The organism is Fimbriimonas sp. LA-C6 (assembly GCF_055398105.1).
The window spans coordinates 858,376-914,544 of sequence record NZ_AP038796.1 but is presented as its reverse complement, the minus strand read 5'-3'; the positions used below and the strand labels follow the sequence as shown (position 1 = coordinate 914,544).

Annotated in this window: 53 protein-coding genes (2 of these 53 cut by a window edge); 24 read left to right on the top strand and 29 right to left on the bottom strand. The window is 53.2% G+C overall.

Features of this window, described 5'->3' with window-relative positions:
* The 5 genes from ACZ51B_RS04355 to ACZ51B_RS04335 form a co-directional block, all read right to left on the bottom strand.
* Positions 1 to 562: the 5' end (the start) of a PAS domain S-box protein gene (locus tag ACZ51B_RS04355; protein ID WP_464296014.1), read on the bottom strand. 2,669 nt of this gene lie to the left of the window's left edge; only the first 562 of its 3,231 coding nucleotides appear in the window; the start codon lies at positions 560 to 562; the stop codon falls past the left edge of the window.
* Between the two features lie 395 nt (positions 563 to 957).
* A complete protein-coding gene (locus tag ACZ51B_RS04350; RefSeq protein WP_464296013.1) occupies positions 958 to 1,674 on the bottom strand; it encodes a biotin--[acetyl-CoA-carboxylase] ligase in 717 nt (238 codons plus the stop codon).
* Positions 1,671 to 2,525 carry a carboxylating nicotinate-nucleotide diphosphorylase gene (gene nadC / locus ACZ51B_RS04345; RefSeq protein WP_464296012.1) on the bottom strand — a complete coding sequence of 285 codons (855 nt, stop codon included), beginning with the start codon at positions 2,523 to 2,525 and terminating at the stop codon, positions 1,671 to 1,673. Before nadC ends, ACZ51B_RS04350 begins: the two co-directional genes overlap by 4 nt.
* A 37-nt stretch (positions 2,526 to 2,562) precedes the next feature.
* Positions 2,563 to 3,057, bottom strand: a complete 495-nt coding sequence (locus ACZ51B_RS04340) for a hypothetical protein (protein ID WP_464296011.1) — start codon at positions 3,055 to 3,057, stop codon at positions 2,563 to 2,565.
* Positions 3,058 to 3,122: 65 nt separating this feature from the next.
* A complete protein-coding gene (locus ACZ51B_RS04335) occupies positions 3,123 to 3,830 on the bottom strand; it encodes a sulfite oxidase-like oxidoreductase (protein ID WP_464296010.1) in 708 nt (235 codons plus the stop codon).
* 272 nt (positions 3,831 to 4,102) lie between these two features.
* Here ACZ51B_RS04335 and ACZ51B_RS04330 point away from each other — a divergent pair, with 272 nt between their 5' ends.
* The 4 genes from ACZ51B_RS04330 to ACZ51B_RS04315 all read left to right on the top strand — a co-directional run bounded on the left by ACZ51B_RS04330 (position 4,103) and on the right by ACZ51B_RS04315 (position 9,477).
* On the top strand, positions 4,103 to 4,447 hold the full coding sequence (locus tag ACZ51B_RS04330) for a hypothetical protein (protein WP_464296009.1): 345 nt from the start codon (positions 4,103 to 4,105) through the stop codon (positions 4,445 to 4,447).
* 25 nt (positions 4,448 to 4,472) lie between these two features.
* Complete coding sequence (locus ACZ51B_RS04325; protein WP_464296008.1) at positions 4,473 to 5,441, top strand: aldo/keto reductase; 969 nt, start codon at positions 4,473 to 4,475, stop codon at positions 5,439 to 5,441.
* Positions 5,442 to 5,533: 92 nt separating this feature from the next.
* Entirely contained in the window at positions 5,534 to 6,919 is a 1,386-nt protein-coding gene (locus tag ACZ51B_RS04320) for an amidohydrolase family protein (RefSeq protein ID WP_464296007.1), read from the top strand.
* Positions 6,916 to 9,477 carry an amidohydrolase family protein gene (locus tag ACZ51B_RS04315; RefSeq protein WP_464296006.1) on the top strand — a complete coding sequence of 854 codons (2,562 nt, stop codon included), beginning with the start codon at positions 6,916 to 6,918 and terminating at the stop codon, positions 9,475 to 9,477. Before ACZ51B_RS04320 ends, ACZ51B_RS04315 begins: the two co-directional genes overlap by 4 nt.
* Before the next feature lie 58 nt (positions 9,478 to 9,535).
* Here the strand turns inward: ACZ51B_RS04315 and ACZ51B_RS04310 are convergent, their stop codons facing one another.
* Positions 9,536 to 10,081 (bottom strand): GNAT family N-acetyltransferase, encoded by a 546-nt coding sequence (locus ACZ51B_RS04310; RefSeq protein ID WP_464296005.1) that lies wholly within the window; start codon positions 10,079 to 10,081, stop codon positions 9,536 to 9,538.
* Between the two features lie 39 nt (positions 10,082 to 10,120).
* Here ACZ51B_RS04310 and ACZ51B_RS04305 point away from each other — a divergent pair, with 39 nt between their 5' ends.
* The 3 genes from ACZ51B_RS04305 (at position 10,121) to ACZ51B_RS04295 (ending at position 13,073) form a co-directional block, all read left to right on the top strand.
* The gene (locus ACZ51B_RS04305; RefSeq protein WP_464296004.1) at positions 10,121 to 10,717 is read left to right on the top strand and encodes a hypothetical protein; all 597 of its coding nucleotides are present in this window, start codon (positions 10,121 to 10,123) and stop codon (positions 10,715 to 10,717) included.
* Between the two features lie 65 nt (positions 10,718 to 10,782).
* Positions 10,783 to 11,847 carry a PEP-CTERM sorting domain-containing protein gene (locus ACZ51B_RS04300; RefSeq protein ID WP_464296003.1) on the top strand — a complete coding sequence of 355 codons (1,065 nt, stop codon included), beginning with the start codon at positions 10,783 to 10,785 and terminating at the stop codon, positions 11,845 to 11,847.
* 134 nt (positions 11,848 to 11,981) lie between these two features.
* Positions 11,982 to 13,073 carry a PEP-CTERM sorting domain-containing protein gene (locus ACZ51B_RS04295; RefSeq protein ID WP_464296002.1) on the top strand — a complete coding sequence of 364 codons (1,092 nt, stop codon included), beginning with the start codon at positions 11,982 to 11,984 and terminating at the stop codon, positions 13,071 to 13,073.
* A 144-nt stretch (positions 13,074 to 13,217) separates the two neighbouring features.
* Here ACZ51B_RS04295 and ACZ51B_RS04290 read toward each other — a convergent pair whose 3' ends face one another.
* Together ACZ51B_RS04290 and aspS are read right to left on the bottom strand one after the other, a co-directional pair.
* Positions 13,218 to 13,511 (bottom strand): hypothetical protein, encoded by a 294-nt coding sequence (locus tag ACZ51B_RS04290; RefSeq protein WP_464296001.1) that lies wholly within the window; start codon positions 13,509 to 13,511, stop codon positions 13,218 to 13,220.
* Positions 13,512 to 13,561: 50 nt separating this feature from the next.
* Complete coding sequence (gene aspS / locus ACZ51B_RS04285; protein ID WP_464296000.1) at positions 13,562 to 15,367, bottom strand: aspartate--tRNA ligase; 1,806 nt, start codon at positions 15,365 to 15,367, stop codon at positions 13,562 to 13,564.
* Between the two features lie 144 nt (positions 15,368 to 15,511).
* Here aspS and ACZ51B_RS04280 point away from each other — a divergent pair, with 144 nt between their 5' ends.
* Together ACZ51B_RS04280 and ACZ51B_RS04275 are read left to right on the top strand one after the other, a co-directional pair.
* Positions 15,512 to 16,030: a lectin-like protein gene (locus ACZ51B_RS04280; RefSeq protein WP_464295999.1), complete on the top strand. Its 519-nt coding sequence runs from the start codon at positions 15,512 to 15,514 to the stop codon at positions 16,028 to 16,030.
* A 75-nt stretch (positions 16,031 to 16,105) separates the two neighbouring features.
* Positions 16,106 to 16,627: a PEP-CTERM sorting domain-containing protein gene (locus ACZ51B_RS04275; RefSeq protein WP_464295998.1), complete on the top strand. Its 522-nt coding sequence runs from the start codon at positions 16,106 to 16,108 to the stop codon at positions 16,625 to 16,627.
* Positions 16,628 to 16,640: 13 nt separating this feature from the next.
* Here the strand turns inward: ACZ51B_RS04275 and ACZ51B_RS04270 are convergent, their stop codons facing one another.
* Positions 16,641 to 17,762 (bottom strand): hypothetical protein, encoded by a 1,122-nt coding sequence (locus ACZ51B_RS04270; RefSeq protein WP_464295997.1) that lies wholly within the window; start codon positions 17,760 to 17,762, stop codon positions 16,641 to 16,643.
* Positions 17,763 to 17,853: 91 nt separating this feature from the next.
* The gene (locus ACZ51B_RS04265; RefSeq protein ID WP_464295996.1) at positions 17,854 to 19,758 is read right to left on the bottom strand and encodes a glutamate mutase L; all 1,905 of its coding nucleotides are present in this window, start codon (positions 19,756 to 19,758) and stop codon (positions 17,854 to 17,856) included.
* Between the two features lie 269 nt (positions 19,759 to 20,027).
* Here ACZ51B_RS04265 and ACZ51B_RS04260 point away from each other — a divergent pair, with 269 nt between their 5' ends.
* On the top strand, positions 20,028 to 20,855 hold the full coding sequence (locus ACZ51B_RS04260; RefSeq protein WP_464295995.1) for a prepilin-type N-terminal cleavage/methylation domain-containing protein: 828 nt from the start codon (positions 20,028 to 20,030) through the stop codon (positions 20,853 to 20,855).
* Positions 20,840 to 21,088 carry a hypothetical protein gene (locus ACZ51B_RS04255; protein WP_464295994.1) on the top strand — a complete coding sequence of 83 codons (249 nt, stop codon included), beginning with the start codon at positions 20,840 to 20,842 and terminating at the stop codon, positions 21,086 to 21,088. Before ACZ51B_RS04260 ends, ACZ51B_RS04255 begins: the two co-directional genes overlap by 16 nt.
* 63 nt (positions 21,089 to 21,151) lie before the next feature.
* Here ACZ51B_RS04255 and ACZ51B_RS04250 read toward each other — a convergent pair whose 3' ends face one another.
* Positions 21,152 to 21,892: a DUF1559 family PulG-like putative transporter gene (locus ACZ51B_RS04250; RefSeq protein WP_464295993.1), complete on the bottom strand. Its 741-nt coding sequence runs from the start codon at positions 21,890 to 21,892 to the stop codon at positions 21,152 to 21,154.
* Between the two features lie 20 nt (positions 21,893 to 21,912).
* Entirely contained in the window at positions 21,913 to 22,245 is a 333-nt protein-coding gene (locus ACZ51B_RS04245; protein WP_464295992.1) for an antibiotic biosynthesis monooxygenase family protein, read from the bottom strand.
* Between the two features lie 245 nt (positions 22,246 to 22,490).
* Between ACZ51B_RS04245 and ACZ51B_RS04240 the strand changes: the two genes are divergently transcribed.
* The gene (locus ACZ51B_RS04240) at positions 22,491 to 23,639 is read left to right on the top strand and encodes an ABC transporter ATP-binding protein (RefSeq protein WP_464295991.1); all 1,149 of its coding nucleotides are present in this window, start codon (positions 22,491 to 22,493) and stop codon (positions 23,637 to 23,639) included.
* A gap of 190 nt (positions 23,640 to 23,829) precedes the next feature.
* On the opposite strand, the gene ACZ51B_RS04235 is transcribed toward ACZ51B_RS04240, so the two are convergent.
* The 4 genes from ACZ51B_RS04235 to purB all read right to left on the bottom strand — a co-directional run bounded on the left by ACZ51B_RS04235 (position 23,830) and on the right by purB (position 27,977).
* Positions 23,830 to 24,282, bottom strand: coding sequence for a hypothetical protein (locus ACZ51B_RS04235; protein ID WP_464295990.1), 453 nt, complete (start codon positions 24,280 to 24,282; stop codon positions 23,830 to 23,832).
* Complete coding sequence (locus tag ACZ51B_RS04230; RefSeq protein WP_464295989.1) at positions 24,279 to 25,715, bottom strand: aldehyde dehydrogenase family protein; 1,437 nt, start codon at positions 25,713 to 25,715, stop codon at positions 24,279 to 24,281. The genes ACZ51B_RS04235 and ACZ51B_RS04230 overlap by 4 nt, the downstream gene beginning before the upstream one ends.
* A 21-nt stretch (positions 25,716 to 25,736) precedes the next feature.
* Positions 25,737 to 26,603, bottom strand: a complete 867-nt coding sequence (locus ACZ51B_RS04225; RefSeq protein WP_464295988.1) for an alpha/beta hydrolase — start codon at positions 26,601 to 26,603, stop codon at positions 25,737 to 25,739.
* Positions 26,604 to 26,687: 84 nt separating this feature from the next.
* Positions 26,688 to 27,977, bottom strand: coding sequence for an adenylosuccinate lyase (purB, locus tag ACZ51B_RS04220; protein ID WP_464295987.1), 1,290 nt, complete (start codon positions 27,975 to 27,977; stop codon positions 26,688 to 26,690).
* Positions 27,978 to 28,075: 98 nt separating this feature from the next.
* Here purB and ACZ51B_RS04215 point away from each other — a divergent pair, with 98 nt between their 5' ends.
* Together ACZ51B_RS04215 and ACZ51B_RS04210 are read left to right on the top strand one after the other, a co-directional pair.
* Complete coding sequence (locus ACZ51B_RS04215) at positions 28,076 to 28,906, top strand: PPK2 family polyphosphate kinase (protein ID WP_464295986.1); 831 nt, start codon at positions 28,076 to 28,078, stop codon at positions 28,904 to 28,906.
* A gap of 46 nt (positions 28,907 to 28,952) precedes the next feature.
* Positions 28,953 to 29,345 (top strand): hypothetical protein, encoded by a 393-nt coding sequence (locus ACZ51B_RS04210; protein WP_464295985.1) that lies wholly within the window; start codon positions 28,953 to 28,955, stop codon positions 29,343 to 29,345.
* Here ACZ51B_RS04210 and ACZ51B_RS04205 read toward each other — a convergent pair.
* From ACZ51B_RS04205 to ACZ51B_RS04180, 6 genes are all read right to left on the bottom strand, one after another.
* Positions 29,342 to 30,028, bottom strand: coding sequence for a hypothetical protein (locus ACZ51B_RS04205; RefSeq protein WP_464295984.1), 687 nt, complete (start codon positions 30,026 to 30,028; stop codon positions 29,342 to 29,344). The genes ACZ51B_RS04210 and ACZ51B_RS04205 overlap by 4 nt on opposite strands.
* 84 nt (positions 30,029 to 30,112) lie before the next feature.
* Positions 30,113 to 32,014 (bottom strand): hypothetical protein, encoded by a 1,902-nt coding sequence (locus ACZ51B_RS04200; protein WP_464295983.1) that lies wholly within the window; start codon positions 32,012 to 32,014, stop codon positions 30,113 to 30,115.
* A gap of 613 nt (positions 32,015 to 32,627) precedes the next feature.
* On the bottom strand, positions 32,628 to 33,893 hold the full coding sequence (purD, locus tag ACZ51B_RS04195) for a phosphoribosylamine--glycine ligase (protein WP_464295982.1): 1,266 nt from the start codon (positions 33,891 to 33,893) through the stop codon (positions 32,628 to 32,630).
* On the bottom strand, positions 33,877 to 35,598 hold the full coding sequence (locus ACZ51B_RS04190; protein ID WP_464295981.1) for an AIPR family protein: 1,722 nt from the start codon (positions 35,596 to 35,598) through the stop codon (positions 33,877 to 33,879). The genes purD and ACZ51B_RS04190 overlap by 17 nt, the downstream gene beginning before the upstream one ends.
* Positions 35,599 to 35,622: 24 nt before the next feature.
* The gene (gene dnaB, locus ACZ51B_RS04185) at positions 35,623 to 37,023 is read right to left on the bottom strand and encodes a replicative DNA helicase (protein ID WP_464295980.1); all 1,401 of its coding nucleotides are present in this window, start codon (positions 37,021 to 37,023) and stop codon (positions 35,623 to 35,625) included.
* 52 nt (positions 37,024 to 37,075) lie between these two features.
* A complete protein-coding gene (locus ACZ51B_RS04180) occupies positions 37,076 to 37,390 on the bottom strand; it encodes a hypothetical protein (protein WP_464295979.1) in 315 nt (104 codons plus the stop codon).
* An 84-nt stretch (positions 37,391 to 37,474) separates the two neighbouring features.
* Between ACZ51B_RS04180 and ACZ51B_RS04175 the strand changes: the two genes are divergently transcribed.
* The 5 genes from ACZ51B_RS04175 (at position 37,475) to ACZ51B_RS04155 (ending at position 42,644) form a co-directional block, all read left to right on the top strand.
* The gene (locus tag ACZ51B_RS04175) at positions 37,475 to 38,350 is read left to right on the top strand and encodes a hypothetical protein (RefSeq protein WP_464295978.1); all 876 of its coding nucleotides are present in this window, start codon (positions 37,475 to 37,477) and stop codon (positions 38,348 to 38,350) included.
* Between the two features lie 78 nt (positions 38,351 to 38,428).
* A complete protein-coding gene (locus tag ACZ51B_RS04170; protein WP_464295977.1) occupies positions 38,429 to 39,892 on the top strand; it encodes an Nramp family divalent metal transporter in 1,464 nt (487 codons plus the stop codon).
* The gene (locus tag ACZ51B_RS04165) at positions 39,858 to 40,751 is read left to right on the top strand and encodes a cation diffusion facilitator family transporter (RefSeq protein WP_464295976.1); all 894 of its coding nucleotides are present in this window, start codon (positions 39,858 to 39,860) and stop codon (positions 40,749 to 40,751) included. Before ACZ51B_RS04170 ends, ACZ51B_RS04165 begins: the two co-directional genes overlap by 35 nt.
* A 36-nt stretch (positions 40,752 to 40,787) precedes the next feature.
* On the top strand, positions 40,788 to 41,237 hold the full coding sequence (locus ACZ51B_RS04160; RefSeq protein WP_464295975.1) for a hypothetical protein: 450 nt from the start codon (positions 40,788 to 40,790) through the stop codon (positions 41,235 to 41,237).
* Between the two features lie 30 nt (positions 41,238 to 41,267).
* Positions 41,268 to 42,644, top strand: a complete 1,377-nt coding sequence (locus ACZ51B_RS04155) for an MBL fold metallo-hydrolase RNA specificity domain-containing protein (RefSeq protein WP_464295974.1) — start codon at positions 41,268 to 41,270, stop codon at positions 42,642 to 42,644.
* Between the two features lie 8 nt (positions 42,645 to 42,652).
* On the opposite strand, the gene ACZ51B_RS04150 is transcribed toward ACZ51B_RS04155, so the two are convergent.
* From ACZ51B_RS04150 to ACZ51B_RS04140, 3 genes are all read right to left on the bottom strand, one after another.
* A complete protein-coding gene (locus ACZ51B_RS04150; RefSeq protein WP_464295973.1) occupies positions 42,653 to 44,071 on the bottom strand; it encodes a sensor domain-containing diguanylate cyclase in 1,419 nt (472 codons plus the stop codon).
* A 169-nt stretch (positions 44,072 to 44,240) separates the two neighbouring features.
* Positions 44,241 to 45,467: a dihydrolipoamide acetyltransferase family protein gene (locus tag ACZ51B_RS04145; protein ID WP_464295972.1), complete on the bottom strand. Its 1,227-nt coding sequence runs from the start codon at positions 45,465 to 45,467 to the stop codon at positions 44,241 to 44,243.
* A gap of 181 nt (positions 45,468 to 45,648) precedes the next feature.
* A complete protein-coding gene (locus ACZ51B_RS04140; RefSeq protein WP_464295971.1) occupies positions 45,649 to 46,674 on the bottom strand; it encodes an ROK family protein in 1,026 nt (341 codons plus the stop codon).
* Positions 46,675 to 46,814: 140 nt separating this feature from the next.
* On the opposite strand from ACZ51B_RS04140, the gene ACZ51B_RS04135 reads away from it, so the two are divergent.
* From ACZ51B_RS04135 to holA, 4 genes are read left to right on the top strand one after another with little or no spacing between them, the layout of a single operon-like run.
* The gene (locus ACZ51B_RS04135) at positions 46,815 to 47,774 is read left to right on the top strand and encodes an AAA family ATPase (RefSeq protein WP_464295970.1); all 960 of its coding nucleotides are present in this window, start codon (positions 46,815 to 46,817) and stop codon (positions 47,772 to 47,774) included.
* Positions 47,771 to 49,003, top strand: a complete 1,233-nt coding sequence (locus ACZ51B_RS04130) for a DUF58 domain-containing protein (protein ID WP_464295969.1) — start codon at positions 47,771 to 47,773, stop codon at positions 49,001 to 49,003. Before ACZ51B_RS04135 ends, ACZ51B_RS04130 begins: the two co-directional genes overlap by 4 nt.
* Positions 49,000 to 51,060, top strand: coding sequence for a DUF4129 domain-containing transglutaminase family protein (locus ACZ51B_RS04125; RefSeq protein WP_464295968.1), 2,061 nt, complete (start codon positions 49,000 to 49,002; stop codon positions 51,058 to 51,060). The genes ACZ51B_RS04130 and ACZ51B_RS04125 overlap by 4 nt, the downstream gene beginning before the upstream one ends.
* Entirely contained in the window at positions 51,057 to 52,121 is a 1,065-nt protein-coding gene (gene holA, locus ACZ51B_RS04120; RefSeq protein ID WP_464295967.1) for a DNA polymerase III subunit delta, read from the top strand. Before ACZ51B_RS04125 ends, holA begins: the two co-directional genes overlap by 4 nt.
* Positions 52,122 to 52,186: 65 nt before the next feature.
* Here holA and ACZ51B_RS04115 read toward each other — a convergent pair whose 3' ends face one another.
* Positions 52,187 to 52,777 carry a TetR/AcrR family transcriptional regulator gene (locus ACZ51B_RS04115; RefSeq protein ID WP_464295966.1) on the bottom strand — a complete coding sequence of 197 codons (591 nt, stop codon included), beginning with the start codon at positions 52,775 to 52,777 and terminating at the stop codon, positions 52,187 to 52,189.
* A 20-nt stretch (positions 52,778 to 52,797) separates the two neighbouring features.
* Positions 52,798 to 53,436: a hypothetical protein gene (locus tag ACZ51B_RS04110; protein WP_464295965.1), complete on the bottom strand. Its 639-nt coding sequence runs from the start codon at positions 53,434 to 53,436 to the stop codon at positions 52,798 to 52,800.
* 289 nt (positions 53,437 to 53,725) lie between these two features.
* On the opposite strand from ACZ51B_RS04110, the gene ACZ51B_RS04105 reads away from it, so the two are divergent.
* Positions 53,726 to 54,478, top strand: coding sequence for a DUF4397 domain-containing protein (locus ACZ51B_RS04105; protein WP_464295964.1), 753 nt, complete (start codon positions 53,726 to 53,728; stop codon positions 54,476 to 54,478).
* Positions 54,479 to 54,574: 96 nt separating this feature from the next.
* Here ACZ51B_RS04105 and rplI read toward each other — a convergent pair whose 3' ends face one another.
* Together rplI and ACZ51B_RS04095 are read right to left on the bottom strand one after the other, a co-directional pair.
* Positions 54,575 to 55,075 carry a 50S ribosomal protein L9 gene (gene rplI, locus ACZ51B_RS04100; RefSeq protein WP_464295963.1) on the bottom strand — a complete coding sequence of 167 codons (501 nt, stop codon included), beginning with the start codon at positions 55,073 to 55,075 and terminating at the stop codon, positions 54,575 to 54,577.
* 79 nt (positions 55,076 to 55,154) lie between these two features.
* Positions 55,155 to 56,169, bottom strand: the 3' portion of a protein-coding gene (locus ACZ51B_RS04095; RefSeq protein ID WP_464295962.1) for an MlaD family protein. The gene runs 425 nt beyond the window's last position; 1,015 of the gene's 1,440 nt are visible here — the last part of the coding sequence; the start codon falls outside the window, past its right edge; its stop codon occupies positions 55,155 to 55,157.

The window sequence follows — 56,169 nt, the reverse complement described above, 5'->3', positions numbered from 1 at the left end:
TTCTCAGTCTGGCTTCGCTTGCGGCGAGTGCTTTGAGAGCTTGGTTTCTGGCGTGCAATCTGCCCAGGGCTGTGGCGTAGAGGACAAGTAGCTCTCGTTTGAGTTCGGTGATGGGGCGCTTGCAGAGGAAGTTATCCGTGAAGAGCAGGCCAATGATGCGGTCTCCGTCACGTAGGGCGCTTGAGGCAGTTGCGCCGTATCCGACTACTCGGCTATCTGCATCGTGGATAGGGGACTGTTCGGAGTAGACGACCATCTGCTCTTCTTGTACGAACGGTTTGGTGAAGCTTTCGTAGCTTCCTTGGACGCAGAGGGAGCGTTCATCTCGGAGGTGTCCTTCTTCGTCGATTCCGAAGGTGCCTGTGAGTGCGTTTTGGTCTGGGGTGAGGAGCCAGAGGCTTAGCCTTTCGAAGCCCAAGCGTGATACTCCCAGTTCGATTGAGAGTCGGCAGAGTGTGTCGTGATCTTGGACTTTTGCAAGTTCGGATTCAACTTCGTAGAGGGTTCTTAACCTGTGAACGAACTGCTCTTCAGTGGATACCTGTGGGGGTACGAGGCTCAATGTGACCACCTGCCGTGGAAAGGTTTCAGTTCATTGTATTGGCAAACAGCGTTTGGGCAGTAAATATTCAAAGGACTAAAGATTCCGTTTCACAAGGGTTTGGCGATGTTGCCCTCGCACTGTCACGAATACTGGCTTTGTTTTGAGCCTTGCCAGAGCCTGATGCAGTGCTTGGATATTCATTTTAGGACAAATGCTGGCCATAGGTTAGCTAAGGAGACGACACGAATTCAAATAACTTTCAAATAAGTGTTAATCGGGTCTCAGTATTCTACGAGGGTCGTGCGGAGATGGATTTAGCTGCAATTGTTGGGGACCGTGGCGAAGCAGCGGTTTTTTTAGCCGGAGCTCTGCTCGGCAGATTGCGTGGCTGGACTTTGTGAGCCACTTGTGAGTTAGTGGGACGGTCCGAATATTGCGTCGGCGGCGAGGACTGAGCGGGATTCTCCGTTGATGGCGCAAAGCAGTTGTCCTTCGGAACCGATTCCGAGGGCCACTGCTTCTTCGTCTGTGTGGAGTTTGTATTTCTTGCCCGGGGTTTTGTCGAAGAGCATCCAGGCGGGTTGGAGGGCTAGCCAAGAGTCGGGTTCTGGGATGTGCTGGAGATGGTCAACGATACGGAGTGCGACCTGTTGGTAGTCGTATTCGATGCCATCGAAGAGGCTGAGGCTGGTGGCTCGGTGAGCGATTTCCTCGGGAAACTGTTTCTGGTTTAGGTTGATGCCTATTCCTACCAGTGGAATCGATCGTCCCTCGGGGTCTAGGACTACTTCGGTGAGGATTCCGCCTAGTTTTCTCTCGCCGATCACTAAGTCGTTTGGCCAGCGGAGTTGGCAGTGCAGGGCGCCGGCTGCGGCCGCAGCGACACCCATGCCCACTAAGTATGGCTTAGGATGGTTCGCGTAGCAACCAAAAACCAGCGTCATTGTGAGAGAATCTCCTCGTTTGCTGATCCATGGGCGTCCAAAGCGGCCGGTGCCGGCTGTTTGGTTTGCCGCGATGACGCCTGAGACAGGTGTGCCGGCTTTCAACATGCTCAGGGCGAGTTTCTGTGTGGAGTCGACTTCTTCGACTTCCGACCATTCGATGCCGGTTTCGAATGGTGATTTCACGAGAACTCCATGTGGAAGGCGAGTGACACTGCTGAGTGGGTGAGTGCGCCTACCGAGATGATATCGACGCCGGTTTTGGCGACGCCTCGGACGGTGTCGAGGTTGATGCCTCCGCTGGCTTCGAAGAGGCATTTGCCTTCGTAAAGTTTGACGGCTTCACGCATCATGAACGGGTCCATGTTATCGAGGAGGATGACGTCTGCACCGGCTCGCACTGCTTCTTCGACCTGCTGGAGGGATTCGCATTCGATCTCTAGCTTTGTCATGTGGGAGGCGTATTTGCGGAAGGCTTCTACGGCTTTGGTGATGGAGCCTGCTGCTGCGATGTGGTTGTCTTTGAGCATGGCTGCGTCGTAGAGTCCCATTCGGTGGTTGTGACCGCCTCCGCAACGCACGGCGTACTTCTGGAGAGACCGCAGCATGGGGATTGTTTTGCGGGTGTCGACGATTTTGGCCTGAGTTCCTTCGACTTTGCTGACGAAGTGGCTGGTTAGGGTTGCCACTCCGCTGAGGTGCATGAGGAAGTTGAGGGCTGTTCTTTCGGAGGCGAGGACTCTTCGTGCGGGTGCTAGGCCTGCGATGACGACGTCTCCGCGGGATACTTTGTCTCCATCTGCGCGGTGGATTTCAACGTAAGTCTTTTCAGGGTCACCGGGGAGGGGTGAGAGGAGATATTCGGCGACGCCGACTCCTGAAAGGACTCCGTCTGCCTGTGCTTCAATTCGCCATTGGGCTAGCTCGTCAGGCGGAAGAATGCCTGCTGTAACGTCGCCAGATCCAATGTCTTCAAAAAGAGCTTCGTCAACGATTTGCCACCAGTTTTGTGGTTCGGGTTGTAGCCAGATGCTCACTTGAACTCAAGTCTACACGGGTGTTAGGGGGTTGTGCTCATTCTTCCTCAAGTTCGAGCTTGCAGCGGGCTGCCAACTCTTCTACGAGGAGTTCGAATGGGACTTCTATCCCGTTTCTGGACCAGCCGATGGGGACGCGGACTCGGCCTGCAACGATGTGGGCGAAGGGCTTGATGACGAGGCTGCCTTTCTCTAAGGTGAGGGTGGCGCGGTCGTTGTCTAGCTTGATTGCTTTGACACGATCGTAGTGGATGACTTTGATGGAGTTGCCCCGCACGATATCGAAGTGTTTGTCTTGCAGGATGTATTCGTGGGCTTCGGCTTGGCGGTGGATGATGTCGGCGTAGGTGCTCTTGCCGTACTCGATGAGCGCGCCTGCGGCTGTCATGAAGTTCTCGGTGAGTGGTCTTTGATCCACGCCGGACTGCTTCACGATGCTCCTGCCTTTTGCGTTGGCGGTTTTACGGATGTTGATGGCTCCGGTTTGTAGCCATCGGATCGCTTCGCCTGCTCGATATCGAACTATTTCCATGCCTATTGGGGAGTGTATGTCTTTTTCTGGAGATTGCGAGTGTTAAGGGGCTAAAGACACAGGTGCTACCACCATCGGGAGCCGAATCTTTGCTCTTGCCATGGGTCGCCGTGCATGTGGTAGCCGCCGCGTTCCCAGAAGCCTGCCTGGTCGGCATCGAGAAACTCGATTGCGCGGAGCCACTTTGCGCTTTTCCAGGCGTAGAGTTTGGGGACGACGAGACGTGCTGGGCCTCCGTGTTCGATATTGATGGGGACGTCGTCGTGGTGGTCTGCGATGAGTACGTCTTCTGAGAAGAACTCTTCGACGGGGATGTTGGTTGTCCAGCCTCCATCGTAGCCGTGTGCGAGGACGTGGGTGACTTGGGGTTTTGGTTTGACGAGGTCTCTCAGATGAGCGGTTGGGACACCGGACCAGGTGTTGCCTAGGCGTGACCAGCGGGTGACGCAGTGCATGTCGGCGAAGACTTTGACGCGAGGGAGTTCGAGGTATTGGTCCCAGTTGAGATCGATGGGGGTTTCTACGAGGCCAAAGACGGTGAGGCGCCATTCATCGAGATCGATGTCGGGTGGGCCGTAGGCGTCGAGCACTGGCCATTTACGGGTTCGAGACTGCCCTGGTGGGATGCGGTTTTCTCGTCGGGTGTCTGGGGAGATGATGACGTCTTCTGGCTGCTGCACAGCGAGGGGTGCATCTCCTTCTTGGTACTTCGCTTCTTCCTCGGCCCGATCCGCACCGGGGACGACTCGCTTGATGGTTCGTTTTGGCAGCATGCCCTCTTAGTTTATGCTGAATCGAGTCGTTAAACTTTGACGAATGTGTTAGGTTTTTACTCCAGATATCCGTAAAAATACCAATACAACCCTTTGTGGGAGGAATAGCATCCAAGGAACCGCCACAGCGTGCGGTTTTATTTGCAACTGAGGGCACTCTTATTGACGCGTATGCACTCCGGATGCACTTGGGGCCGAGTCTGGCATTTTGCCCCCTGCTTCCTACCCAACTTCTTGAGGAATCGATCTACCCCTGCCAGCGTTGCGCGGATTTGCTTTCGGCGCTACAGGATCAGAACATTGCGGTGGTTGCTTTATCGAGCATCCGGGTTACTTCGACTTTGGTTCGTATGTTGAAGTTGGCGGAAGTGTTTCGATACGTTGATTATGTGATCGGGGCTGATTGTGTGAAGCCTACGGACTCCGGTTTGCCTTTTAGCCAGTTGGTTCGCAATTCGCACATCCCTCTTTCTCGCTGCACCTTGATTGCGGATGAAGCGGCGAATCGGAAGGTGCGTCGGAAGAATGATTTAGAGGCGATTTTGGAAGTTGATGGGCCTCATCAGGTTAATAAGCAACTTCTTACGTATCTCATTGAAGATATCCTTGCTGCTTGACCCGATCTGTGGGCAAACTGGGGGAATGCAATATACGCATCTAGGCCGAACGGGGCTCAAGGTTAGTAGGCTATGCCTGGGGACCATGAACTTCGGTCCAAAAACCACTGAAGTAGACAGCTTTGCGATCATGGATCGTGCGCTGGAGCACGGGATCAACTTCTTCGATACGGCCGATGTGTACGGCTGGAAGAAGGGTGAGGGAATCACTGAGAAGATCATTGGCAACTGGTTCGCTCAGGGTGGCGGGCGACGTGAGAAGGTTGTTCTGGCGACCAAGTGCTATGGCGACATGGGCGATTGGCCGAATGAGTCTCGGTTGAGTGCGCTTCATATTCGTCGCGCTTGTGAGGCTTCTTTGAAGCGGATGCAGACGGATTACATTGATCTGTTCCAGATGCACCATATCTACCGAGAGGCTCCATGGGAAGAGATTTGGCAGGCTTATGAGGTGTTGGTTCAGCAGGGCAAGGTTTTGTACGCGGGTAGCAGCAACTTTGCGGGTTGGCACATTGTGAAGGCGAACGAGGCGGCTAAGAAGCGCAACTTCTTTGGATTGGTTGCTGAGCAGTCGATTTATAACCTTAATAACCGAAACATTGAGTTGGAAGTTGTTCCGGCTTGTTTGGACTACGGTGTGGGGATTATTCCTTGGAGTCCTCTCGCGGGCGGCCTGTTGGCTGGCAAGCCACCGGAGGGGCACTCTGGACGACGGTCTGAAGGATGGGGCGCGGAGGCGTTTGCTAAGAACGCTGATAAGTTGGAGAAGTGGGAGGCGCTTTGCAAGGAGATTGGAGATCAGCCTGCGGATGTTGCTCTTGCTTGGCTGTTGCACCAGAAGGTGGTTACGGCTCCGATTATTGGCCCTCGAACCACTGAGCAGTTAGATGGCAGTCTTCGTGCGCTTGAAATTGAGCTCTCGATTGACGTGATGGCGAAGATTGATGAGATCTTCCCAGGTAAGAAAACGGCTCCTGAAGATTACGCCTGGTAAATCTTCTTTAATGAAACTGTTTTGCATTAGATAATGCAAAACAGTTTCATGACCCTGTGCGGTTTAGGCTCAAGTGTGTTATGCTTGCCCGCATGAGATTGGCAAGGTTGCACAGCACAATTGCCGTTTGCGTTCTTGGTGGCTGCTTAGCTCATGCGAGCGATTATCAGGACGCGTACGCCATTGTTGGGGCCAAGATTGAGGTCGGCGACGGTCGGACTATTGATAAGGGCACGGTTGTTGTTGAGGATGGTCGCATTGTTGCGGTGGGCAAGGATGTTGTTGCGCCCAAGTACTGCAAGGTCATTAAGGGCGACGGGCTGACGGTCTATCCGGGCTTTATTGACACCTACTATACGGGTGGGATTACGTTGCCTCCGGCGATTGCTGAGGTGGATACGCCTCTGGACAATGTGAATGATGCGCCCCCGAGTATGCGGTTGGCTAATCGAAAGATTGTTAAAGCTCAGTTGGATGCTGCCGATTATTTGAGTTTGACCCCTGCCATTCTTTCGGCGGAGCGGTCTGCTGGGTTTACGACGGCGCTGGCTGTTTCCAACGGTGACTTGGTGAGTAGTGCTTCCGTTGTCATCGACTTTAACGGGCTTCCTACTCGCGAGTCTGTGATTGCTCGGAACTTCTCTCTAGGTTTTGGTTTTCGGGCTCAGGATCGGTCGGGTTATCCCGGCTCGTTGATGGGGACGATTGCGTTTATCCGACAGACTTTGATGGATGCGAACGACTTTCCTCAGCTTCGTGGCTCTGTGGATGATGCTGCTTTGGCGCGGCTTTCGGAGTTTTTGCGAAGTCGGAACCTGTTGACTTTTGAGGCGGACAACCAGAACGAGATTCGGCGGGCGAAGAGTTTGTTGAGGCCTTATGGGGCGAATCTGGCGATTGTGGGTGGGCTGGAGGCTTACAAGCTTGGGCCTGAACTCTCGGATGTTCGTTGGATTGCAGGCGTTGGATTTGGGAATGAAGCTGGGCAGGGGCGTGGTCGGAGACCTACGGGAGACGAGGCATTACCGGAAGCGGTGCAAGCGGACCGGTTAAGTGAGACGAAAGAGAGACTGGCCAACCTTGCGGGGTTGGAGAAGGCAGGCGTGGAGTTCACGCTTACGGGGCGCGGGACTCGGGATCGTGCGGAGTTCTTTAGTCAGTTGAGACGTGCGGTGGCTGCCGGTTGCTCGAAGAAGGCCGTTTTGAAGGCTCTGACCATCAACGCCGCCAAGCTTTTGGGCGTTGACAAGAAGCTAGGAACGGTTGAGTCTGGCAAGGTTGCGAACCTTGCTGTGTTTAGCGATGACTTTCTGAGTGCTGAAGCGAAGGTGAACTATGTGTTCATTCGGGGACGGATGTTTAAGCCTGGTTCGGATCGACCAGCGGTCACTCCTCCTCGGAGGCCGCGTGGCTACATCGACGATGATGGGGACGATATTGGGATCGGGACCCAGAAGAGTGTGGGAGGGGGACGATGAGCCTACTGATTTTCTTAGCCTTGGCTGCTCAGAAGGAAGTGAAGAAGGTTGAGCTTCCGGTGGAGTTGGACAAAGATCGGATTCCGAGTATTGTCACGAAGGGTAGTTGTTTGATCAAGGGCGGCACCTTGCTGACCGTTTCGCACGGCACGATGGTTGATACCGATATCCTGGTGAAGGACGGCAAGATTGCGAGCATCGGGAAGCACTTGACGGCTCCAGATGGGACCGTGGTGATCAATGCTGCGGGCAAGATTGTGAGTCCTGGTTTGGTGGATGCTCACACGCATATTGCTTCGGATGCGATCAATGAGGGAGCGGATTCGATTACGCCAGAGTGCCGCATTGAGGATGTGCTTAATTCTCAGGGCATTGGGCTTTATCACAAGTTGGCGGCTGGCAACACTTCCAGTTTGACGCTGCATGGCAGTGCGAACCCGATTGGTGGCGAGAGCAAGATCATCAAGCATAAGTGGAAGCGTCCTGTTCAGGAGTTGATCTTCCCGGGTGCTCCGCGTGTGGTGAAGTTTGCTTTGGGTGAGAACGTGACGCGGGCGAACTCGTCCAACAGTACGCGATTCCCTGGGACGCGAATGGGTGTGGAGGCGGTCTATCGCCGCGCATTTAATGAGGCTCGCAACTATATGCAGGCTCAGAAGGATGGCTTGCACCCTCGCAAGGACGTGCGTCTTGAAGCCTTGTCGGACATGTTGAAGGGGAACATTATCATTCACTGCCACTGCTATCGGCAGGATGAGATGTTGTCTTTGATGAAGGTTTGCAAGGAGTATGGGGTGCGTTTGGTGGCCTTCCAGCATGCGTTGGAGGGTTACAAGATTGCGCCTGAGCTTGCGGCTCAGGGGATTGGGACCAGCATCTTTGTGGACCAGTGGGACTATAAGATTGAGGCCCACGATACGACTCCTTACGGCGCGGCGATCATGCGGAAGGCTGGGGTGATTGTGAGTGTCAACACTGATAGCGGTTCGGGTGTGACTCCGTTCCAACTGGATGCAGCGAAGACGATGCGGTTTGGGGCGATGAGTCCAGATGAGGCGCTGAAGATGGTGACGCTTTATCCTGCGAAAGAGCTGTTTATTGACCAGAAGGTCGGTAGCTTGGACGTTGGGAAGGACGCGGACATTGCGATTTGGGATGGGCATCCTTTGAGCGTTTATTCGCGGTGCGCGATGACGTTGGTGGATGGGGATGTGATGTTCCAGCGGCGAGATGCGTTCGGGCTGGACAAGACTTCTGTGTTGAAATCTGAAGTGCGGACGGTGACTGATGCGCCAGTTCCGAAGCTGAGTTTGCCGAAGTCATCGACTTATGCCATCGTTCATGCGACGATTCACACGATGGCGAGTGCCGAGATTAAGAACGGGACCTTGGTGGTTCGCGATGGCCGGATTGTGGCGGTGGGGAATATTAAGCCACCGAAGGATGCGGTGATTGTGGATGCGAAAGGGAAGCATGTTTACCCTGGGCTGATCGACGCGGGCACCGACTTGGGACGTGTGGAGTTTGGGTCTACGAAGACTACCGATGACAACTCGGACCATGGTGATTTTCAGCCTGATTTGAAGGGGATTTCTGCGATCAATCCTGAGAGTGATCGGATTCCGGTTGCTCGGATTGCTGGTTTGACTACGGTGATGTCGGCTCCTTCGGGTGGGATGATTCCTGGGCAGAGTGCTCTGATTAACTTGGACGGATATACGTTTGACCAGATGGCGCTGCGGTCGGTGGCTGCGTTGAATGTGGACTATCCGGAAGGGTTTGGGGCTTTCAACGACTTTATGCGTGCTCAGTTGAGTCCGGAGGACTTGGCTTCTTTCCGCGAGAGTGGGAATCAGAAGCTTGAGACTTTGGAGGATCAGTTTGAGAAGGCGAAGCGGTATGCGATTCTTCGATCTGAGAAGCCTGAGACCCCGGTTGACTTGAGGATGGAGGCGATGGTGCCTTATGCTACGGGTAAGGCTTTGGTTGTTTTCAAGGCAAGTTCGCCTAGCGCTGTGAAGGGTGTGGTGGGCTTCTGCGAACGGCTGGGGCTTAAGGGGATTCTTGCTGGCGGGAAGGAAGTTTGGAAGTCGGCGGAGTTCTTGGCGAGTAAGAAGTTCCCTGTGCTGCTTCAGTTGCCGATTTGGTCGGCTCCTGATGCGGGTGGGGAGTGTGCTCCTGCTAAGGATTACGATCCTTACGACAGTGCCTTTACGGCTCCTGCAATTTTGGCTCGAGCTGGGGTTCCTTTTGCGTTCCAGAGTGGAAGCTCGGAGGGGACTTACAACTTGCCTTACCGCGCCGGACATGCGTGTGCTTTTGGTCTGCCTTACGACAAGGCTCTTGAGGCGATGACGATTGGCGCGGCCCGTATTCTTGGGATTGGGGATGAGGTTGGATCGTTGGAGGCTGGGAAGCTGGCGAACTTCATCATCACCGACGGGGATCCTTTGGAGATTACGACTCAGGTGAGTCAGATGTTCATCAAGGGCAAGCCGGTGTCTCTGGAGAGTCGGTGGTCGTGGGAGTATGAGAAGTACATTGAGCGCGTGAAGTAAGCGAACACTTAGGCGTAATCCCTTAATAAAGCCCTCTGTCTCGATTGCAGAGGGCTTTTCAGGTTTGGGACAAGTAGTCTGCGCGGTGGATTGTGAAGTGCTCGGTGGTTTGGTCGTAGTACTTGTTTGTTTGGCCTTGGTGGGTTAGGCCTAGGCGTTTGGCGAGGGTTTGGGAGGGTTGGTTTTCTGGGTGGGTTACGGCGTGGATGGTTTGTAGGTTTTGGTCTATGAAGCCGTATTCTAGAAGTCTTCGGGCGGCTTCTTGGGCGTAGCCTTTGTGCCAGTGGTGTTGGGCTAGGTGCCAGCCTATTTCGATATCGACTTCTTCGGGTGGGAGGGGCTTGAGGAGGATGGCGCCGATGAGTTCGTTGGTTTCTCGTAGGACGATGGCCCAGTTGCCCCAGTTTTTCATCTCGGGTCGGGAGTATTTCTCGATGACCATTTCTAGCTTTTCTCGTTGGGCTTCGAGGTTCGGGAGGGGTGTGCCGTTGAGGTACTTAGCGACTTCTGCGTTGCCGTACATGACGAAGGCGGCTTCGACGTCGTCGAGGGTCCAGGGGCGGATATCTAGCCTTTCTGTTTGGAATCGGATGACGGACGACATAGGGCAGATGTTACTTGCTTCGTAGGTGACAGGTGGGTAATGTATATCCAGATCATGGACCCTGAATCTCTTGTCAGACCGTACCGGTTGGGCTATACGAATGAAGCTGGGGACTGGGTGGAGTATCGCTATCCAGACAAGTGGCAGCGGCAGTCTGTTTCATCGGGGCCGGATCGGATTATTGTTGGACCTCGCGGATCTCACGTTGGGTTGATGATGAAGTTGGCGGAGGTGATGACGCCGCCGTTTCGCGTTCTTTATGTGTTGCTGGTTCCACGATCTGATGAGCAAGATGAGGGGCGCTTTGAGCTTGTGCAGGAGTTCAGTCTTGAGGAAGCGATTGCCTTTTTAGAGCGGTATCGGACGTTGTTTGAGAATGACGGTCGGCATCACGTTTGGCTGAGTACGGAGACGGAGAACGTGGTCTACGATCAGCATAACGTTTTGTATCTTTACGGGCCACTTGAGAAGTTTGAGGCTGTGCTCTCTGAGTTTGGGCTATCTGAGGGAGAAGTGAGCTTCCCGTCGCCGCACTCCCACCACTATCATAAGGAGATGGATGGGCTGTTGGATGACATGTTGGAGCGATATCGGTGGCAGTGGTACCCCTTGGATACTCGTACGGACAAGTATTGAGCTCCTTCTTTAAATCGTAGTCAAGTGACGTTTTTGTCTGTTTGAGTTTCCGCATAATGGTTCAGATGCTTCTGAAGCGTGCTTTAACGATTGGTGCCTTGGCTTTTGCTCCTGGGGTGGTGTTGGGTGGGACTTACCACATCACTGACCTTGGTGATCTGGGTGGGATTTTTAGTTCTGGGCTTGGGGTGAATAGCTCGGGGCAGGTTGTTGGGAACTACGGGAAGTCCTTGGCTGATTCGACTCACGCTTTTGTTTATTCTGGTGGTGTTGCGCATGACATCAATGGTGGGTCGGTTGTTTCGGCGAAGGGCATTAATGAAGTCGGGCAGGTGGTTGGTACCGCTGGCGGTCAGGCTTATGTGTATTCCAATGGCACGCTTACGAAGCTAGGAGTTTTGGCGTCGTTTGGGCCGAATGATCCGGGGCACAGTGAGGGTCTTGGGATTAACCGGCAGGGGACTGTGGTGGGGACCAGCACCAACGCTGATGGGTATGCCCGTGCGTTTGTTTCCTCGAATGGGTTGATGCTGGACCTTGGGGGGATTGGTGGCGGGGCCAGTTATGGGATGGGGATCAATGACAGCGGGCAGGTGACTGGATCGGCTGACGTGAACGGCTTCTTGCATGCGTTTTTGTATTCGAATGGCGTGATGACGGACATTACTTCTTCGCTTGGGGCGAATCAAAGCGAGGGGACCAGTATCAACAATTGGGGGCAGATTGCTGGCGATGAGGACTCGACTGGATCTCGGCAGGCGTTTTTGTATTCGAACGGGGCTTTTACGCGTTTAGGGAATTTGTACGGTGGGGAGACCTTCTCCAAGAGCATCAATAACCACGGTCAGGTTGTTGGGTATGAGTGGCAGGGGAACGGGACCAATACGCCTTTTCTTTACTCAGGCGGTTCGATGGTGGACCTCAATAGTTTGCTGGATGCCTCGGGCAAGGGATGGAACTTGACCTTGGCGAGTGGGATTAGCGATAACGGGTACATCACGGGGACGGGGGTGATCGGTGGGAAGTATCACGCGTTCCTGTTGACGCCGGATTCGGTGCCTGAGCCTGCTTCGATGTTTGTGGTTGGGTTGGGGTTGGTTGCTTTGGTTCGTCGGCGACGTAATGGCTAATCAATGAATGAATAAGTTTTCTCTGTGAAACTTATATAAGTATTGAATCCAGCATTTTAAGTTTAGGTCTATTGGTCTGAGACCCTATTTTCTTATGCGTTTATGCGGGCTTTGATCGGCATAATTAGGTCCGTATGTCTATTACACGTATTTCATTTTTAGGAGTCCTCTTCGTTGCAGCGTCAGCGGCACATGCTGGTGGAAAGTATCACATCACCGATATTGGTGCGCTCTTCCAAGGAGGGAGCGCTGGCACGAGTGTCAACGACTTCGGGGAGGTTGCTGGCACCTATGCCAAAGATGCAACAAATTATGGTGCTTTCAAGTATTCCAACGGTGTCGTTCATGACCTAGGATTCGTTGGATACTATGACCGGACAAGTGGCAGCGCATATGCAACTGGTATCAATAATTCTGGAGAAGTGACTGGATCTTCGACAGTCAACAATTACAGAGAATCCCAAGCCTTCAAGTATTCAAATGGCACGATGCAAGGTTTGGGGCTGTTGGGTGGCGATCCATTCGGATATAGCTACTACAGTGACGCTGCGGGCATCAACAACTCGGGGCAAGTTGTCGGTACGACAAGCACCAATAGTGGTTTTGACCGGGCCTACCTTTACTACAATGGCGTGATGCACGACCTAGGTGGTATCGGAGGGCGAGATAGCTACGGATATGCTCTGAACGATCTCGGACAGGTGACGGGTAAGGCGGTAGTTGATGGAGACAACCATGCGTTTTTCTACTCCAATGGCGTTATGACTGATATTGGAACAGGGTTTGGTGGGCGTGACAGCATGGGAACAAGCATTAATAACTCTGGTCAGATCGTTGGAAATGCCGATGGACTGGGTTTCCTCTACTCAAACGGCAACGTAACCATGCTGGGTTCGATGTACGGCGGATACATTTATGGTGCCACTATTAACAACAATGGTGTGATCGTTGGCAGCGAGTATAACGGCAGGGGCGTCTATAGGCCCTACATCTACTCTTCCGGTACGATGACCGACTTGAACACGTTGCTGGATTCGTCTGGTGCGGGTTGGACGCTTTGGTATGCGAGTGACATTAGTGACACAGGCTACATTACTGGAACGGGTGTGTTCAATGGCCAGTCTCACGCTTTCTTGTTGACTCCGGAGTCGGTTCCAGAGCCTGCTTCGATGTTTGCTGTCGGGCTGGGCTTGGTGGCTATCGCTCGTCGGCGACGTAAGGGCTGAGTCTTCTCTAGGTGTTCCAGCAGTTTGTTGGGACACCCTGATGATTCCTAGTGAGAGGCTCATTGGCCTTTGGGATAGAGAAGAAGCTGTCAGTGAGGCAATTTAGTCGGTAGCCGTCTAATCTGGGGCTGGGCTGAACTTGCCCTAGAATACTTGGATGGCTTGATTCAGCAGATCCAGCTCCTCTCCTGGCTTTGCGACTGCTGCGATCTTGCGCATCAGGTTGCTCAGGAGGGCCTTCTGAGCTGAGTTCACTTGTCTATACTGGTCGTCAAGACTTTGAGTTAGGCAGTATTCAAGGGGCATTTTCCAATACCTTCGTCGGTCATTGGCCTCAATGTCCTCATGTCTCTCAGTCTTATTCTCTGAGGACTCGACGATCATGTTGGTGAAGGTATAGATGGGCGCGTATTTATTGACATAGCTGGAATTGCTCATGTCCACTCTTTGGGGAGAGTCCTGTAGTCTCTCTGGACTCTCCCCTGAAGTTACTTGCTCAGACGCAGACCTAGTTCGGCCCATTGTTGTGGGTCGATGGTGCTGGGGGCGTCCATCATGGGGTCGTAGCCGTTGCCTATCTTGGGGAAGGCGATGACTTCTCGGATGTTGTCGGTGTCGGTGAGGAGCATGACGACTCGGTCGACTCCGGGGGCGATGCCGCCGTGGGGAGGGGCGCCGTAGGAGAAGGCTTCTAGGATGTGGCCGAACCGCTCTTGTTGCGTTGCTTCATCGATGCCGAGCAGTTTGAAGATGCGGGCTTGGATGTCTGAGCGGTGGATTCGGATGGAGCCGCTGGCGAACTCGGTGCCGTTGCAGACCATGTCGTAGCAGTCGGCGCGGATGCGGCCTGGGTCGGTGTCTAGGTACACCAGGTCCTCTTCTTTGGGCATGGTGAAGGGGTGGTGGGATGGGCTCCAGCGACCGGCGTCTGCATCCCACTCGACGAGCGGGAAGTCGACGATCCAGCCGAACTTGAGGACTCTGGGGTCTCGGAGGCCGCAGCGGTCGCCGATTTCGAGTCGGAGTCGGTAGAGGACGTTGTTGGTGTGGGCGTAGTCGCCTGCGATCATGCAGACGAGGTCTCCTGGCTCGCTCTCGCTGAGTTTGTAGATGGCTTCCAGTTCGTCTGGAGTCATGAACTTGGCGATGGAGCCGCGGACTGTGACGCCGGAGGCTGTGGTGATTTCACCTTCGCCGCCGAATGCGACCCAGGCCATGCCCTTTGCGCCGAAGTCCTTGCAGAAGTCTTCCAGTTGGCTGACTTCTTTGCGGGAGAGCGCTCCGCCCTTGGGGTATCGGACGCCGCGTACGAAGCCGCCGGTTTCGATGGTGTTTTTGAAGACCGCGAACTCGGTCTCTTTGAAGGAGGCGGTGAGGTCGATCAGTTGTAGGTCGAAGCGGAGGTCTGGCTTGTCGCTGCCGTAGAGGTGCATCGCTTCGTCGTAGGTGAGTCTTCCGAACGGGCCGATGGGTTCTTTATCGAGACCGAACTCGGCGATGGTGTCGTTCATGACTTCGCGCATGAGGCCTTCGGCGAGTTCTAGGATGTCTTCTTGTGTGACGAAGGACATCTCGATGTCGAGCTGGGTGAACTCGGGTTGTCGGTCGGCGCGTTGGCTTTCATCGCGGAAGCAGCGGGCGATTTGGTAGTAGCGCTCGCAGCCTGCAACCATGAGGAGTTGCTTGTATTGCTGTGGGCTTTGGGGGAGTGCGTACCACTGGCCGGGCTCTTGTCGGTAGGCGACGAGATAGTCTCGGGCACCTTCTGGGGTGGATTTGGTGATGATCGGTGTTTCGATCTCGAGGAATGCGCGTTCGTCGAGATACTTTCTCATGCGTCGCAGGACGGATGCTCGGATGGCCAGTCGCTGGTGCATGGAGGGGCGGCGCAGGTCGAGGTAGCGGTGTTTGATGCGCAGTTCCTCGTTGACCGAGTTCATCTGGTCTTCGTCGCTTAGCGGGAAAGGAATTGGCTTTGCGGTGCCCAGCACGGAGTAGCCGGTGACGATGATCTCGATATCGCCGGTGCCCATCTTGGGGTTTTTGGTCGATTCGGCGCGCTCTCGAACTTCGCCCGTGATCGAAAGACAAGTCTCATTTCGGATCTCGTTACGATTTGGAAAGCGCTCTGGTTCTAAGGTCAACTGCACAAGGCCGGTGCGATCACGAAGGTCTATGAATAGTACGCCTCCAAGATCACGGACCTTATGTGCCCATCCATTCAAGGTGACTTGCTCACCAGAGTTGGCGACGCGTAGTTCGCCGCACGATTTCGTCCTCTTTACGAATCCCATTGGAATCCTAAAGGATACCGGAATGAGCTCAAGTTGAACGTAAGAAAGGGTCGCGGAAGGTTAAGCTCCCTTTTTGATATGTGTATGTTTTGGGTGAATCGTGATTTAATATCGTTGTCTGATGTTTTTTGAAAGGAAACGAGTATGAAACGATCTTTAGTTGTTCTTGGTTTTGTCGTTGGAGTTGCTGGGGTTTCGCAGGCGCAGGTATTGAATCCATCGAATGGTCACTACTACGAGTTTGTGTCGGACTCCTTGGATTGGAGTGGTGCCAATGCTGGTGCCAATGGGTTGTCCTATTTGGGGCTGAACGGGCATTTGGCAACTGTGACGGACTCCTCAGAAGCTTCGTTCTTGGCGACTAGCTTTGGCCAGGCGGGTTGGTTGGGTGGTTATCAGCAGGGAGATACAACTGCATCTGATGGTTGGCATTGGGTTACTGGCGAGGCTTGGTCTTATACGAACTGGAATTCTGGTGAGCCGAACGACTTCTACGGACCTCAGTCTGAGCAGAATCTGATGATGTATAGCAACGGGCTTTGGAATGACGAGCATCCTACCGGGATGGGATATTACGTGGAGTTTGAGGCGGTTCCTGAGCCTTTCACGATGGCTTTTGTCGGGGTTGGCGCTTTGGCTCTGGTTCGACGTAAGAAAAAATAGTTTAAGATTTGTTACCCCGCTATTAAACGGGGTCTGATATTCCCATAATAACGGCGTTCCTATTGGAGCGCCGTTATGAAGATTTCTGTTGGTTTGTCTGTAATTTTACTAGGTGGGGCATGTGTGGCAAACGCACAGCTTTTGAATCCCGCTAATGGTCACTACTACGACTACGTACGTTCGCCGCTTACCTGGGCCGATGCGAAGGCTAAAGCTAGTAGTCTGAGTTATCTCGGCTTACAGGGGCATCTTGCTACTCTTACGTCTCAGAGTGAAGATGATTTTCTGTTTGTAAATTTCCATCAGGATGGCTGGCTGGGGGCTCACCAGTATGGGGACACGACTCCGAGCAACGGCTGGCAGTGGGTGACGGGTGAGGCTTGGTCTTACACCAGTTGGTATGGCGGTGAGCCGAACGATGGTCTTGGTTTGCACTCCGAGCAGGCGCTGTTGTTTTATTCAAACGGCTATTGGAACGATCTCGGGGAGAACACTCCGATGGGTTACTACGTGGAGTACGAGGCAGTGCCAGAGCCTATAACGATGGCTCTGTTGGGTGCTGGGGCTTTGGCTTTGGTTCGGCGAACGAAGAAGTAACTTCTTCGTCCTTCTAGTGTCGCTCTGACCTGACCGGCACTAGAAGAATAGGCTTTACGCGACCGTTGGGACCTGATCCGATCTCTTCGCAGTTACACAGGATCTCGCCCCGATTGTTGATGGCTCTTACTTCCCAGATTCTGTATTTTGAGCCTTTGGGGAGTAGGTCGTTGAGTTGCAGATTGCCTTGTTTTGACCACAGGTACGGCTCTTGAGTGCTCTTGCCGTCGGGGCCGGTTATCCAGGCATATCCGACAACGTCGCCACTATTGTTTATGGCTGTAGCGAAGCCATTACCGAGTTGGCGAATCCTTCCTTTGCTCCAGATTACGGCTACGTCTTGGGCTAAGCGGTTTTGTTTTGGAGGGTTGATGGGCTTGAACATACACCCACAAACGTCTCCTTGCGAGTTGATCCCATCGGCCCGACTCAGGCTGTCCCAGAACTTGCTGTCGGGACTTGGGGCTTCTAGGATAGTTGTGGCTCCTCGTCTCCACTTGAAAGGGTCTATCTGTCCACTGACCACGACCTCTCCGTTTGAGTTGAGTGTCACCGCGGAAGGGAACATGTTCGACCGGCTCTCCATGCGTGGTCGCTGCAAATGTGGATGGCTCGAAGTTGGGATTCCGATGATTTGTAATCCCGTTTTGGGATCCCATATACAAGGCTTCATCTCGGCAGGGTGCTCTGTTTGCGTTGTGCTTTCAGTTGCTGTCCATCCAACCACTTGGCCTGCATCGTTGATGGCTAGCGCTCTGCCATTCATCTGCTTGGCGCCTGCGGATTGAAGCCTTATAAAGCGGCCGTTTGACCAAATGACTGGGGTGGTGTATGTACCGAATTGAGTTCCACCCATTTGACCGCGATTGTTAATGCCGCATGGTTCGAAGTTTCCTTCACTTGCGGACCTGATCGTTGTGGTGTGGCCGTTCTTCCACAGATAAGCTGCGGAGCCGTTGGTACCAGCGACTTCACCTCTATCATTGAGCGCTTTTGCGCCGGGTGAGACCATAAGGCGGAAGCCTCCGTTAGGCAGAGTCTGTTTGACTGCTGGAGGCTGCTGTATTTCCACGATCTTGAATCGGGGTGGAGCAGCTAGGAAGAGGTTGCCTAGAGTCAGCATAGTCGCGAGCATCGAGTATTAAACGATTGAACCCACGTTGAGTTTTGGAAACTCTGATTGGGAAGCGACTCGGTGGTTGGGCGAGTCGCTTCGTTGGATAGGGTTACTTTGGCAGCGGGAGGCCCAGGGCTTCTAGGCTGCTTCTTAGTTTGCTGATTCGGTTGGGGGTGCTGAGGGTTAGGTTGTAGGGGCGGCCTCGGGTGTCTACTATGATGCCGACTTGGCCTTCTATGAGGTTGGTGGTTTGGTCACGGTTGCCTCGGCTGGTGTCGAATCGTTTGACGGTGACTGGCTTGCCTTTTCCTGCGCCGACGTCGAAGTTCTTGGCTGGCTCGACGGTGATGGTGTCGCCCATGGAGAGGGTGTAGGGAATCACCTTGATTTGGCCGTAGGGGACGCTTACGTCGATTCCTGAGCCTTTGATGGTGACGCATGGGTCACCGTCGCTACCGACTCCGATGGGGGCGATGCAGGTGCCGATCTTGACGATACAGTCGCGCTCGAACACTTCTTTGGCGGCTTCGTAGAGGTGCTCGGACAGGACTCCAAGGTGAGGCATCATGAAGATGCTGTCTACGGTGAGCATGGTGATGCCTTCGGGTTGGTAGGCATCCATCATCATGAGGGCGGATTGTGCTCGGCGTGGGGCGTGGGAGAGAACTCCTCCGGAGCCGATGATCATGTCCAGCGCCATCATGTTGACGAGGGTGTTGCCGCCTGAATCCTGGTTGAAGATTTGTCCGACGTCTCGCTGCTGGGCGTTACCGACTAGGTCACGGGCGAGGGACTTGTGGTGGTGGAAGGCTAGGCGCAGTGCTTCTCGGGAGACGGCGTGCTCAATCAGGAGGTCCTCGTAGGTTTGAGGGATCGTGGTTGGGCGGATCATCTTGTTGCGGAGTCGGTTGCGAACTTCCGCGGGATCGATCTCGAAGGGGAGCCATCGGGCGATGTTCTCTACTCCGGCCTCTTTGAGGACGTTACAGATGGAGTAGGACATGCCGAGGTTTGCGGAAACCGTTCGGTTGTAGATGCGCTCGCCGGTGCTGGCTTTGAAGACGGAGAAGACGTCGGTGGTTGCTCCTCCGATGTCGACGCCCAGGACATTGATTCCCTCGTTCTCGGCGTACTCTTTGAGGAGTTTGCCTACTGCGTTTGGGGTGGCCATGACCTCTTCGCTGGTCCACTGGAGCAGTTTGGAGTAGCCAGGGGCTTGCTGCATGACGTGCTCTAGGAACATCTCGTGGATTTCTTCACGCGCTGGGCCCAAGTTCTCTTTGTCGAGTTGGGGGCGGAGGTTGTCGACGACTTGCAGGGCGATGCCGTCTCCGAGGACTTTGCTGACGTCAGCTCGTGCTTCGACGTTGCCGGCGTAGATGACGGGGAGCTTCATGTCGCCGAAGCGGGGCTTGGGGTCGGCTCTTCGGATGACTTCTGCCATCTCGATGTTGAGCGCTCGGTTTCCGCCGTCGGTACCGCCTGACATGAGAATGATGTCGGGGCGTAGTTGTCGGAGTCTTTCTACGCGTTGATAGTCTTTGCGGCCATCGTTTACGGCGAGGGTGTCCATGAGGATGGCACCGGCGCCGAGGGCTGCGCGCTCTGCGGATTCGGCGGACATCTGTTTGACCACGCCGACGACCATCATTTGGAGGCCGCCGCCAGCGCTTGAGGTGGATACGTAGAGTCCGGCGCTGTCGAGTTCGCTATTGACTCCGGTTGTGTCTTGCTGACCTTCTTTGTATTGGCGCCACACCTTGCCGTCTTTGAGGAGATTCCGTCGGCCTTTTGCGAAGCCTTCTGGGACGGTGGTTTCGGTGATCTCTTCGAGTTCGGTGATGGAGTTGGTGACACCCAGCGTGACGTCTTCGAAGGGCTTTTCAACGGTGGTTGGAGCTTCTCCGCGGGCGACGAGCCTGTATTCGCCTTTGTCGTTCTTCTCGATGAGAATCGCTTTTGTGGTGGTTGAACCGCAGTCAGTCGCGACTATGCGCCGGATGTCTTTGGACATGATTATCTGTGGATTATGGAGCCTCGCTCTGAAATTTGCTCAATTATCTTTGGGTTGGGTTCCAAATTCGGTGAGTTGAACTCATCGACTCGTTTCCTGTGTCGCCTGGGAGGTTGGTGGGATTTGACACTGATGTCTCATGTTTCCGGTAGAGGGGAGGGATTGGTAAATTATCCATCCACGGGTAAAACGGTTAACTTTTTAGGCTGGATTTTAGAATTGTTATAGAGTTGCTTCGCAAAATCCTAGGGTCCCTATTAGGTGAACTGATGAAGTCACGAAAAACCGCTTTTACACTTATCGAACTTTTAGTCGTTATTGCAATTATCGCAATTCTCGCTGCGATCCTCTTCCCGGTGTTTGCTCAGGCTAAGGCTGCGGCGAAGAAGACCGCAGACCTCTCCAACATCAAGCAGATCAGCCTTGGCATTTTGAGCTACACGGTTGACAGCGACGATGTGTTTCCTCTCTCGGTCTATGCGACCGGGCAGCCTGGATTTTTTGGTGAGCGAAACATGTTCTGGCCACGAGCCACTCAGCCTTACATCAAGAGCTACGCCATGTTCTATGACCCTTCCGAGAAGGACAATCGTGGTGCGTGGACAGCAAGTCAGCCGGATCACTATAAGTCTCGCTTCCCATCTTATGGTTACAACGCCGACTATTTGAACAACGGTGGATTTAACTGTGACCAGATTGTCGACGGGGATTGGGGAACCGGAACGCCCATCTCGACGACTTCTCCTGCAAAGCCATCAGAGACTGTCATGATTGTTGACGGCAAAGTGAAGAAGGCAAACAGTTCTGAATATGCCGACTCGCCTGCCATTGCCAATGATGATAAGGCATGTTGGTATTGGGGAGACCAGGGATGGGGTTCCAACTCTCATGGAGACACGTACGGCTACTTGAGCTATACAGGAGGCACATCGCCTCGTTATAACGATGGCGTTCAGGTTGGTTGGGTTGATGGATCTGCGAAGTATCTGAAGACGGGGCGCTTGGCTCAGGGAACCAACTGGGATAAGAACAAGAAGCCTGTTATTACCGACATCGTGATTACGGATCGAAGCAAGTATCTATGGGACATCGAATAGTGGTGAAGACGCTTGGTTTACTGCTTGGCTTGACGTCTCTTCTGTTGCTTGCCGGCTGTGCGAAAGAGGCTGATGCGGAGTTGGGGCAGAAGTCGCCTGACTCGACAGCCGCAGGCAAGGGTGTTGGGAAGATTGAAGGTCGAGTTCCGGGATCTGAGAAGCAGCGCAATCTGTCGAATCGTGGCGATAGAGGTGAATCCAAAGGCAAAGCTGCCGATGGAACGGAACTTTAAAGCCTGGCTTGACCTGTGAAAAAGCGGCCCGATTTCTTCGGGCCGCTTTTTTCTTTTGGATGACTATTTGAGGTCTGTGCCGGCGATTCCGTTTGGGGTGAGGTTGGGGTCTGGGGTGTCTAGGTGGGAGGCGACCTGACGATTTGCCACGATTAGTTTTACGTGGGTGTCTGCGAAGAGCATGTTTCGTGCTCCGTCCCAGCGGTCTGGTCCTGGGTTGGGCCAGTTGGTGAAGGAGCCCCAGACGCTTACGGGGACCTTCGAGAATTGGTGTGAGTTGGCCCACTCGAAGATCATGATCTTGCCGGAGGGTTCGTTTACTGCTGAGGAGGTGTAGGTTGTGCATCCTACGACTTCGCACGCGCCGCCTCGGTAGAGATCGAGCAGGGTCGCGTTCTTTAGGACTTCGTACGGTCTGTAGAATGCAGACGAGTAGGCGTAGGATGTGTCGTCGTATTGGCCCTTAGACGTGTCTGAGGGGCAGTACATGAGTGGACTGCTTCCGTCGGCTCGTAGAGGGGAGCTAGGGTCCTTCTGGTGCTGTGCAATGGCCAGGTAGGGCATGACGGGCCATCGGAACTTTCTGCCTATCCACAGTCCGGCATCGCCGTTGTTTGGATAGGCATCATCGAAATCGGCTTGGTACATGGTCATGGCAATGCCGATCTGTTTCATGTTGCTGGAACAGGTGGTCTTCTTCGCGGCCTCTTTTGCTTTTGCAAAGACTGGGAAGAGAATCGCTGCGAGAATCGCGATGATTGCAATGACCACGAGGAGTTCGATGAGGGTGAACGCTCGTTTCATTAGGCGATTCTACTGAGTTTTTAATGCGCGATGACGCCGTAGGTCATGAAGCGGCTGGTCATAGGTGGCTCTTCACCTCGTTCTTTTGCCTGTCTTAAGTCTTCAAATCCTCTCTGGTGTCCTTCGATGAATTCTGGCGATTTTAGCCAAGTTTGGAACGAGGTTTCGTTTTCCCAGTGGCTGACGATGAGATAGGGTTCTCCGTCTTCTTTGGGTTTGAGGACGTTCATGGAGATGAAGCCGGGAAGGCGGTCGATGGCTTTGGCTCGGGTTCCGAACAGCTCCTCGAAGCGAGGTTGGTAGTGGGGTTTCACGTGTATGTGGTTGACGGCGACGAACTGAGTTTCTGGCATGAATTGTTGTTCTCTCCTGAAAAGTTTAGTGTCATCAAAATTATCTTTTTCTATACGGAAAAGTCAAGATAGTTGATTTAATCTTTGTGATTTCTGACGAAGTCGTTGAAAATTGACGAAAATCGTCCATCTGGGCTGAGAATGATCGCGGAAAAGTATCGGAAACAAAAAGTCTCCAAAAGAATCGGGTTTGAAGCCAAAGGCTGCGCTATAATGCGAACTCGATACCCTTAAGGAGCGTTTGTTTGGCAGGAGTCGCATTTCGCAACATCACGAAAATTTACGGTAAAGACGTAAAGGCAGTGAACGATCTCAACTTGGAGATCAAAGACAAAGAATTCATGGTTCTGGTAGGTCCATCAGGCTGTGGAAAAACGACTGCCCTTCGTATGATCGCCGGTCTGGAAGAGACTTCAGAAGGCGATATTATGATTGGTGAGGTGCGCGTGAATGACGTGCCACCTAAGGACCGGGACATTGCGATGGTTTTCCAAAACTATGCTTTGTATCCCCACATGAACGTGTATGACAACATCGCGTTCGGTCTCCGACTTCGAGAGTTGAAGGGCTTCCTTTGGCAGCTTTCTCACGGAGCTGAGGCTAAGAGAATTCGAACTGATATTGATAACCGCGTTCGCGAAGTTGCACGCATGCTTGACATCGAGAAGTACTTGATGCGAAGACCTAAGGAGCTTTCTGGTGGTCAACGGCAGCGTGTCGCTCTTGCGCGTGCCATTGTCCGAAAGCCCAAAGTCTTCTTGATGGACGAGCCGCTCTCTAACCTGGACGCTAAACTCCGCGTTCAGACCCGAGCAGAGTTGATTCGCCTTCACCGATCGTTGGGTATCACGACGGTGTATGTGACTCACGACCAGGTGGAAGCCATGACCATGGGCCAGCGAATGGCGATCATGCGTGATGGCGTGTTGCAGCAGTGCGACGAGCCTGAGACGGTTTACAAGCACCCGGTCAATAAGTTTGTGGCTAGCTTTATCGGCTCCCCTCCCATGAACTTTATCCCTGCCAAGATCACCACAGTCTCTGGCACGGCTTACGTGGATACAGACGAGTTCAAGCTTCCTCTTCCTGCGGAGCACCCTGCTTCTAAGCTAGAGGGTAAGGCTGTGATTCTTGGTATTCGACCTGAGGACATCTTTGACTCCAACCTCGCGAGCAACGTGGCGTTTACGGAAGCGAACACGATTACGGCGAAGGTGGACGTGCTTGAGCCTTTGGGGCATGAGTATGTGGCCTATATTGGCGCTGGTAAGCACAGTCTGGTTGCTTCCATTGATAACGAGACACGCATTAAAGAGGGTGAAACATCCAAGTTCGGTATCGACTTGAGTGCGATCCACATCTTCGATGCGGAGACTGAAGAAGCTATTCGATAAGTCTTCGGTTGTGGTTTGAGATAAGGGAGTAGAGCTTCATCGCTTTGCTCCCTTGTTTGCTATGTAGCCAGTGAGAAAGGCGTTCGGTATAGCGGCAAAAATGATGCATCCTATTGCGTTCATTCGGTATCCCAGCATTAGAAGACCTAGGACTGCTCCGGCTGTTGTACTGGCTGTGTAGAGCAGGAGTCTAGTTTGCTTCGATTCGTAGTTCATTGCCGTATTTTCTGAGTTGCGGGCATCTTTCGGCTAGTTCTTCGAATACTCCCTGTTCGTCTGCTGGCGAGATGAAGGCAGCCCGGTTCTTGAGGATCAGTTTGATACCGGAATTGAATGGGCTCCAGGTTGGGATTGGGGCCATCCCTTTGTCCACGAAGGTGACTCGCTCTATGGAATCGTAGGGAATGGTTCTTACGTATACCAGGCCCATTTTGACTCTCAGATTCTCTTTGCCAAAGATGTATCTGAATGGGTACATCAAGCAGATGATCATGAGAAAGACCACCAATGCGAAACAGCCGGTTATCTGAGATTTAACTTGAGGGATGCTAATGAGAGGTGGCGCAACGGCTAAGAGAACGGTGGCTAGGATGTATGTTGTAATGAGATAGCTCTTACTGGACTTTGAATAGAAAGCTTTCATTTTGTTTTGATGAGTAGCGTTTTGGGTTCGGTCATCTCGTCCATGGCGTAACGGATACCCTCTCGGCCGAAGCCGCTTTTCTTGACGCCACCGTAGGGCATGTTGTCGAAGCGTAGGGTGGGGTAGTCGTTGATGATCACGCCTCCCACTTCGAGAGAGCGGTAGCAGTGTTCTGATGTTTTGATGTCGTTTGTAAAGACTCCACAGTGGATTCCGTATTGGGAGCTATTCACTTTTTGGATGGCCTCTTCTAGATTGTGATATGGGGCGATGGTGAGTATGGGGCCGAAGGCCTCTTCGTGGGCTAGGTCTACGGAGTCGGGAACATTGGAGAGGAGTGTTGGGCTTAGGAGTTGCTTGTCCAGAGTCCCACCAGCTTCGAGGGTTGCGCCGGCATCGACGGCCTGCACGATCAGCTTTTCTACTTTCTGAGCAGCCTCGATGGAGATGAGAGGGCCGCAGATGGTTTGCGGGAGGTTTGGATCGCCTGTGGGGCAGTTTGCTGTGGCCTCTTTTAGTTGTGCCAGCGCTTTCTCATAGATTGAGTGGTGAACCAACACGTGTTGGACTGAGATGCAGACTTGGCCGGCGAACCCGAACGCTCCTGCGGCGATGCGAGGGATAGCCCCATCGAGGTCAGCGTCGGAGCAGATGATGGCGGTGGCGTTGCCGCCTAGTTCCAGCACCACTTTCTTGGTCGGGAGGAGTTCTTTGAGCTTCCAGCCGACTGCGGCGGAGCCGGTGAAACTTAGCATGGCGATTCGATCATCTGTGAGAGCCTTTTGAACCGCTTGGACTGGGCCGTTCCAGGCGTTGATGACTCCGGGCGGGCAGCCGGCTTCGTGGATGATCCTGGCCAGTTGGAGGGTGGAGAGCGGGGCGAGGGGGCTTACTTTGAGGATGAGCGTGTTGCCTGTGGCTAGCGCTGGGGCGATCTTGTGGGCTGCTAGGTTGAACGGCCAGTTGTAGGGCACCATGCAGAAGATGGGGCCGATGGGGAAGCGTTCGACGGTGCACCGGTAGTGTGCGCCCCGTGGGTCGATGTCGGTGGGGAGTTGTTCCAGGCCGTAGGTGGTGATGAGGTCGGCGGCGAGATCGAATGTGAGTGCTGTGCGGGCGACTTCGCCTTGCGACCAGGTGATGGGCTTGCCGACTTCTTCGGTGAGGAGGGTGCTGAGTTCGTCTGCACGCTCGCGGATGATGGTGGCGATTCTGCGGAGCAGCTTCTGGCGTGTTTCCCTTGTGGTGAGTTTCCAGGAGGGGAAGGCGTCATGGGCTGCTTGAATGCAGCCCCGCAGTTCTCCAAAGCCACCTTCTGCGGCGGTGCCGACGACGTGATCGTCCCAGGGGGAGCGAACCAGTTGCTTTCCGGTGGCTTGGTCGCACGGACCGCCGATGAAGTGGCCGTCTATTAACAACTCGCAGTGGATCACTGCCTTAGTGTATTTGCAATCTTATCGGAATATCTGCTGAGAGAACCAATAGAGGTCGCTCTTCCAGACTGGGAAGGTGTGTCCGCCTGGTTCCACGTGCCAGATGTGTGGCACTTTGTGCTCTGCGAGATAGACATGGATTCGTTTGCTGAAGCTGAAGAGGCCATCTTTGTCGCCGCAGGAGATCCAGAGTAGTTTGAGGGCTTTCTTGGTTTTGTCTGGATCTGGGACTAGTACCTCAGGCGTTTTGGTGTTGGGTGCGGAAGAGAAGCCGCCTACCCAGGCGAAGGTTTCTAGGTGGGTGAGGCCGAAGTTGAGTGATTGGCCGCCGCCCATGGAGAGCCCGGCTAGGGCTCGGTTCTTGCTGCCTTTCTTGAGTTTGTAGTGTGATTCCATGAAAGGGATCACATCGTTGATGAGGTCTCCTTCGAAGGTCTCGAACGCTTTGGCGTGCGCGTAGATGTTTCCGACTGCTCGATCGTCTTTTTGCGCGCGGCCGTTGGGGAAGACGACGATCATCGGTTTGAGTTTGTGCTGGGCGTAGAGGTTGTCGAGGATTGCTTCTGGGGCGCCGTTGTCGACCCATTCTCGTTCTGTTCCGCCGATTCCATGGAGGAGATAGAGTGTGGGGTAGGACTTGTTGGGTGAGAATCCTGGCGGCGTGTAGACCATGAGGTGGCGCTTGGTGCCTACGGTTTTGGAGTCGTATTCAAGCGTTTCCAGCTTTCCGTGCTCGATTTCCTGTTTGGGCTGATCGAAGCCTTGGGGTGCTGTTGGGAAGGCTGGCTTGTCGTCGGGGCCGAGGTCGATCCGGCCTGGGGGGATGGGGCCTTGGAGCACGGGTTGGGCTGCGACGAGCAGCAGGCTAAGCTTGAGAATGGTTTCCATAGCGTTTCAGATAGGACTAAATTATCCTACTGCAACTGAAACCGTTTGAGCCTTGTTGTTTCGCAACAAGGCTCAAATGCGTGTTTAGAGGCCGACGGCTTTGACCGTGTGCTCGGCGTAGCGGAGGTGATGTTCGAGGCTGAAGAGTTCCTCGATCTCGGCTGGGGTGAGTCGCTCGGTGACATCGGGGTCGTTTGCGACGCAGGTTTTGAAGTCGTGTCCTTCCCAGGACTTTGCCGCGTTGCGCTGGGCGACTTTGTAGGCCGACTCGCGGGACATGCCTGCGTGGATGAGGGCGATCATGACGTGCTCGCTGAACACGAGGTCTCCCATCTTGTGGAGGTTCTCCATCATGCGGTCTGGGAACACGTTTAGGCCCTTGAGGATGGACGTGAGTCGGTTCAGCATGAAGTCTGCAAGGTGGCAGGAGTCTGGGAAGATGATGCGCTCTAGGGAAGAGTTGGTGAGGTCTCTCTCGTGCCAGGTAGCGACGCTTTCGAGCATGGCGTGTGCGTTGGCGCGGAGGAGACGTGCGAGGCCACAGACGGTCTCACTGTTCCAGGGGTTGCGCTTGTGGGGCATGGCGCTGCTGCCGGTTTGTCCGGCGGCGAATGCTTCTTGGACTTCTAGGATTTCGGTGCGCTGGAGATTGCGGAGTTCGGTGGCGATTCTTTCAAGACCGGCGCCGAGGAGTGCGAGCGCGTTCATGAAGTTCGCGTGTCGATCTCGGTTGATGATCTGCGTGCTGGCTGGCTCTGGCTCAAGTCCGAGTTTGTGGCAGACGATGACTTCCATTTCTGGGGAAGTGATGGCGTGGATGCCGACTGCGCCGGAGACTTTACCGGTAGCTACTTCGATCTTGGCTTGCTTGAGGCGGGCGACGTTACGATCTAGCTCTGCGTACCAGTTGGCGCACTTTGAGCCGAAGGTGATCGGCTCGGCGTGGATGCCGTGGGTTCGACCGATTTGAGGTGTTTTGACGTGCTCCCGAGCGAGTCGGCCAATTTCGGTCTTCAGCTTTTCTGCTGACTCCAGGAGTACATCGCATGAGTTGCGAAGCATGATGCCAAGCGAAGTGTCGATGACGTCGTAGCTGGTGACGCCCATGTGGACGTAGCGTCCTTCTTCTCCGATGTTTTCGGAGAGGTTTCGGACAAATGCCATGAGGTCGTGGCGAGTCTCTTTCTCGATCTCGTCGCAACGGTCGATGTCGAATTTTGCCTTCGACTTGATCGTTTGGAGGGCTTCGGCTGGGACGTTGCCGAGCTCAACATGGGCTTCCACAATGGCGACCTCCACATCTTGCCAAACTTGGTACTTGGCCTCGCGAGACCAAATGGCGTTCATGGCAGGGGTCGTATAGCGCTCAATCATCTCCCTTAAGGGTACCTCCTCGCCACTTTGGGGGCTTAAGAAGTAGACATTCTGGCGAGAGAACGGCTGTTTTGGGAATGTTAAGGTTAGAATCAGTCATGCCCTACGCAACGTTGGTGGAACCTGGTTCTGAGGTTAAGCTCAAGAAAATTGATCCTGCTGAAGATGGTGGTCTCAGTAAGGAAGAGGCTGAGCTTAAAGTGGACAAGCTTGGTAAGGAGATGGCTGATCTCCAGGAGCTGATGTTTGCCAGTGGAATGCACTCGCTTCTGATTGTTTTGCAGGGGATTGATACGAGCGGGAAGGATGGCTCGATTCGCCGAATGCTGGCGCATATGAACGTCCAGTCCACTCGTGTGGTGCCGTTTAAGCAGCCTTCGACTAAGGAGGCTTCGCACGACTTCCTCTGGCGCGTGCATTCGGAGGTGCCAGGGAAGGGTGGGATTACGATCTTTAACCGGTCACACTATGAGGATGTGCTGGTGGTGCGTGTGCACGATCTTGTACCGAAAGAGGTTTGGAAGAAGCGGTACGACCACATTAATCACTTTGAGAAGCTGCTGACCGACTCTGACACGATTGTGCTGAAGTTCTTTCTGCATATCTCGAAGAGTGAGCAGTCTGATCGGCTGTTGGCTCGGGAAGAGGATGTGGACAAGGCTTGGAAGTTGAGCGTGGGCGATTGGAAGGAACGCGAGTTTTGGGCAGACTATACGGACGCTTATGAGGATGCGCTGAGCAAATGTTCTACCAAGAATGCGCCTTGGCGAGTTGTGCCGGCGAACCACAAGTGGTATCGGGACTTGGCTATTGTTGAGGCGATTGTGGAGGAGTTGAGGCCTTATAAGAAGGCTTGGCATAAGCACTTAGAGCAGATCGGCAAGACGGCGAAGACCGAGTTAGAGGCGTATCGCAAGGCGAAGCATTAGACCTACGGGCGAAACATTGAAGGTTCCGGCGTCATCTAGTAACTCAATGGTGACGCTTGAGCATCGACGATTGGCGGGTGCGGTACATGCTGTTTCTATCTTCGCGCCGTTTGTGACGCCGGTGGTTGCCATGGTGATTTGGGGCAAGGTGCCATTTGTGGCTGCGCATGCCAAACGGGCTTTGTTCGAGTTTTTGGGTTTGAAGCTGATTTCGGTGGCGCTGGGGATTCTTTCCCTTAGCTATTCGGTGGTCCACCTTTATCGGAGCTATCAGAACAACTTTGAGGATTTCACGCCTTGGCCGATTTTGATCAAGGGGCTGATTTTGTGGCTTCTTTTCTTGGGGTTTGAGGTCTTGAATTCGGTTTTGAGTCTGCGTCAGGCGCTGTCGGCTTTGCGTGGGGACTGGCCGAAGGGCTCGAAGCAACTGGCTGGTTAGTTTTGGATGACATCTAGAATTTCATTTTCGATTTTGTCTAGCTGGTCTTTTGTGGGCGGCTTCGACTTATCCAGGCGCAATTTCAGTTTTAGATACTCGGCTTGATCATTGAACCGTTCGATGTTTAGATTGACTGTTTCTCCGTCCGTTTTGTGGGGCTTCTTTGATTCTTGCACTCGGTAGCGAATGGCATTGAGCGCCAGTGAGAGGATGTAGTAGGCCTCTGCCCAGTAGCTTATTCCGCGGAGGTGGACGTCAATGAGATAGTCGATATTTTTTGTTGCGAAGCCAATTTCCAGGTGAGGTTGGAACCAAGACGCATCAATGTCGCAATCTACCCCCGCAATATGTTTGAGGCTCGCTTTGATGTCGCCAACGCTTGACTTTATGTCGATGGCCATTTGAGGTGTGATCTTTTGGGTGTCTTCGATGACATCTTCCACCCCTTCTAAGTATCCGGTTTCTAGCCCGAGTTGATAGGCCCAGTAGTTTATGCGACCGGTACGGCGCTTTTCCAAGCTTTTGAAGCGGCGATTGGCTTCATCTTCGTATCGGTGCAGTTCGGTGTTGTCTGTCGAATGAGAAATTGAACTGGTTCCCCAAAACGGCGTCAAGATCAGAAAGATGAACAGGAACACTACTGGGATAAAAATGAACCAATCTTCACGCCTTCGCTCGAACATATCATGTCAGTTTGTCCAGTATTGATTCCGTAAGTAAACGGCTTATGTTAACTAAAGGTGAAGCGTTATTTGTTTGAAGTGTGACTAAGGTGGAGGTGTTTTGCCATTTTGAGCAGCCTCGCGTGCTCTTTGTTTCGCATTAAGGGTTTTCTGCTCTGCGTAAGCTCTTCGTGCTTCCGTTTGGAATTGGGTGGGCATTTCCGAGAGGAGTTTTGGAGTGACTTTTCTGTTTGGAGTGATGATGGCCAGCGTTTCACGTTTGGAGGTTCGGCCGTCTTGTAGGGTGATGTCGTAGGTGTCTGTTTGGATCGAGCACAGGGTGGGATTGGACGTTGACTGGCCGTTGTCTTCCGTATTGGCCATGATCTGCCCGAGTCGGGTTGGGTCGTTTACCTCGCAGCTATCAGCGCTGAAACGGACTGAGAGTCCTGGTTGGGATTTGTGATTTTCTGATGACAAGACGAGTTGGTTGTAGTTGATTCTCGATCCCTTGAGCTCGTCTTCCAGAAAGACTCGTTTGGCGGCTTCTTGTTGGTTTGTCGAGAGTCCGTTGAGAGTGATTTTCTCACCTTTGAGAAGGCGTTGTCTTTGAGTGGAGTCTAGTTTGCTGAAGAGTTCGGTCAGCCTATTGAGGCCAAGGATTCGGCCCTTAGGAAGGGTGGGTGCTATGTCTAGTTTCTCGGGGTCAACTTTCGGGAGTTGCAGCTTAAAGTGTGCGTAGTAACGGCACCATGCTTCGAGCATGCCGTTGTCGGGCGCGTTTAGAAGGCTCTCCATGTCTTGCCGTGGAGCTTGGTATGAGTCCCAGTCTTGGGTGGTTTCGGGTCTTAGGATGAGCCAGTCGGGATCCACGCGATACTCTGTGTTGCAAAATCGGTTGATCCAGAACATCAGTTTTTTGTCGTCGTCGCCGCTCGGGCGAAAGCCGAACCAGTCCTTGTCGGGTGGGAAGGCGATGATGTCGCGGTTAGACTTTTTACTCAGGCTCAGGACAAAGTCGGAGATGCTGAAGGAGAGTGGGTCTTCTGTGGTTGGGTGGAGGAGTCGTTGGTGTAGTCCTTCCGGGTCTGAGGCATATGGACTTTGGAGGAGTTTTTGGAGGGCCAGAGTTTTGTTCGAGAACGCCACTTCGTCTTCTGGTTGCAAAGTATTTTCCAAGCCTTCAGGGGACATGCGTTCGTTGCGACTTAGTCCCATGAGCATCTGCTGGCTGTAGATTGTTTGTTCTTCTGGTAGTCGTAGGACGAGGTGGCTGTCTGTGATGAAGTTGGCGCCGGTTTGAATGAGTGCCAAGTTGACGATGGGTACTGTTCGGATTTGGCTTTGTCGGTTGGCTACGTTGTATTCCTCAATGAACTGCCTTAGATCTTGAGTTGGATCGAAGCTGAACCTTCTGGCTCCTGGTGCGGGTTCTGTGCTGAAGATGGTGGGTGTGAGTGGGTTGTTCAGCACCATCTCGTTGAGGTTGATCTTGCTGAGGAGTCGGTAGTGGAGTCGATCTTCGGCGGAATCGAGGCGTGGGGCGGTTTGGTAGAGTTTGGTTGCTTCTGCAAAGCGTTTTTGGTTGATCAGTTCTTGTGCTTGTTGGTTGATCTTCTCGACTTTGTCGAAATCGGCAACGGTGGGTGCTGGGGTGTCGAACTGTTGTTTGAGTTTTGGGAGCCATTCGGCGTTCCATCGCTTTCTGCGCTCTCGAAACTCCTTTTGTTGTTGTGCGATGGCGGCGGTATCGGCAACCAAGACCTGTTTGCCATCGCGTAGGACCCAGGTGGCGTAGACGGCCTCGCCGAGTTTGCCCATGATCTGGTCGAGTGGCTTGTTATGAATGCTGACAACCATCACTCGGCCCGCCAGACGATCTGAAACCGCGAGTTGTTTTCCGGAGAGCTTGCTGAGGTCTTGGACGATGCTGGCTAGGCTCTTCGCGGTTGTCTCGTACGTGAGTTGGGTTTGAGGAAGCAGGTTGAGCAGCAACAATATCGTCACATTGTAACGGACGGGTGAGGACTTTAGCGTGTTTCGATGTTTGCGATTGTAAGGAAGGGACTGGTTCGTTTAGAGCGTATGCCGCGTTTACAACGCTCGGAGATTGCGTGGGCGGCTCCCAGGGCTTACGCCACTGGGCTGTGGTATGCCGGTCTTTCAGACCTCTGGATTTGGTGAGCAGGCATTGGTAGTGAACACGCTTTCCGGCCGACGAAGGGACTGGTTCGTTTAGGGCGTATGCCGCGTTTACAACGCTCGGAGATTGCGTGGGCGGCACCCAGGGCTTACGCCGCTGCGCTTTGCTATGCCGGTCTTTCAGACCTCTGGATTTGGTGAGCAGGCATTGGTAGTGAACACGCTTTCAGGCCGACGAAGGGACTGGTTCGTTTAGGGCGTATGCCGCGTTTACTACGCTCGGAGATTACGTGGGTGGCTCCCAGAGCTTACGCCGCTGGGCTGTGGTATGCCGGTCTTACAGACCTCTGGATTTGGTGGGATCGGGACAATTGCTCTTGGCTTTGAACATCGAGGGTGATGGGAATCCGTCTATTGTTGTAGAGCAGGGATCGAAGAATTATTAGGAGCACTTCGTTCGTGCTCCTAATAATTTATTCTAGATGCTTCCGATGTCTTTTCGGAAGAAGGCACCTTCGAACTGGACTGCTTCGGCGGCTTGATAGGCTATAGATTTGGCTTCTTCTAGTGTGGGGGCGCTTGCGCTGGCACCTAGGACTCGGCCACCGTTGGTTACTAGTTGGCTATTTTTCTCCGCTGTGCCTGCATGGAATAGTTTGGCTCCCGAAGGGATTTCTTTGAGGGAGATTGGCAGGCCTTTTTGGATGGGGCCGGGGTAGCCGCCGCTGGCTACTACGATGGTGACCGCTGCGTTTTGGAGGACCTCGGGCGGGGTGATCGGTTTTCCTGTGGCGGCTTCGTGGAGTGCGGTTGCAAAGCCAGAACCGAGTCGGAGCATGACGCTTTGAGTTTCGGGGTCTCCGAAGCGGACGTTGTACTCAAGACAGTAGGGTTTGTTGTCGACGACCATGACGCCTGAGAAGAGGGTGCCGCGGTAGGAGATGCCTTGCTCGTGGAGGGTTTTGATGAGGGGGGCGACCATCACTCGCTCTGCTTCTTTGATGAGGTCTTCGCTGATCCAGGGACAGGGGGCGAAGGTTCCCATTCCGCCGGTGTTTGGGCCTTGATCGCCATCAAAGGCTCTCTTGTGATCTTGAGCAACCGGGAGGCTGACGAAGTTGTGGTCTCCGACGATGGTGAGGAGGCTGAATTCTCGTCCGATGAGGCGTTCTTCGATGACGACGGTGGTGCCTGCTTCTCCGAACTCTTTGTGGACCATCATGCGCTCGATGGCTTCGGTTGCTTGGTCTAGGGTTTCGGCTACTACTACGCCTTTCCCTAGTGCGTTGCCGCTTGCTTTGACGGCCACTTGGCGCCCTTGGCTGTAGAACTCCTTGGTGTACTCCAGTGCCGTGGCTGCGTCAGTGAAGCTCTGATATTCGGCGGTTGGGATCGATGCTGCGCGCATCATGTCCTTGCTGAATGCCTTGGAGCCTTCTAGGTTGGCGGCGCGTTGCTCGGGGCCGTATACGGCTATTCCTGCGGCTCGTAGGGCATCGGCTAGGCCATCGACTAGGGGATCTTCTGGGCCGACTACTACGAGGTCGATCGAACGGTTTTTGCAGAGATCGATGAGGGCAGGGAAGTCTTTGGTGGCGACGTTTGCGACTTCTACGTCAGCAGCAATGCCTGGGTTACCGGGCGTGCACAGGGTTTCGGTTTCTTGGGAGAGCTTCCAAGCGAGGGCATGCTCGCGGCCTCCGGAGCCTACAACGAGGGTTGATGGATTATTGAGGGGTTTCATCGAAAAGCAGATATTGTCGGACTTCTTGTTGAGAAGGGTCGTCGCTTAGAATCTTCTGTGCTATTTCCTTGCACTTGGAGTTGTTCTTAAACAAGCTAGTTAAATAAGTATTTGAATATTCATTTTCTACTATAGCTTTAAGGTGTGATGCTATCTCGTTAGTTGCTGAAATAATACGAGGTTTGATTTTTTCCAAATCAAACATGCCTGATTTGAAATCGATATCACTAAGTTTTTTGAAAACGCAATACTGAATTAACCGATTTCCATGAATTAATACGTTAACTTCCCGGTCAGTAATATTCTTTCTCCTAGGGCTGCTCGCATCTTCAATGCATCTGTTCGTCATAACTAGGTTTCTTATCTTTGCTCCAGTAGTAGTTTGATTGAACAGTCTTGTGTAAGGTTCCTTTGATGTATCTTCCCATAAACGGCCGATTTCTCGTTTTGCTTGAACTGCATAAGAAATGTCCTTTTCGTTGCAGGCAAGTGCGACTGTCGCTTCTTCTAGATCGAAGGCTTTATTACTCGACGCCAGAGTTTCCCCCGATTTGTATACGTACTTCCACCCATCAATTTCAAGCTCCTGAAAGATCCTCTCTTGCTGAGGATCAAGGGCTGCAAAGTCTTTGCGCTCAACTTTATTCTGTGTGTTAGTAGCTCTGGTTACCCGAAGACCAAAACCGTCTGGTGTCCCGGTAAGAGAAATAAACCTAACAAAAACCTTAGCATTTTCAAGACAAGCTGGATTTTTCAAATACGAGTTATAGATAGAGCCAACCGTTTGTGCACCATTAACAACTGACACGCCTTCAACTACAAAAGAACCTGTGCTCCTATCTGACCCACCAATGGGCTTTTTAGTGAAACTGTTGCAAATGATTGTTATTCCATTGTTGTAGTACCAAAAATTCACATTTTCCTTCTCAAGGGTGCTTTGAATATTGTCGTTTACTTCTGTGCTTCCAATGAAGCGCCTTAGGTTTTTATCGAAAAGATTAGGGCCGTGATCAGCATACCAATTAGCAACTTCTTGAGCATGAATGCATCCATACAATGCTTCGTAGGGTTCTTTGACTTGTCCCCAATGGTACAGCATTACCTCAATTGGTATCGTGAGGCTATCAGTCTGGTATTTGACTAGTCTGTGAATATCTTGTTGGTTTAGAGAGTTGAAATATGCTACTTGAGTAGGGTCATTGAGTTCGTCTACGTATTGATTTAAACACTCTCGAGCCTCGGAGGAGAGCGGTTGGGTGCCAGTGTAGGAAACTATGAGCTCAATCTTGCACTTCGCATCACTCAAGGCAGCGACAATTTCTGGTTTGATTAGTTGAAATTTATCGTTAAATTTATCGAATTTTGTTGTAAGTACATCCTTGACTCCCTGTATGAATTTCTGTACATCTCCTACTTGTGGGGATTTGTTGCCTTGGTTGTTCCACTTTGACTGGATTATATATAGGACTTTCTCATTAGTGTCGTAATGGATGGCATCTATGCCGTTATCCTTGAAGCCATCAATCGTATGAAGACACGCCGAAGAGGGGTCAATTCCTGACTTAATTGAGAGTATGTATGCTGCAAGTCCTCGTGATAGAGCGTTCGTCTTATCTGGGTCTCTTGTAATGTCCGAAGTGTCCAGTGAAGGTAATATCGATTTTTCGATAGCTGATCTTATATGGTTGATATGGACATCGCTCATAATGTACCAAAATAGTATACAGTTTTACTCTTCAGATCCGGCAGACCAACTGCTGCGGTCGAGGTTTCGGTAGCGGGCGTAGCTGGGCTGGAAGCCGAGCTTGACGACGCCGGTGGGGCCGTTTCGGTGCTTGGCGATGATGACTTCGGCCTCTTGGACTTCGTCGGTGTTGATGGATTCCTGGCGATGCTCTTCCTTGGCTTTGTAGTAGCTGTCTCGGTAGAGGAGCATGACCATATCGGCTTCTGCTTCGATGGAACCGGACTCACGGATGTCGGCTAGTTGGGGGCGTTTGTCTTCTCGGTTTTCCACGCCTCGGTTTAGCTGGCTGAGAGCGACCACTGGGATCTCCAGTTCTTTGGCCATAGACTTGCAGGCGCGGGCGATTTCTGAGATTTCCTGGACGCGGTTTTCGGACCGTTTGCCGCCTTTCATGAGCTGCAAGTAGTCGATGACGACCATGCTGAGTCCTTGTTCTGCTTTGAGACGTCGGCATTTACCGCGCATCTCCAGGGGGGTGATGTCACTGCCGTCGTCGATGAAGATGGGCATGCTGTACAGCGTTTCGCAGGCGTCGGCGAGGTCTTTGTAGGCTTTGTCCGAAATCTTGCCTGTTTTGAGCACGTGGCCCGAGACGCCGCTGATCATGGAGGCCATACGACGTACGAGCTGGATGGAGCTCATTTCGAGTGAGAAGATGGCGACGCTGCCGCGCTCTTCGTTTTTGGCGATGCGCCTTGCTACGTTAACTGCAAAGTCTAAGACCAGAGAGGTTTTACCCATGGCGGGACGTGCGCCGATGATGACGAAGTCGCCGGGATAGAAGCCTGTGGTCATGGCGTCTAGGTCGGTGAAGCCGACTCGTAGGCCGGACATGGGGATGCCGCTTTCGACGATGTTGTCGACGTCGACGAAGAACTCTTTGGCGAGAGAGCGGACGGATTGGAAGTACTTACCGAGCTGTCGACGACCGACGCCGAAGACGATTTGTTCGGCTTTGTCTACTTTGTCCTGCGCTTCGGACATCTCGGGGTCGTGGACCACGCCAATGATGTCTCGACCTGCGTTTTCGAGCTGTCTTAGGCTGCTTTTGTCGAGGACGATCTGCGCGTAGTAGTTTGAGTTCGCGGCGCTGGGCACGTACATCGCGATTTCGAGCAGATAGTCGGGGCCGCCAACATCGGCGAGCCAGCCTCGGGTCTTGAGGGCTTCTTCAAGCGTGAGCTGGTCGATGGGCTTGTTGGTTTGAAGCAACTGCCGCATCGATTTGAAAATCATGCGGTGAGCAGGGCTGTAGAAGTCGTCGTCTTCCAAGATGGTGACGATTTCTTCCGCGGCTCGTTCGGAAAGGAGCATCGAGCCGAGCGTGCTCATTTCCGCTTCTAAGCTGTAAAGCGGGACGAGTTCTTCGGGTCCGTATGCCATGGGGGAAAGATATTATGCCCCCAAAACGCCTAGGTTTGGTGTTTCTCGCTGGCTAGATGCGGATGTCGAGGGAGCGATGGAACTTCCACCAAATCCAGTTTCGGATTTTGTAGAAGATGGAACGATTTGGCTCCGGTCCTTCTAGGACTGCGTTGGCGAGTTCGGGGCATCGATCGATCAGTTCATCAACGGCTTGATGGATCTTGATTGGGCTGTGTTCAAATCGACCCTGCCACCGGCAGACGAAGCATTCGTTGTTTGTGTTTGCGTTCACCGCGCCGCAGAGCGGGCAACACTTGAGATTCTCCGTCGCGAGTTTGCGATGAGCTTCAAAACGCATGCTGTCTGTTTGTGATCTTTCTGCCATTCCTATCCCTTGTTCGTCCCATAAAACAATCGGCGTTTTGGAGCAGTTTCTGTACGGAATCAAACACAATCCTAGTGAGCTTGAATGAGAGACCTCACCTCCAATCCCGCAAAACTGTTCGAATTCGCAGGGTCTGACTGCCTCTACAAAGATCACCACGCCAGGCGAGTGCTGGCTGATGTTGAAGGAGCGGGCGAGTATGCGATGACAGCTAGCTGCCCTGTGCAGATTTTTGTGGATGAGGTTCTGGTGGATGCGCTCTCTGGAAGCTTTTCGCAGAACTTATTGGTGGTGTCTGCTGAAGAAGGGCATGCGATGATCAGTGTTGGTAAGCATGTTGAGATTGGCGACATTATTGAGTCTGGTGGCAGATTTGAGGGGTGTGGTTGGCTGGTGGGAGCCAACGGGCCGGTTCAGCTGGATGGGAGTCATCAGGATCTTTTGTGGAATGAAGCTAGGTTTCCGGTTCCGTTCTTTCTTGGGGTGAGTGGGGAAGAGTTCCAGATTGTGCCGACTGAACGGCAAGCTGCTCTGGTGGCTCGATTTGTGATTGATGATGAGCAGGCTTTGAAGGCGCTGCAGTGGAAGGTGCAGAACATCTCTGCGATTTCCGAACTGGACAGCGCTCTGCCGGACGGAACTGCCTATAAGGGACCTATTGCGAGCCATTTGAACGCAGCTTCGATGACGGTTGCTGTTCCGAAGGGATGTACTGGGTTGCTGCTTCGCAAGATGTATGACCGGTTTCATGGGCGACAGCGAGCCCGCGTGATTGTGGATGGCAAGTTCATCGGCTGGTGGTATCAGCCGGAGCAAGATCGAAAGACGCGTTGGGCTTGGAGTCAGTTTTCTTTTGAGTCAGATGTGCTCGAAGGGAAGGATGAGATTGTTCTGACGATTGATCCGCCTGCGGGTGCCCCCCTCTGGAGTTTGGGGCAAATGGAAATCTGGGCGCTTTAGGCACGAATTCTGCAAGGAAAGGGAACAATAGGTGTTGCCTTGTTGTAGAAATGTAGTAAGGTATTGAAAGTGTAACTGATGTTAAACTTTGCTGACATGAAAGCGTTGGTGACGAAGAGCAGGTCCGAGTTGTCGCTCCCTGACGTCAACGGCACTGTTCAGGTGAACCAGCACAAGGGTTTTCGGCGGTTTCTGGCTTATGCGGGACCGGCGTATTTGGTCAGCGTCGGTTACATGGACCCGGGTAATTGGGCCACTGACTTAGAGGGTGGTTCGCGGTATGGCTATGCGCTGCTGTGGGTGATTCTCGTATCGAGTCTCATGGCTGTGTTCCTCCAGACGCTGTGCGCTCGGCTCGGGATTGTGGCTGGCAAGGACCTTGCTCAGGCATGTCGAGATCTTTATCCAAAGCCTATTGCACGCGGGTTGTGGGTGTTGGCTGAGCTGGGGATTGTTGCTTGTGACGTGGCCGAGGTCATCGGTTCGGCTATTGGGTTGAAGCTGCTTTTCGGCATCGATCTGCTTTGGGGCGTTTTGATCACTGGCTTTGATGTCCTGCTTCTGCTTGGGCTGATGAAGTTTGGTTTCCGCAAGGTTGAGGCGATCACGTTGACGCTGGTTGCGACAATCTTTATCTCCTTTGGGATCAACATCTATTACGCTCATCCCAATTGGGGCGGGGTTGCGCATGGGTTGGTGACTCCAGCTCTGCCTGACAAGGACGCTTTGATGATTGCAGTCGGCATATTAGGCGCGACTGTGATGCCTCATAACCTGTATCTCCACAGCTCGATTGTTCAGACTCGGGATTACGGTGATGGAAGGGCAGATAAGCGCGTTGCCGTTCGGATGAGCACGCTTGATACCGTGATTGCGCTGAGTGGGGCGTTCTTTGTGAACGCGGCGATCTTGGTGCTTGCTGGTGCTGTTTTCTACCAGGCGGGGCATGTGGTTAAGGAGCTTGAGGACGCGAACACGTTGTTGAGACCCGCGCTAGGCGGGGCCGCGTCGACATTGTTTGCCGTTGCGTTGCTGGCTTCTGGACAGTCTTCTACAATGACAGGGACATTGGCTGGTCAGGTCGTGATGGAAGGTTTCGTCAAGCTGAAGATTACGCCTTGGCTGCGGCGATTGGTGACGCGTGGTCTTGCGATCATTCCGGCTGCTTTGATCGTGACGGCTGCAGGACACGAGACGAATCAGGCATTGGTGAACTCGCAGGTTGTTCTCTCCATGCAGTTACCGTTTGCGGTGATTCCGCTTTTGATCTTTACTTCTAAGAAGAGTTTGATGGGCGAGTTTGCGAGCAACCTTTGGGTTCAGTTGATTGGGGTGGTGGTTGCTGGGACCATTCTCGTTGCCGACGTGTATCTGCTTGCGACCAACTATGGTTGGGAGAAGGTGGCGGTCGGTGTGGCTTTGATTGCTGCTTATGGCCTTTGGGCGGTTAAATCCTCGCGTAAATCTACAACCGTGAGTCGAGAGTTGTGCCACAGTGAACGGACTGATGGCGTCGAGCCCACATTCTCCGGAAAAGACTAAAGCTAATGCTGCGGGTCTGTCCCTGGTTTACAACATTGGCCTAACGGTCCTTAAAGTGGTGGCAGCCTTTGCTACCGGCTCTGTCAGCCTTGTGTCTGAGGCTGCGCATTCGGCTACCGACGTCATTGCTTCTGGAATTGCCTATGCGTCGGTGAGGGCTGCTTCAGCTCCACCTGATGATGAGCATCCTTACGGGCACGGGAAGATCGAGAGCTTGGCTGGGTTCGCTGAGTCGATCTTGCTTTTGATGATCGTGGTTTATGTTGTCTATGAAGCGATCGCTCGGTTGTTCAATCCGCATGGTGTGCAGAATTTAGACTTTGGCATTGTGGTGATGGCCATAAGCGCCCTCACTGCCTTTCTGGTGTCCAAATATGTGGGTGCGGTCGGCAAAAGATCCCATTCGCTTGCGCTCAAGTCCAACGCACAGCACTTGATGGTGGACTGTGTGACGAGTATCGGCGTGTTGATGGCGCTTGCCATTTCTCGGCTTACCGGCTGGCAGCGGGCGGACTCGGTGATGGCTTTGATCTTTGCGGTTTGGATCGCGAGAGGCGCGTATATGATGGCTTTCGAGGCGTTTCAGCAGTTGATTGACCGTCGGCTATCTGATGAGGATCTTGATGCGGTCCATTCGATCTTGAAGTCTGATACTGAGGTGTTGAGTTATCACCGATTACGGAGTCGCCAGTCTGGCGATATGCGATACATCGACCTGCATGTGGTTGTGCCGAGAGACTGGTCGGTTGTGCAGGCGCACGACATTGCGGATCGGCTAGAGGACCAGATTGAGGAGGCTGTGAAGCCTGCTCAGGTGGTGATTCACATCGATCCTTACGATCCTAGTAAAGCTCACTAGGTTTTTGCTGTCGATTCCTGGCAAATAACCCATACGATGGTCGCATGGATCCTATATTTGGGCGCAACGGTGACGGTCGGGTTTGTAGTTGGTTTCCTGATTGGCCTTTTTCGTGCTGGACAAAACGAGGGTAAGCCGTTTCGCAGTTTCGGGATCTGTATCTTCCTGGCGATGGCACTGCCGTTTGCCTGGTGTGAGATCTTGACCAAAATCGGTGGGACAAACCTTGGGCTCGCCGTGAAGAAGATTTATCCGGAGTTGCCGATCAACGGCGATTTGGCTTACTACAAGATCACTTCCTTGCAGAAGGATCAGGCCAAAGTTCTTGTGATTGGCAAAGAGACCGACAAGTGGAATGCGGAAGACCACGTTGTGGTTGAGGCCAGCCTTTCTTTGAAGAACAACTCATGGGGGTTGGATAAGTATAAGGTGCTTCACTCAGAGCGTTTGGGGAAGGATGAGTCTACGTTCCCACCTTACCGATAGAGGTTGATCGGCTCCAAGTAGAATGCCAGTATGCAGACGATTGGCTTCTACGGTGCAGCTGAGACGGTTACGGGTTCACGGCACCTTCTGACGATTAACGGAAAGAAAGTTTTGGTGGATTGCGGTCTCTTTCAGGGGACGCGCGACTCTCGTCAGATGAATTGGGAGCCGTTTCAGTTCAATCCTCATGAACTTGATGCGGTGGTCGTTACTCACGCGCACATGGACCACATCGGTCTGCTGCCCCGGTTGGTCGCTCAGGGCTACCGCGGGCCAATCTACGCGACTCCTGCCACTATTGGTCTGTGCAAAATCTCGCTTCCCGATTCGGCTCGGATCCAGGAGGAAGAGGCTCGACATGCGAACAAACATGGATCGCGGCACAATCCTGCTTTGCCACTCTACACGGAGTCTCAGGCTTACGATTGTCTGAAGCTGTTTAAGCCAGTCACCTATGGCGTGTCGCATCCGCTGCCAGGGAAGGCCGTTTTTACTTTCCAGCCTGCCGGACACATTTTGGGGTCGGCGTTTGCGGAGATTACGTTTGAGAACGGCGAACGCATTCTGATGTCGGGCGACCTGGGGCGATACAACACACCTATCATTCGTGATCCGTCTGTTGTGACCGATACGGAGTATCTGGTGATGGAGAGCACGTATGGCGACCGTTTGCATGCTCAGGAGGACACCCTTGGACGGTTGGAGCAGATCTTTAAGGAGGCTATGCAGAACGGGTCTGTGGTGGTTATTCCTTCCTTTGCCATTGGTCGCACTCAGGAGTTGATGTATGCCATGAGGGTGTTGCAGGACCAGGGAAGGATGCCTCGGATTCCTGTCTTCATTGACTCTCCGATGGCGATTTCGGCCACGAAGCTTTATGCGGACAGCAAAGAGGAGCACGACGAAGATATGAAGCTATCCGTGGAGGAAGGGCGAAGTGAGCTGGAACCCGAGGGTGTTTCGTTTATTCGAGATCGTGAGCAATCGAAGGCTTTGAACAGTCAGAAGGGGCCGATGGTTATTATTAGCGGCAGCGGGATGGCTAACGGTGGTCGTGTTGTTCACCACTTGATGCACCGAATCAGTGATCCGAGCACTGTGGTTCTGTTTACTGGATTCCAGGGTGCTGGAACCTTGGGAAGGCGTTTGATTGAGGGTGAGAATCCGGCACATATCTTGCATCAGGAAGTGCCGGTGCGGGCGAAGATTGAGAAGCTCAACTCGCTTTCCGCCCATGCTGACTCGGGAGAGATGTTGCAGTGGCTGGGGAACTTCAAGCGGGCGCCGAAGATGACCTACTTGGTGCATGGCGAACCTCCTGCACAGCTAACCCTCAAGGCGAAGATTGAGAAGGAGCTTGGTTGGAATGTAGTGATTCCTAAGCTCAACGAGACATTTAATTTGTAAGGCCTGTTCTAAGCCGTGACTGAGTCGGGGAAGTCGATGTGTGTGACTCGATTTCTCCCTTCTCGTTTGGACTTGTAGAGAGCGTTGTCGGCTTCTGAGATGAGCTCGGCTTTGGTGGCATCTGGCCGGTAGGTGGTGCATCCAAAGCTTGCTGTGACGACTCGGTTGGGCCAGTCTGCAGTTTCGAGCGCTGTTCGAATCCGGTTCACAAATTCGACGCAGTTTTGGGCTGGCATTTTGGGTAGTACGATGGCAAATTCTTCACCGCCATATCGTGCAAGGAAGTCCGTGGCTCGGATTTTTTCTTTGACGATGGTGGCGACTTGTCTTAACACCGCGTCACCGGCTGGATGGCCGTATGAGTCGTTGTACATCTTAAATTGATCGACATCCATGAGCACCAGGGAGAACGGCGTGTTGGTATGGATGAGCTCGTCCATGAATTCTTGGAATGCACGGTGGTTATTGGTGCCTGTCAGTCCATCGGTGATTGCGAGGGCTGTTAGCTGCTCGTTGGCAGATTCTAGTTCGAGCTGTCGGATCTGAAGCATGAGTTGTGCTTCGTTTGTGAGGGCAATCTGGGTCTCCATCTCGCTCTCGTATTCCTTCTGTGCGGTGATGTCTTTTGTGAACACGTAGAAGCCTGCGGGGCTATGAGTGGTTGCGTCGTACTTGACCAGGGAGACATGGTACCAACAGGTTTCGAATCGAGCGTTGGAGAGTCTGCATTCGCAATCGCTTTTCCCTTGCTCGCGCATCTCGGCGATGGCGACTCCGAGGGTGTCGAGGTCGTCGAAAAACACGTGCGAGTCCAGGCGTGCTCCTTTGATTTGAGAAACTTCTAGACCGATTTGCTGTGCATAGGCTGGATTGACTTCGATGTATTTGCCGTCTGAGTCTATTTTTGCGAAACCTTCGAGCGCGTGTTCCAGCATTCGCAGGTGCTCTTGTTCGGCACGGATCACTCGCTTGATTGCCGAGGTGTTTGTGAGGTGGACTGTGAGCCCGTTGTGCTCCGGAAAAACTCTAACGGAGTACCACTCACCCACTGTAGAGTGGTATTCGCACTCGGTATACGAGGCCGTAGAAATAGCGGTGCGGAACGCTTCTTCGATGCTTGAACCCGCTAGCGGCGGATACAGCTCCCACAGGGTCTTGCCGATGAGTTTCTCTGATGCAAATCGTAGCAGCGTTTCAGAGGCTCGGTTGGCATAGGTGATTCTCAGCTCGTGATCGACTTTGAAGATTCCTTCAGAAGTTCTTTCGAGTAGTGCTGAGATGGCTTCGGTCTTTTCGTGTAGGAGCGTGTTGATTCTTCGCGATGTGAAGATGAGTCCTGCGAATCCCAGCACTCCGATGGTGATCCCTACTGGAAGGAGTGAGGGGGTCGAGAGGGCGGTTGCGCCGCCTACGAGCGCAAGATACAAGCTTGCACCGGCCAGACGCTGATGTGAAAGCGTCTTGCTATTCCGGTCACCATTATTTTCGGATACAAAGAAGCCCTTTCGCACCAACCTTTAAGGTCGGACTTTTGATCGTTGTTCCGTATACAAAATGTGTAGGGAACAACGATCAGAGCGAAAGGGCTGGTTGAGCTTATGCCAAGAGGCGTGTTGGATTCTCTAGGTATGCACGAACGATGTTGATGAACTTCGCTCCGACTGCGCCATCGACCACTCGGTGATCGAAAGAGCAGCTGATGTTCATCTTGCTGCGGATTTCGATCTCGTCTTGGTCGTTTGCTACGACTTTCTTTCTCACGCTGCTGATCGCGAGGATGGCGGCGTTGGGCTGGTTGACGATTGCGAGGAAGTTATCGACGTCCAGCATTCCCATGTTGGAGATGCTGAAAGTTGAACCGGTGACTTCGTCCATGCCCAGTTTGTTCTCTTTGGCTTTCTTGACCAAAGAGCGGCTTGCCTGACCGATTTCTCGAAGAGAAAGGTGGTTTGCGTTCTTGATGACTGGGACGGTGAGTCCGTCTTCAATGGCTGCTGCGATACCGACGTGGATGCCGCCGAACTGTGTAAGAGTGGTGCCTTGGAAGACCGAGTTGATCTCGGGCATGTCTTGAAGTGCGAGGGCGCAGGCCTTTACGACGAAGTCGTTGATGCTGACTTTGCCGCTCTCTTCCTCTTCGAACATGGCTCGTAGAGTTGCGATCTTCTCGACATCGACTTCTACGGTGACGTAGAAGTGAGGTACCTGCTGTTTGCTCTCCGTGGTTCGCTTCGCAGTGATTTGGCGAAGGCGAGAGAGTTGGATGACCTTGTCTTCGGCGGTAACTGCAACCTTGGCCGGAGCTACCGGAGTTGGTGCAGGTGCTGCTGCGGGAGCTGGAGCCGATGTTGGAGCGACGCTGATGAGGTCTTTCTCCACGATTCGTCCGCCAGGGCCAGTGCCTTTGAGAGTGGAAAGATCGATGCCTTTTTCGGCTGCAATCTTCTTCGCTAGAGGTGAGGCTTTGATGCGAGCTCCGTTGGTGCTTGCTGCTGGGGCTGCTTCAGCGGGAGCTGCTGTTGGTTCCTCGGTGGTAGCTGGAGCTGATGTGTGGTCTCCAGTTCCCCAAGTGTCGGGTAGCTTTTCGCCGTCTTTGAGAATCGCTGCAATTGGTTGACCAACTGGTACGCTTCCGCCTGCCTCTAAAAGAATTCCTTTGAGGATTCCTGTACCGGGGGACTCCAATTCGAGTGTGGCTTTATCGGTCTGAATTGTACCGATGACTTCGCCGGACTTGACTTTTTCGCCGTCCTTTTTCAACCACTCGAGAAGTGTGCCCTCCTCCATTCCGTCGCCCATTTTGGGCATGATCACTTCGACCATTACGCTTATGAACCCTCCGCCATACGGCTAACTCAGATTACCCTCAGACGATGAGGGTAAATAACTTACGACTTGTTTTCTTGCTGATCGCTTGACTCTTTCGTATCTGATAACTCGTCTTCAACTGTGTAGTTGTAGAGTTTTCGATCGCCAGATATCTCGAATGTCTCGCGTTTTAAATTCAGTTCCGGTTCCATTTGAGTGCCTCCAGAGCGAGCGCGGCGCCGCCTAGCATGCCTGCGTCGTCGATCTGCTCTGCCATTACAATCTTGGTGTCATCGAAAAGGGACTTGATCGCGACGTTGCGAGCAGCCTTATAAGCTGGTTTCAGGATGAAATCACCTGCCCGGGCAATGTTGCCTCCAATTGCCACGATGTCCGGTGCAAAGATGTTGACGTAGTTGCCGATCCCGATACCCAACATGGTACCGACCTCTTCCCACACTTCGATACAGACTTCGTCGCCTTTTTCTGCGGCATCGCTGATCAGTCGGGGGGTAATGCGTGAAAGGTCTCCTTCGACGATGTCGTTAAGGAGTGAGGTGCGTCCGCGTCGGATGCGGTGTTGGGCGCGTTTGATGATTGCATCGCGCTGGCAGTAGGCTTCGATGGCTCCGTACTCGCCTGCGTTGCAGTCAACACCTTGATAGGCGATGACGACGTGTCCGAGTTCTGCTCCGCCTTTGTTGCCGCCTACGAGAACGAGTGGCCCTCTGGCATCACCGAGGACTGCATCGGGCGACATGACGACGCCGCCACCTACACCGGTTCCAAGGGTGAGCATGACTAAGCAGTTCGCGCTGTTTCGACCCGAGCCAAAGCGGTATTCACCCAGTGCCGCCATGTTGGCGTCGTTGTCCATGTGGATGGGGAGCGATATTTTGGATTCGAGGAGTGCTCGAATGGGAACGTCCTGCCAGTTCTTGAAAACCCCGTGGATGGTTTCGCCAAAGTTTGGAGCCCAGCGGACGACTCCCGCTCGGTTGTCGATATGTCCGGGGATGGCAAGACCGACCGCTTCAGGCTTGTGGGTTGCTGAGGCTATGGCCTGTTGTACGGTCGAAGCGATGGCGGAAACGGTGGCACCGATACCTTCTTGCCCATGGGACGGGTTTTGATAGCTGGTACCCGCTTCTGTTCCGTCTTCCAGGTAGGCGCATGCTCGAACGTTTGTTCCGCCTAAATCGACACCAATCACACACTTCACGATGCGAGAGGATACCGGCTTAAAGGAAAAAACTGAGAGCGTCGTGACATTGTTCGGCCTAGAAACGTCTTGGGACTAGGCACATTCGACGGATTTGATGCGTAAAGTAGAGGCATCCACGGCAAGTGAGGAGAGGGTTTTTGAACGTAGAACAGATCGCGACGAATTCGCAGGCGATGGTTTCCCAAGTGGAAAGAGTGATTGTCGGCAAGACCGAGACCGTGCGGAAGTCCGTATTGACTCTCTTATGTAATGGTCATCTTCTATTGGAGGATATTCCTGGCGTGGGTAAAACGACCCTCGCAAAAGCGCTGGCTAAGGTGATTGGTGGAGATTTCCGTCGCGTTCAATTTACGCCGGATCTGCTTCCCAGTGATATTACGGGTGGATCGATCTTTAATCAGAAGCAGGGAGAGTTCGAGTTTCGAGCCGGTCCTGTTTTTGGAAATGTTGTCCTGGTGGATGAGATCAACCGGGCCACGCCGAAGACTCAGTCTTCACTTTTGGAGGCGATGGAAGAGCGTCAGGTGACGACGGATGGTGAGACAAGGGAACTGCCCAAGCCATTCTTTGTTATCGCGACTCAGAACTCGGTTGAGATGACGGGCACTTATCCATTGCCTGAAGCTCAGTTGGACCGGTTCTTTGCACGGCTTTCGTTGGGCTATCCGGATCGTGCTCACGAGACGGCGATTTTGAATGAGCAGCAAGTTCGTCACCCGTTGGAGTTGGTGCAGGGCGTTGTTGATCTGCCAACACTGCTTGCGATGCAAGCAGGTGTTCGCGAGGTTTTTGTTCACGAGCACATTCGCGAGTACATCGTGGATGTTGTTCGGGCCACACGTCAGAGCAATCAGCTTCTGATGGGATCTTCGCCTCGTGGATCGATTTTGCTGATGCGCGCTGCGCAGGGACACGCCGCCATGGCGGGTAACGACTTTGTGAAACCGGATGATGTGAAGGCTGTGGCGCCGATGGTTTTGGCGCACCGATTGCTTCCACGAGCCGAGATTCGGGCAAGAGGGCTTACCACCGAGCAGGTGGTTTCGGAGCTTGTTGACTCGGTGAATCCGGTTGAGCCTCAACGAGTGAAGGCATGAGGAGCACCGCGGGCTTTGCGCTAAGTACCGCGTCTATCTTTCTTGCCATTGTCGCGGTTCTGATTGGCTCTCCGGCGCTGTTTTATATTACGACAGCGCTGATTGCTACGATTGGCGGTTGTCACCTGCAGGCGTATTTAGCTGTTCGCGGTTTGCGGATTGAGCGGATTGCGCCCGGCAGTGTGCGTGTGGGTGAGTTGATTACGGTTGAACTCACCATCTCTAGTCTTTACAAGGTTAATCGCACGTTGGTGTCGATTCGGGATAACCTTCCGGCGCGACTGGCGGTCAGTAAGATCTCGCCTAGTTTGCCGATCGCTCCTGCTTACGACATGCCGATCAAAACGCAGTATCAGTTCCGGTCGTTGAAGCGCGGGCGTTTTACTTGGAGCGGATGCACGGTGATCGGATCGGATGCTCTGGGACTTGTTTCGAAGCAGCTTAAGTATCCTACTGAGCCTACGGAGATGTTGGTTCTGCCTCGGCCGATACCTGTCTCGATTGAGATTCCGGTTGCGTCTGGGTGGGGAATTAGTGAGGCAGAGAGTGGGCAGACTCGAGGTGCTGGCATTGAGCCTCGGGGAATTAGGCAGTACAGCTCGGGGGACTCTTTGCGGCATGTTCACTGGAGATCGACCGCCAGGACTGGGCAGCTTTTGGTGAAAGAGTTTGAGGCTGGTTCTCAAGCTGTGTCGTATTTTGTGCTTCAGACGACCAAAGGCACTGACGTTGGCGAGGGTGCTTCCTCTTCGCTCGAACTGATTTGTGGTCATGCGGCTTTCCTTGCAGAAACCTTCTTGAGGCAAGGGATTCGTGTTGCGCTGCCTGGGTTGGATAACAATCCTTCGCACTATGCTCCCCACGAGCGGCTCAACGAGATTTACCATTCGTTGGCCGAGGTCCAGGCAGATGACTCGGCAACGATTTCTGAGCAGGTGGCGACTTTGGCCAGTTCCATTCAGCCTGGTGCGGTGGTATTTGTGATGATGACCGTGGCGGATCCGAAGCTACCGACAGTGGTGTCTCAGCTCGCCTTGCACGGGACGAAGGTGATTCCGCTGCTGTATGACGCAGGAGCGTTCCTTAAGGTGAAGCTTCAGGCTCGGTACAAAACATCGACCAGCGAAGAGTTCATTGGCGATCTCCGAGCGGCGGGTGCGATGCCTACGGTGATGCCGATAGAGTTGTTAGACGAGGCCGCTAGGCAAGAGTTAGAGGCGAACCGATGAGTGAGAAGAAGAAGAGTCGCGATCTGAGTCGGTTAGGACCGATTGATTACGTCCTGATGTGTGTGGCGACTTGTCTCGCCGTCTATAGTGGCGGCATGGCGGTGGGGAAGGAGGCTCTTAGCTTCTTCTTTGTATTCGCTGTTGTGGGTGGGACGATTGTTAGCCTGGTCGTTCGTACAGTCTTAGCAAATAGCCCTATTGTTAAAGTCGATGGGATATTGTATGCCGGCGCCGTCATCTCCGCTGTCTTTTTAGCTTCAAAACTCAACGGTTTTCTGCCGGATGAAGGGTTTCCGCGGGAATTGCAAGCTGCCGGGCTTTTGTGTTGGATGCTCCTGCTGGGTAGCGCGTTGACTTGGAGAGACGGAACCTTACTTTTTCAGGCTATTCCCAGCGTTGCTCTGTTTGGCTTGATCGGTTGTTACGATACCTATAAAGCTGCTCCTATTTTGTTCTTCGGTTTTCTCTTGTGTTTGGCGACTTTGCTCGGGCGTGCTCATTCTCGTGAGATGCTGCGTCAGGCGGTGCTGAGTGGATACTTCAACCGAGCTGACGCTCCTAACACCCCGACCGAGTTCCCTGAGCAGTCTCCTGAGCTTTACGAGGACATTAAGCGCGGACCTTGGAAGTGGCTGGCTGGTCCGCAGTGGGCGATGCTTTCCGGTTTGGCTGTGGTGGTGGTAAGTGCGATTGGTGCTCCTGTTGTGCGCGCGACGGTTGAGCCGATCTCTTCGATCATCAAGGTGACTGCACCAACCATGAAGAAGACGGTGCAGCAGGCACCAGCAAGTCCTGACAATGTACAGACCGTTGGAAATGGACCTATTACGAGTCTTTCGGAGAATCCGGTTTACGAGGCAAGGCTTGATAAGCTGAGGTACCTCCGGTTTGCTGTTTATGACACCTACATTAACCGGGCATGGCAGAACAGCAACCTGGGCAAAGCTGGAGTTGATGGAGGCGGTTCTTTAGGGATCGATTCGATCAAGGGCAGAACCGAATTTGAGTTTATGGTGAAGCCGCTTGGGAGCCCTCGGGTTGTTCCTGTGCCCGTAGGAACGAATCGTGTTTCCACTGCTGGGATGTTGCTTCAGCCCGATGCTGGGGCGGTGGTCTCTGGGAAGACTCCTACGGATGGCGTGAATGGGACTGGGTTCGATTACTCAGCGACACCCCGGAAGGCGCTTCACGAACTGGGGGCTTTCTCGGGGACGATTGACGATACGTTGTCGGTACCGTCTGGGGTTCAGGATTTTACGCAGCAGGCGATTCAGGGTGCTCGGACGGACTGGGACAAGGCTGTAGCGATCAAACATGCGATCGAGAAGCAGTGTAAGTACAACATCAAGGCGGCTCCGACTCCGATTGACAAGGACCCGGTGGAGAACTTCTTGTTTGATCAGCAGGAGGGGTACTGCGACCTGTTTGCCAGTTCGATGGTTTTGTGCGCCCGTTCTGCGGGTATCCCTGCTCGATACGTTGTTGGATATCTTGGTGACTCTCGGTATACCGACTCCAAAGGCAACTACGTGATACGGGATGCGGACTATCATGCTTGGGCGGAGCTTCTGTTTGAGGATGTGGGTTGGGTTGTGTTTGACGCCACTGAGGGCGCTCAGCAGGTGGAAGGCGGGCAGCGTGGTAAGTCTCTGTCGGACCTCACTCCTTGGTACAAGAAGGACTGGGTTACCAATGCACTCAACATCGTGATTGCCGGATTGGGAATTGGAGCTGCGGGATATTGGGTGTACACCAATCGTGCTGTAGGCCGTTCCGCTACGAAGCGTTCGCAGGTAGAGAAGCTTTATGATAGCTTTGCAAGCACGTTGGGCAGAGCCACGGGACGAAGAAGGGCCATCGGTGAGACACCGGACGAGTATTTGGAAGCGATTGCTCCGATGCTGAATGGCGCTGCTGCGGGTGCGCAACAGCTGAACAAACGATTTGTTCGGGCGTTGTACTCGAAGGATTCGCCTGATGAGGCCGCTGTCTCGAGCTTGCGATCTGCGCTGAAAGAGTTTCAAAAGACGGCCCGAGCGGGTATTAAGTCTAAGTGACCTTCTCACCTCAAAAAGTTGTCCGCAGCCGAGTTATTTTCCTAGCGGGTGAGGAGGATGCCCTTCGACGAAGGGCTCTTGATCAGTTGCTAGAAGCGGCCGAGATTGCGAAGGACGACTTTGACTTGGAATCTTTTGACGCGGACTCGCGGTCGCCTAGTGAGTGGGTGGCTGCTGTGAGTACGTCTCCGTTTTTGGCGAACCGTCGTACAGCGGTTGTTCGGCACGTGTTACGGGTGAGTGCAGATCAGGCGAAGACGGTAAATCTTGGCGATCTTCCTGAGACGGCCCTGCTGATTCTTGTGGCTGATGATGAGTCTGGGAGCGACGATAAGCAGCAGAGGTTGAAGACGGTTCGTAAGGGTTGGGAGAAGTTGATTGAGACCACCAAAGGCACGGTCTTAGCGTTTGATCCCGATCCGAAAGCTGCTCGTGCTGGGATGCAGGCGGAGGTCCAACGGTTAGGGAAGACGATTAGCGACAAAGCCCTTGAGGCCCTGGTGGAAATGACGGGTGGGAGCCTTAGCCGAGGTTTGGCTGAGGTTGAGAAGCTCGTCTTGTACGTGGGCAATGCGGACCAGATTCGTGAGTCGGATGTGCGGACGGTTGTGGTGCCTTCGCGTGATTGGAATGTGTTCAAGATGGTCGATGCGATCATCGCTGGCGAGGTACCCGAGGCTCTGAGGCAGCTGCGGACTCTGGTGGGTTCTGCTGGTAAGGCTGAGGATGCGGCGATGTCTCGGATTCTGCCTCAGCTCTCGCGCTCGTTGCGTCTGTTGTGGCAGGCAAGGCTTTGCATTGATGCCCGATGTCAGCCAAACAACGCTCCGGCTGCTGTTCAGGCAATGTTCCCTGAGAAGCCTAATTTAGCCAAGGAGTCTCCGTATCGGCAGACTCAGACTATGACGTCGGCCAGGAAGACTTCGTTGCCGGTGCTGCAGAAGTGTCTTCAGATCCTGTGTGACACGGATGCGCGGTTGAAGGGGAGCTTGGATTCATTCAACGCGATCGATACGTTGGAGCGCATGGTTCTAGAGATGTCCCAGGCGATTCGGCAGTAGCGAAGATATGGAGCCCTGAAATGGGCCAGCTTTGCGCTTCAGCTAAGTAAGGGCTCTTCGCTGAGCTATATCTCAGCCTGAGCGGACTCAAACGTGGCGCTCAAATACTCCAATAAGGACCTCTGTCGACCCTCGTTACGCCAGTTATCAAGCGCAAGCCGCACCGATCCAATTGAGATCATGGCGACCACTCGGAGACCGAGCAATCGCTCAGCCTCCGGCCATCGCTCCCGAAGCGCGGCGAAGACAATCCATTCCTGACTCTCGTAGTGAGCCTGCATACGCGCTTGGAGTCCTGGGGTTGAACGTAATAACTCGTCTATCACGAGGAATTCCTCGGTCATATAGGTTGAAACCAGCCCCATCATCGCATTACATACGACCTCAAAAGGCGTTGCGCCCGTTGCGCCGGATACCGCCGCATGCAAAAGCTCACCGCCGATGCTGAGCTTTGCTACCAATATGTCCTCTTTTGAATCGAAGTAGTAGTGAAGCGTTCTCCTTGATACTTCTGATTCCTCGGCGATCGCCTCAATCGTGGTTGCTGCGAACCCTTTCGCGGCAAACAGCCTGAAACCTACGTCGACAATCCGCTCACGCGTTTTTCGGCGCTTCCGCTCGCGTAGTCCTTCTGGCGTGCCACATATTTCGTTCATTCGCCTCCTATTGTTACATGTTAGAAGCGCACACCAAACTCGACGGTGGCCGAACTGAAGTTGTAAGACTCGATCTTGGGTAACGCCGTCAGTTTTACTTGGATAAAAGCATTCTTCTGGATGCCGGTGCCTAAGATGATGACTCCGCCGTATGTAACTCTTTTGGAACTGATGCCCTCAAGATGAGCGGTTACATCTGCGTAAACCAACCTCATTCCGATCTCTGCATACGGAGAAAATGGCTTAGGGCTGATATGAACCCCATCTTGATCCATTTTGACGTTCATTGGGTCGAGCATGCCGTAACGAACACTTGGTCCAATCGAGACGAGTAGGGCCTTGTTTTTTTCTCCTGCTCTGTTCTGGCTCAAGCTAAGAAAATCGAGTCCGGGCAAGATCATGATCCCCTTTTTTGCAAAAACCGGCCCAAAGCCAGGCGAAAACGTGAAACCACCTTTTCCAAAGGTTTGGCGGGTTTTCTCTGAAAGCACCTGTCCGTAGCCGAAGTTGGCTCCGTACAGGGGAATGTACGGTCGAAGCCTTTTGTCTTCGGCTTGGGGTGACGTTGGAGCGCCGCGATCTTGCGTTTCTTGCGCATAAGCGCTATTCGCGAAAGACAGGAAGACGATTGATTGTGTGATGAAAGTTACAAGTTTCATGTTGCTCAAATGCATTCCGAGAACCGGGCAGGTGGCATGAATTCCAGGCAATTGAGCCCGATTGCTCTCAGCTGAGAAAATTATACTTGCACAAAATGCAAAAATGCACAAAGCGCAAGTATGATGTCAACGTGTTTGAAAGCGGAGGCACGTGGAACGAGTAATCAGTTTTGGTTGCGAAGAAATTAGCCAGGCGCTCTGCGAGCACGAGCATCTCGTTTTTAACCAAGAGGACGGGAGCTACAGACGAAAGTCGAATCAAAAGCGGCTTTTGCTAAGGAGTCACACCATGAATAAAATCGTCCAATCGTGCGCCGCTCTGACGGCGGCAATGCTTGTTATGAACGGCTGCGGCGGCAGTAACGGAACGAGCAGTCTGGCCGGAGCTATCGGCCTAGATCAACCTAGAGTACGGGCCATCAACGCCTTTTCTGGCGTGGGTTTCATGACAGGACAGGCTGGTTCTGATAGCTTCTTGAATTCAAGTATTCCGATTCCTTACAGTGTTGTGGGACCGTATATCATCTCAAGAAATGAAAGCGAAACTGTATCCTTTTTTGACGAGGCATCGAACCTTCTTGCTAGCGTGGGGAACATTCTTTTCCGCATCAATAACTACTACACGGTGGTCGGATACGGAACCAGTTCAAATAGACAGATTGCTCTCATCGAAGACACACACCACACTGCTAGTTCTGGGCGGGCAAACCTCCGGTTCTTGAATGCAATTACAACCGTCGGACCGGTTGATGTCTATGTAACGGAAGTTGGAGCAAGCCTTCCTTCTGTTCCCACTGCCTCATTCTTGGCGGTTGGGAAGGCAACAACGTCACCCGATTACAGTGGTGTTTCTGTACCTGTTGGGGGTAGCACTCAGATTGAAGTGAGGGTTACTCCGGCGGGCAATCGAAATTCGATTCTGCTTGATATCAATCCACTGCGTCTGGCGGACGAAGACCGTTGGACGATCGTCTTTAACGATCCATCGCCGTCGACAGGTCAGTCTTCTATCGGCTATGTAAAGGCACAGGATCGTCCGTAACGGCAGCGAGCAATTGGCTCTGGAGAGATTTCAGGAGTCAGATGCGCACAAAAAAGGGGAGGCAATTCAATTACCTCCCCTTTAGATTGTTGAAGCTTAGGCTTCTTCTTCGGTGGTCTCAGCTGGTGCTTCGACGATTACTGGTGCGTTGGGGTCGAAGACGTCTACGATGATCTCTGCCGATACTTCTCGGTGAAGGTCGAGTTCGATGGTGAACAGGCCGAGTTTCTTGATCGGGTCGATGAGAGCAACCTGCTTCTTCTCAAGCGATGTGCCGAGCTGAGCTTTGATAGCGTCTGCGATGTTCTGGCTGGTGATTGCACCGAACAGCTTGCCCTGGCTTGCGCCGACCTGGCCTGCGATTCGAACAGTCTTGCCATTGAGCTTCTCTTTGATTCCTTCCCAGTTTGCTTTCTCGCCTGCGGTCTTAGCAGCGATTCGAGCATTCTTGATTTCGAGAGCTTTGATCTGGTTCTTGTCTGCCACGATAGCGAGGCTGCGTGGGAACAGATAGTTGCGTGCGTACCCGTCAGCTACGTTAACGACGGTGCCTTCTTTACCGACCTTGGGTACGGTTTGCGTGAGAATAACTTTCATTTTTGATCCTTGTTTCGTCAGGTTTGGCAAGGCATGCCTTGCCACGCGCAAGCGAAGACCCGAGGGTCGAGCTCTTGAGCTACTTTCGGATGCCGATTCCGATGGAAAGAGCGTTGTCTTTAAAGGCTCGGTCGATGCCAAGCCACCCAATCAGTCCGGTTCCGAAGTCGTACCGTAGTTTTCCATCAAACTTCAGATTGTTCATATCGTAAACATCTGAGCGGAAGGAAATCTTCGGCGTGAAAGCGTAGTCTACCCCAACGCCGGGCTTGCTTGCGTAGATCCCGTATCGGTAGCCGAGTCGGGTGTCGATGTTCTTGCCTACTTGGGCGTTGATCTTGTTGCTCTCGAATGCGTCGTACAGACCGAGTGTGAAGAAGCCGTCTTTGAGTGGGAAGAACGTATTGAGGTCTGTTCGCCATCGACCTGCACCTGTGTCGCGGGTGAGGGTCATTTCGGTTGACATGCCGGTCAGCGGGTTTGCGGGTGGGCCTTTTTTGAAGACGCCTCCGACTTTGTCCATCAGTTCCGAGAGTTGGTCTTCTAGCTTTGCCGCTTTGTCGAGAAGGGTGCCGACTTTGTCTGGGAGTTCCTTCGATTTGTCGGTGATCACTTTCATGTTGGCGGTGATATCTTCCGCGTTCTTCGCCAGTCTTGGGCCGCTCTCGCTAGTTGCTGCGAAGTTGTGGGTGATCGACCGGATATCGCCCTGCAACTGTGGATCGTTCATCGTTTTGTCGATGCTGGCTAGGAGTCCGTCTGCTTTCTTTGCAATGGCGTTGACTTGGTCAAGAAGCTGCGTGGAGCCTTTCTGGAGTTTGCCTTCTTGGATGAACTTCGCAAGGGAAGAGGTCATGCTCTGGACATTGGTGATTGAACCTTTTGCCGAGAGGAGCATGGCTTGCAGGGTTCCCTGGTTCTTGACAAGGAGCGCGTTTCCGTTCTTTGCTAGTTCGCCGAACTGTTTGAGCGTCTCCTGGCTGGTGATCATAGTCTTGTTGAGCGTCGTCATGAGCGTCTCAACGTTGCCTTTCAGCTTCTGATCTTCGAGAAGCTTTCGAACGGCCGCCATGGTCTTGGTAAGTTCTTCGTAA

Excerpts from the sequence above, each read along its gene's own strand:
- ACZ51B_RS04130 (WP_464295969.1), top strand. The coding sequence starts at position 47,771 with ATGAGGAGCACCGCGGGCTTTGCGCTAAGTACCGCGTCTATCTTTCTT.
- ACZ51B_RS04340 (WP_464296011.1), bottom strand. The coding sequence starts at position 3,057 with ATGGAAATAGTTCGATATCGAGCAGGCGAAGCGATCCGATGGCTACAA.
- ACZ51B_RS04260 (WP_464295995.1), top strand. The coding sequence starts at position 20,028 with ATGAAGTCACGAAAAACCGCTTTTACACTTATCGAACTTTTAGTCGTT.
- purD (WP_464295982.1), bottom strand. The coding sequence starts at position 33,893 with ATGAAACCCCTCAATAATCCATCAACCCTCGTTGTAGGCTCCGGAGGC.
- ACZ51B_RS04175 (WP_464295978.1), top strand. The coding sequence starts at position 37,475 with ATGAGAGACCTCACCTCCAATCCCGCAAAACTGTTCGAATTCGCAGGG.
- aspS (WP_464296000.1), bottom strand. The coding sequence starts at position 15,367 with ATGGGATTCGTAAAGAGGACGAAATCGTGCGGCGAACTACGCGTCGCC.
- ACZ51B_RS04270 (WP_464295997.1), bottom strand. The coding sequence starts at position 17,762 with ATGCTCGCGACTATGCTGACTCTAGGCAACCTCTTCCTAGCTGCTCCA.
- ACZ51B_RS04210 (WP_464295985.1), top strand. The coding sequence starts at position 28,953 with ATGGTGACGCTTGAGCATCGACGATTGGCGGGTGCGGTACATGCTGTT.
- ACZ51B_RS04235 (WP_464295990.1), bottom strand. The coding sequence starts at position 24,282 with ATGAAAGCTTTCTATTCAAAGTCCAGTAAGAGCTATCTCATTACAACA.
- ACZ51B_RS04180 (WP_464295979.1), bottom strand. The coding sequence starts at position 37,390 with ATGGCAGAAAGATCACAAACAGACAGCATGCGTTTTGAAGCTCATCGC.
- ACZ51B_RS04215 (WP_464295986.1), top strand. The coding sequence starts at position 28,076 with ATGCCCTACGCAACGTTGGTGGAACCTGGTTCTGAGGTTAAGCTCAAG.
- ACZ51B_RS04145 (WP_464295972.1), bottom strand. The coding sequence starts at position 45,467 with ATGGTCGAAGTGATCATGCCCAAAATGGGCGACGGAATGGAGGAGGGC.
- purB (WP_464295987.1), bottom strand. The coding sequence starts at position 27,977 with ATGATTGAGCGCTATACGACCCCTGCCATGAACGCCATTTGGTCTCGC.
- ACZ51B_RS04115 (WP_464295966.1), bottom strand. The coding sequence starts at position 52,777 with ATGAACGAAATATGTGGCACGCCAGAAGGACTACGCGAGCGGAAGCGC.
- ACZ51B_RS04190 (WP_464295981.1), bottom strand. The coding sequence starts at position 35,598 with ATGAGCGATGTCCATATCAACCATATAAGATCAGCTATCGAAAAATCG.
- rplI (WP_464295963.1), bottom strand. The coding sequence starts at position 55,075 with ATGAAAGTTATTCTCACGCAAACCGTACCCAAGGTCGGTAAAGAAGGC.
- ACZ51B_RS04245 (WP_464295992.1), bottom strand. The coding sequence starts at position 22,245 with ATGCCAGAAACTCAGTTCGTCGCCGTCAACCACATACACGTGAAACCC.
- ACZ51B_RS04300 (WP_464296003.1), top strand. The coding sequence starts at position 10,783 with ATGCTTCTGAAGCGTGCTTTAACGATTGGTGCCTTGGCTTTTGCTCCT.
- dnaB (WP_464295980.1), bottom strand. The coding sequence starts at position 37,023 with ATGGCATACGGACCCGAAGAACTCGTCCCGCTTTACAGCTTAGAAGCG.
- ACZ51B_RS04265 (WP_464295996.1), bottom strand. The coding sequence starts at position 19,758 with ATGTCCAAAGACATCCGGCGCATAGTCGCGACTGACTGCGGTTCAACC.
- ACZ51B_RS04155 (WP_464295974.1), top strand. The coding sequence starts at position 41,268 with ATGCAGACGATTGGCTTCTACGGTGCAGCTGAGACGGTTACGGGTTCA.
- ACZ51B_RS04105 (WP_464295964.1), top strand. The coding sequence starts at position 53,726 with ATGAATAAAATCGTCCAATCGTGCGCCGCTCTGACGGCGGCAATGCTT.
- ACZ51B_RS04250 (WP_464295993.1), bottom strand. The coding sequence starts at position 21,892 with ATGAAACGAGCGTTCACCCTCATCGAACTCCTCGTGGTCATTGCAATC.
- ACZ51B_RS04310 (WP_464296005.1), bottom strand. The coding sequence starts at position 10,081 with ATGTCGTCCGTCATCCGATTCCAAACAGAAAGGCTAGATATCCGCCCC.
- ACZ51B_RS04295 (WP_464296002.1), top strand. The coding sequence starts at position 11,982 with ATGTCTATTACACGTATTTCATTTTTAGGAGTCCTCTTCGTTGCAGCG.
- ACZ51B_RS04255 (WP_464295994.1), top strand. The coding sequence starts at position 20,840 with ATGGGACATCGAATAGTGGTGAAGACGCTTGGTTTACTGCTTGGCTTG.
- ACZ51B_RS04305 (WP_464296004.1), top strand. The coding sequence starts at position 10,121 with ATGTATATCCAGATCATGGACCCTGAATCTCTTGTCAGACCGTACCGG.
- ACZ51B_RS04170 (WP_464295977.1), top strand. The coding sequence starts at position 38,429 with ATGTTAAACTTTGCTGACATGAAAGCGTTGGTGACGAAGAGCAGGTCC.
- ACZ51B_RS04280 (WP_464295999.1), top strand. The coding sequence starts at position 15,512 with ATGAAACGATCTTTAGTTGTTCTTGGTTTTGTCGTTGGAGTTGCTGGG.
- ACZ51B_RS04325 (WP_464296008.1), top strand. The coding sequence starts at position 4,473 with ATGCAATATACGCATCTAGGCCGAACGGGGCTCAAGGTTAGTAGGCTA.
- ACZ51B_RS04290 (WP_464296001.1), bottom strand. The coding sequence starts at position 13,511 with ATGAGCAATTCCAGCTATGTCAATAAATACGCGCCCATCTATACCTTC.
- ACZ51B_RS04160 (WP_464295975.1), top strand. The coding sequence starts at position 40,788 with ATGGTCGCATGGATCCTATATTTGGGCGCAACGGTGACGGTCGGGTTT.
- ACZ51B_RS04225 (WP_464295988.1), bottom strand. The coding sequence starts at position 26,603 with ATGGAAACCATTCTCAAGCTTAGCCTGCTGCTCGTCGCAGCCCAACCC.
- ACZ51B_RS04320 (WP_464296007.1), top strand. The coding sequence starts at position 5,534 with ATGAGATTGGCAAGGTTGCACAGCACAATTGCCGTTTGCGTTCTTGGT.
- ACZ51B_RS04110 (WP_464295965.1), bottom strand. The coding sequence starts at position 53,436 with ATGAAACTTGTAACTTTCATCACACAATCAATCGTCTTCCTGTCTTTC.
- ACZ51B_RS04275 (WP_464295998.1), top strand. The coding sequence starts at position 16,106 with ATGAAGATTTCTGTTGGTTTGTCTGTAATTTTACTAGGTGGGGCATGT.
- ACZ51B_RS04165 (WP_464295976.1), top strand. The coding sequence starts at position 39,858 with ATGGCGTCGAGCCCACATTCTCCGGAAAAGACTAAAGCTAATGCTGCG.
- ACZ51B_RS04335 (WP_464296010.1), bottom strand. The coding sequence starts at position 3,830 with ATGCTGCCAAAACGAACCATCAAGCGAGTCGTCCCCGGTGCGGATCGG.
- ACZ51B_RS04315 (WP_464296006.1), top strand. The coding sequence starts at position 6,916 with ATGAGCCTACTGATTTTCTTAGCCTTGGCTGCTCAGAAGGAAGTGAAG.
- ACZ51B_RS04125 (WP_464295968.1), top strand. The coding sequence starts at position 49,000 with ATGAGTGAGAAGAAGAAGAGTCGCGATCTGAGTCGGTTAGGACCGATT.
- ACZ51B_RS04205 (WP_464295984.1), bottom strand. The coding sequence starts at position 30,028 with ATGTTCGAGCGAAGGCGTGAAGATTGGTTCATTTTTATCCCAGTAGTG.